The organism is Pseudomonas sp. PS02303, assembly GCF_029959925.1.
Lineage (GTDB): Bacteria > Pseudomonadota > Gammaproteobacteria > Pseudomonadales > Pseudomonadaceae > Aquipseudomonas > Aquipseudomonas mandelii.
In genome coordinates, this window is record NZ_JASCOM010000007.1 from 1 (window position 1) to 56,071 (window position 56,071).

At 55.5% G+C, this 56,071-nt stretch carries 55 protein-coding genes and 3 pseudogenes (1 of these 58 cut by a window edge); 31 read left to right on the forward strand and 27 right to left on the reverse strand.

What is annotated here, in order from left to right; genetic code table 11:
• Positions 1–133 precede the first annotated feature (133 nt).
• The gene (locus QMX98_RS03335; protein WP_054890147.1) at positions 134–748 is read left to right on the forward strand and encodes a recombinase family protein; all 615 of its coding nucleotides are present in this window, start codon (positions 134–136) and stop codon (positions 746–748) included.
• Positions 749–990: 242 nt separating this feature from the next.
• On the opposite strand, the gene QMX98_RS03340 is transcribed toward QMX98_RS03335, so the two are convergent.
• Positions 991–1,491: an EAL domain-containing protein gene (locus QMX98_RS03340; RefSeq protein WP_195156992.1), complete on the reverse strand. Its 501-nt coding sequence runs from the start codon at positions 1,489–1,491 to the stop codon at positions 991–993.
• Between the two features lie 726 nt (positions 1,492–2,217).
• On the opposite strand from QMX98_RS03340, the gene QMX98_RS03345 reads away from it, so the two are divergent.
• The 7 genes and pseudogenes from QMX98_RS03345 to QMX98_RS03375 all read left to right on the forward strand — a co-directional run.
• A complete protein-coding gene (locus QMX98_RS03345; protein WP_121404315.1) occupies positions 2,218–3,534 on the forward strand; it encodes a PAS domain-containing methyl-accepting chemotaxis protein in 1,317 nt (438 codons plus the stop codon).
• A 248-nt stretch (positions 3,535–3,782) separates the two neighbouring features.
• The gene (locus QMX98_RS03350) at positions 3,783–4,067 is read left to right on the forward strand and encodes a hypothetical protein (RefSeq protein WP_054890144.1); all 285 of its coding nucleotides are present in this window, start codon (positions 3,783–3,785) and stop codon (positions 4,065–4,067) included.
• Positions 4,068–4,157: 90 nt separating this feature from the next.
• Positions 4,158–4,418: pseudogene (locus QMX98_RS03355) on the forward strand (transposase); the annotation flags it as partial.
• A 157-nt stretch (positions 4,419–4,575) separates the two neighbouring features.
• A complete protein-coding gene (locus tag QMX98_RS03360) occupies positions 4,576–5,151 on the forward strand; it encodes a recombinase family protein (RefSeq protein WP_121404317.1) in 576 nt (191 codons plus the stop codon).
• A 4-nt stretch (positions 5,152–5,155) separates the two neighbouring features.
• Positions 5,156–6,793 (forward strand): DDE-type integrase/transposase/recombinase, encoded by a 1,638-nt coding sequence (locus QMX98_RS03365; RefSeq protein WP_205577823.1) that lies wholly within the window; start codon positions 5,156–5,158, stop codon positions 6,791–6,793.
• Positions 6,783–7,754 (forward strand): AAA family ATPase, encoded by a 972-nt coding sequence (locus QMX98_RS03370; RefSeq protein ID WP_063977281.1) that lies wholly within the window; start codon positions 6,783–6,785, stop codon positions 7,752–7,754. The genes QMX98_RS03365 and QMX98_RS03370 overlap by 11 nt, the downstream gene beginning before the upstream one ends.
• 175 nt (positions 7,755–7,929) lie before the next feature.
• Positions 7,930–8,595: pseudogene (locus QMX98_RS03375) on the forward strand (Tn3 family transposase); the annotation flags it as partial.
• Positions 8,596–8,630: 35 nt separating this feature from the next.
• On the opposite strand, the gene QMX98_RS03380 reads toward QMX98_RS03375, so the two are convergent.
• The 4 genes from QMX98_RS03380 to QMX98_RS03395 are packed head-to-tail and all read right to left on the reverse strand — an operon-like array spanning position 8,631 to position 14,410.
• Entirely contained in the window at positions 8,631–11,663 is a 3,033-nt protein-coding gene (locus QMX98_RS03380; RefSeq protein WP_185710113.1) for a conjugal transfer protein TraG N-terminal domain-containing protein, read from the reverse strand.
• Positions 11,663–13,090 (reverse strand): conjugal transfer protein TraH, encoded by a 1,428-nt coding sequence (locus QMX98_RS03385; RefSeq protein ID WP_010466363.1) that lies wholly within the window; start codon positions 13,088–13,090, stop codon positions 11,663–11,665. Before QMX98_RS03385 ends, QMX98_RS03380 begins: the two co-directional genes overlap by 1 nt.
• On the reverse strand, positions 13,074–14,105 hold the full coding sequence (traF, locus tag QMX98_RS03390) for a conjugal transfer protein TraF (protein WP_185710112.1): 1,032 nt from the start codon (positions 14,103–14,105) through the stop codon (positions 13,074–13,076). Before traF ends, QMX98_RS03385 begins: the two co-directional genes overlap by 17 nt.
• A 2-nt stretch (positions 14,106–14,107) precedes the next feature.
• Positions 14,108–14,410, reverse strand: a complete 303-nt coding sequence (locus QMX98_RS03395) for a hypothetical protein (protein WP_185710111.1) — start codon at positions 14,408–14,410, stop codon at positions 14,108–14,110.
• 320 nt (positions 14,411–14,730) lie between these two features.
• Here QMX98_RS03395 and QMX98_RS03400 point away from each other — a divergent pair, with 320 nt between their 5' ends.
• Together QMX98_RS03400 and QMX98_RS03405 are read left to right on the forward strand one after the other, a co-directional pair.
• Positions 14,731–16,650: a hypothetical protein gene (locus tag QMX98_RS03400; RefSeq protein WP_282410256.1), complete on the forward strand. Its 1,920-nt coding sequence runs from the start codon at positions 14,731–14,733 to the stop codon at positions 16,648–16,650.
• Positions 16,651–16,717: 67 nt separating this feature from the next.
• On the forward strand, positions 16,718–17,752 hold the full coding sequence (locus QMX98_RS03405) for a phospholipase D family protein (protein ID WP_282410257.1): 1,035 nt from the start codon (positions 16,718–16,720) through the stop codon (positions 17,750–17,752).
• A 59-nt stretch (positions 17,753–17,811) separates the two neighbouring features.
• Here the strand turns inward: QMX98_RS03405 and QMX98_RS03410 are convergent, their stop codons facing one another.
• From QMX98_RS03410 to QMX98_RS03420, 3 genes are all read right to left on the reverse strand, one after another.
• The gene (locus QMX98_RS03410; protein ID WP_185710108.1) at positions 17,812–18,837 is read right to left on the reverse strand and encodes a hypothetical protein; all 1,026 of its coding nucleotides are present in this window, start codon (positions 18,835–18,837) and stop codon (positions 17,812–17,814) included.
• A 253-nt stretch (positions 18,838–19,090) separates the two neighbouring features.
• A complete protein-coding gene (locus QMX98_RS03415; RefSeq protein ID WP_124097830.1) occupies positions 19,091–20,065 on the reverse strand; it encodes a DNA replication terminus site-binding protein in 975 nt (324 codons plus the stop codon).
• Positions 20,066–20,505: 440 nt separating this feature from the next.
• A complete protein-coding gene (locus QMX98_RS03420) occupies positions 20,506–22,008 on the reverse strand; it encodes a UvrD-helicase domain-containing protein (protein ID WP_124097831.1) in 1,503 nt (500 codons plus the stop codon).
• Positions 22,009–22,156: 148 nt separating this feature from the next.
• Between QMX98_RS03420 and QMX98_RS03425 the strand changes: the two genes are divergently transcribed.
• On the forward strand, positions 22,157–22,477 hold the full coding sequence (locus QMX98_RS03425; protein ID WP_124097832.1) for a hypothetical protein: 321 nt from the start codon (positions 22,157–22,159) through the stop codon (positions 22,475–22,477).
• Between the two features lie 100 nt (positions 22,478–22,577).
• Entirely contained in the window at positions 22,578–22,919 is a 342-nt protein-coding gene (locus QMX98_RS03430) for a hypothetical protein (protein ID WP_124097833.1), read from the forward strand.
• A 159-nt stretch (positions 22,920–23,078) separates the two neighbouring features.
• Here QMX98_RS03430 and QMX98_RS03435 read toward each other — a convergent pair whose 3' ends face one another.
• Positions 23,079–23,945: a replication initiation protein gene (locus tag QMX98_RS03435; protein ID WP_124097834.1), complete on the reverse strand. Its 867-nt coding sequence runs from the start codon at positions 23,943–23,945 to the stop codon at positions 23,079–23,081.
• Positions 23,946–24,961: 1,016 nt separating this feature from the next.
• On the opposite strand from QMX98_RS03435, the gene QMX98_RS03440 reads away from it, so the two are divergent.
• The 9 genes from QMX98_RS03440 to QMX98_RS03480 all read left to right on the forward strand — a co-directional run bounded on the left by QMX98_RS03440 (position 24,962) and on the right by QMX98_RS03480 (position 33,805).
• The gene (locus tag QMX98_RS03440) at positions 24,962–25,441 is read left to right on the forward strand and encodes a partitioning protein (RefSeq protein WP_124097835.1); all 480 of its coding nucleotides are present in this window, start codon (positions 24,962–24,964) and stop codon (positions 25,439–25,441) included.
• Between the two features lie 210 nt (positions 25,442–25,651).
• Positions 25,652–26,785 (forward strand): ParA family protein, encoded by a 1,134-nt coding sequence (locus QMX98_RS03445; protein ID WP_124097836.1) that lies wholly within the window; start codon positions 25,652–25,654, stop codon positions 26,783–26,785.
• Positions 26,786–26,938: 153 nt separating this feature from the next.
• Complete coding sequence (locus QMX98_RS03450) at positions 26,939–27,955, forward strand: ParB/RepB/Spo0J family partition protein (RefSeq protein WP_023101939.1); 1,017 nt, start codon at positions 26,939–26,941, stop codon at positions 27,953–27,955.
• Positions 27,956–28,345: 390 nt separating this feature from the next.
• Positions 28,346–28,651, forward strand: a complete 306-nt coding sequence (locus QMX98_RS03455) for a hypothetical protein (RefSeq protein ID WP_023101938.1) — start codon at positions 28,346–28,348, stop codon at positions 28,649–28,651.
• Positions 28,652–29,570: 919 nt separating this feature from the next.
• A complete protein-coding gene (locus QMX98_RS03460; protein WP_023082874.1) occupies positions 29,571–30,554 on the forward strand; it encodes a hypothetical protein in 984 nt (327 codons plus the stop codon).
• Between the two features lie 65 nt (positions 30,555–30,619).
• Positions 30,620–31,264, forward strand: coding sequence for a hypothetical protein (locus QMX98_RS03465; RefSeq protein WP_282410258.1), 645 nt, complete (start codon positions 30,620–30,622; stop codon positions 31,262–31,264).
• A 187-nt stretch (positions 31,265–31,451) separates the two neighbouring features.
• Positions 31,452–31,811: a histone-like nucleoid-structuring protein, MvaT/MvaU family gene (locus tag QMX98_RS03470; RefSeq protein ID WP_011600730.1), complete on the forward strand. Its 360-nt coding sequence runs from the start codon at positions 31,452–31,454 to the stop codon at positions 31,809–31,811.
• A gap of 144 nt (positions 31,812–31,955) precedes the next feature.
• Complete coding sequence (locus QMX98_RS03475) at positions 31,956–32,441, forward strand: hypothetical protein (RefSeq protein ID WP_011600731.1); 486 nt, start codon at positions 31,956–31,958, stop codon at positions 32,439–32,441.
• A gap of 65 nt (positions 32,442–32,506) precedes the next feature.
• Entirely contained in the window at positions 32,507–33,805 is a 1,299-nt protein-coding gene (locus QMX98_RS03480; RefSeq protein WP_011600732.1) for a hypothetical protein, read from the forward strand.
• Positions 33,806–33,906: 101 nt separating this feature from the next.
• Here the strand turns inward: QMX98_RS03480 and QMX98_RS03485 are convergent, their stop codons facing one another.
• The 12 genes from QMX98_RS03485 to QMX98_RS03540 form a co-directional block, all read right to left on the reverse strand.
• Entirely contained in the window at positions 33,907–35,166 is a 1,260-nt protein-coding gene (locus tag QMX98_RS03485; protein ID WP_084342292.1) for an integrase arm-type DNA-binding domain-containing protein, read from the reverse strand.
• The gene (locus tag QMX98_RS03490) at positions 35,163–35,570 is read right to left on the reverse strand and encodes a hypothetical protein (protein WP_208218927.1); all 408 of its coding nucleotides are present in this window, start codon (positions 35,568–35,570) and stop codon (positions 35,163–35,165) included. Before QMX98_RS03490 ends, QMX98_RS03485 begins: the two co-directional genes overlap by 4 nt.
• Before the next feature lie 365 nt (positions 35,571–35,935).
• Positions 35,936–36,622 (reverse strand): GNAT family N-acetyltransferase, encoded by a 687-nt coding sequence (locus QMX98_RS03495; protein ID WP_102685585.1) that lies wholly within the window; start codon positions 36,620–36,622, stop codon positions 35,936–35,938.
• Between the two features lie 25 nt (positions 36,623–36,647).
• Positions 36,648–37,037, reverse strand: coding sequence for a hypothetical protein (locus tag QMX98_RS03500; RefSeq protein WP_102685586.1), 390 nt, complete (start codon positions 37,035–37,037; stop codon positions 36,648–36,650).
• Positions 37,038–37,160: 123 nt separating this feature from the next.
• Positions 37,161–38,894 (reverse strand): DUF4942 domain-containing protein, encoded by a 1,734-nt coding sequence (locus QMX98_RS03505; protein WP_169884892.1) that lies wholly within the window; start codon positions 38,892–38,894, stop codon positions 37,161–37,163.
• A 58-nt stretch (positions 38,895–38,952) separates the two neighbouring features.
• Complete coding sequence (locus QMX98_RS03510) at positions 38,953–39,303, reverse strand: hypothetical protein (protein ID WP_099169456.1); 351 nt, start codon at positions 39,301–39,303, stop codon at positions 38,953–38,955.
• Between the two features lie 12 nt (positions 39,304–39,315).
• Positions 39,316–39,591 (reverse strand): RNA-binding protein, encoded by a 276-nt coding sequence (locus tag QMX98_RS03515; RefSeq protein WP_099169457.1) that lies wholly within the window; start codon positions 39,589–39,591, stop codon positions 39,316–39,318.
• Between the two features lie 14 nt (positions 39,592–39,605).
• A complete protein-coding gene (locus QMX98_RS03520; protein WP_099169458.1) occupies positions 39,606–39,890 on the reverse strand; it encodes a hypothetical protein in 285 nt (94 codons plus the stop codon).
• Between the two features lie 13 nt (positions 39,891–39,903).
• Positions 39,904–40,143, reverse strand: a complete 240-nt coding sequence (locus QMX98_RS03525) for a hypothetical protein (RefSeq protein ID WP_033045051.1) — start codon at positions 40,141–40,143, stop codon at positions 39,904–39,906.
• A gap of 53 nt (positions 40,144–40,196) precedes the next feature.
• The gene (locus QMX98_RS03530; RefSeq protein WP_099169459.1) at positions 40,197–40,697 is read right to left on the reverse strand and encodes a hypothetical protein; all 501 of its coding nucleotides are present in this window, start codon (positions 40,695–40,697) and stop codon (positions 40,197–40,199) included.
• Positions 40,698–41,007: 310 nt separating this feature from the next.
• The gene (locus QMX98_RS03535) at positions 41,008–42,297 is read right to left on the reverse strand and encodes an ISL3-like element ISPst9 family transposase (RefSeq protein WP_033939138.1); all 1,290 of its coding nucleotides are present in this window, start codon (positions 42,295–42,297) and stop codon (positions 41,008–41,010) included.
• Between the two features lie 50 nt (positions 42,298–42,347).
• A complete protein-coding gene (locus tag QMX98_RS03540; protein ID WP_014819627.1) occupies positions 42,348–42,968 on the reverse strand; it encodes a LysE family translocator in 621 nt (206 codons plus the stop codon).
• Between the two features lie 504 nt (positions 42,969–43,472).
• Between QMX98_RS03540 and QMX98_RS03545 the strand changes: the two are divergent.
• From QMX98_RS03545 to QMX98_RS03580, 8 genes and pseudogenes are all read left to right on the forward strand, one after another.
• A pseudogene (locus QMX98_RS03545) lies at positions 43,473–44,333 on the forward strand (conjugal transfer protein TrbE); the annotation flags it as partial.
• On the forward strand, positions 44,311–45,090 hold the full coding sequence (trbJ, locus tag QMX98_RS03550) for a P-type conjugative transfer protein TrbJ (RefSeq protein ID WP_099170561.1): 780 nt from the start codon (positions 44,311–44,313) through the stop codon (positions 45,088–45,090). The pseudogene QMX98_RS03545 and the gene trbJ, both read left to right, overlap by 23 nt.
• 6 nt (positions 45,091–45,096) lie before the next feature.
• Positions 45,097–45,372, forward strand: coding sequence for a putative entry exclusion protein TrbK-alt (trbK-alt, locus tag QMX98_RS03555; RefSeq protein WP_025825443.1), 276 nt, complete (start codon positions 45,097–45,099; stop codon positions 45,370–45,372).
• Positions 45,373–45,375: 3 nt separating this feature from the next.
• A complete protein-coding gene (gene trbL / locus QMX98_RS03560) occupies positions 45,376–46,665 on the forward strand; it encodes a P-type conjugative transfer protein TrbL (RefSeq protein ID WP_099170562.1) in 1,290 nt (429 codons plus the stop codon).
• Positions 46,659–47,348, forward strand: coding sequence for a conjugal transfer protein TrbF (gene trbF / locus QMX98_RS03565; RefSeq protein WP_099170563.1), 690 nt, complete (start codon positions 46,659–46,661; stop codon positions 47,346–47,348). The genes trbL and trbF overlap by 7 nt, the downstream gene beginning before the upstream one ends.
• On the forward strand, positions 47,345–48,403 hold the full coding sequence (gene trbG, locus QMX98_RS03570; RefSeq protein WP_017516412.1) for a P-type conjugative transfer protein TrbG: 1,059 nt from the start codon (positions 47,345–47,347) through the stop codon (positions 48,401–48,403). Before trbF ends, trbG begins: the two co-directional genes overlap by 4 nt.
• 3 nt (positions 48,404–48,406) lie before the next feature.
• On the forward strand, positions 48,407–49,630 hold the full coding sequence (locus QMX98_RS03575; protein WP_017516413.1) for a TrbI/VirB10 family protein: 1,224 nt from the start codon (positions 48,407–48,409) through the stop codon (positions 49,628–49,630).
• Entirely contained in the window at positions 49,627–49,872 is a 246-nt protein-coding gene (locus QMX98_RS03580; RefSeq protein WP_017516414.1) for a DUF2274 domain-containing protein, read from the forward strand. The genes QMX98_RS03575 and QMX98_RS03580 overlap by 4 nt, the downstream gene beginning before the upstream one ends.
• On the opposite strand, the gene QMX98_RS03585 is transcribed toward QMX98_RS03580, so the two are convergent.
• The 5 genes from QMX98_RS03585 to QMX98_RS03605 all read right to left on the reverse strand — a co-directional run bounded on the left by QMX98_RS03585 (position 49,826) and on the right by QMX98_RS03605 (position 53,424).
• Positions 49,826–50,776 carry a LysR family transcriptional regulator gene (locus tag QMX98_RS03585; protein WP_282410259.1) on the reverse strand — a complete coding sequence of 317 codons (951 nt, stop codon included), beginning with the start codon at positions 50,774–50,776 and terminating at the stop codon, positions 49,826–49,828. The genes QMX98_RS03580 and QMX98_RS03585 overlap by 47 nt on opposite strands.
• A 138-nt stretch (positions 50,777–50,914) precedes the next feature.
• Positions 50,915–51,310, reverse strand: a complete 396-nt coding sequence (locus QMX98_RS03590; RefSeq protein ID WP_017516415.1) for an MAPEG family protein — start codon at positions 51,308–51,310, stop codon at positions 50,915–50,917.
• A gap of 85 nt (positions 51,311–51,395) precedes the next feature.
• Positions 51,396–52,076, reverse strand: coding sequence for a cupin domain-containing protein (locus tag QMX98_RS03595; protein ID WP_081596628.1), 681 nt, complete (start codon positions 52,074–52,076; stop codon positions 51,396–51,398).
• 10 nt (positions 52,077–52,086) lie between these two features.
• Positions 52,087–52,791, reverse strand: coding sequence for an SDR family NAD(P)-dependent oxidoreductase (locus tag QMX98_RS03600; protein WP_017516417.1), 705 nt, complete (start codon positions 52,789–52,791; stop codon positions 52,087–52,089).
• A gap of 21 nt (positions 52,792–52,812) precedes the next feature.
• Positions 52,813–53,424, reverse strand: coding sequence for a glutathione S-transferase (locus QMX98_RS03605; protein WP_017516418.1), 612 nt, complete (start codon positions 53,422–53,424; stop codon positions 52,813–52,815).
• Positions 53,425–53,525: 101 nt separating this feature from the next.
• Here QMX98_RS03605 and QMX98_RS03610 point away from each other — a divergent pair, with 101 nt between their 5' ends.
• Complete coding sequence (locus QMX98_RS03610; RefSeq protein ID WP_017516419.1) at positions 53,526–54,455, forward strand: LysR family transcriptional regulator; 930 nt, start codon at positions 53,526–53,528, stop codon at positions 54,453–54,455.
• Between the two features lie 24 nt (positions 54,456–54,479).
• On the opposite strand, the gene QMX98_RS03615 is transcribed toward QMX98_RS03610, so the two are convergent.
• Positions 54,480–55,403: a LysR family transcriptional regulator gene (locus tag QMX98_RS03615; protein ID WP_017516420.1), complete on the reverse strand. Its 924-nt coding sequence runs from the start codon at positions 55,401–55,403 to the stop codon at positions 54,480–54,482.
• 130 nt (positions 55,404–55,533) lie between these two features.
• Here QMX98_RS03615 and QMX98_RS03620 point away from each other — a divergent pair, with 130 nt between their 5' ends.
• Positions 55,534–56,071: the 5' end (the start) of an NAD(P)-dependent alcohol dehydrogenase gene (locus tag QMX98_RS03620; protein WP_052261069.1), read on the forward strand. The gene runs 545 nt beyond the window's last position; 538 of the gene's 1,083 nt are visible here — the first part of the coding sequence; the start codon lies at positions 55,534–55,536; its stop codon lies beyond the right edge, outside the window.

Genomic DNA, 56,071 nt, shown 5'->3' on the forward strand with positions numbered 1-56,071 from the left:
TTGTCACATTACGAGCCTGAATGGCCGTTTGCAGGTCTTAGACTAAATGACGGGTTAAGTGACAGTTTTTGACGGCGAGAACTTTCTGGCTCACACTGTCACATAATCGAACGTATATGTGACAGGTGAAGAGATGTTGATCGGCTATATGCGGGTGTCGAAAGCGGACGGATCCCAATCCACCGATCTGCAGCGCGATGCACTGATCGGAGCTGGGGTGAGTCCTTCACATCTCTACGAGGATCTGGCTTCAGGCCGACGTGATGATCGACCGGGGTTGGCTGCTTGTCTGAAGGCGCTCCGTGAAGGCGACACGCTGCTCGTGTGGAAGCTCGATCGGCTCGGCCGCGATCTACGCCATCTGATCAACACCGTGCATGACCTGACTGCGCGTAGCGTGGGATTGAAAGTCCTGACCGGTCACGGTGCTGCGGTCGACACGACGACTGCAGCAGGCAAGCTTGTGTTCGGTATTTTTGCTGCGCTGGCCGAATTCGAGCGGGAGTTGATTTCCGAGCGCACGATGGCAGGATTGGCATCGGCACGAGCACGCGGCAGGAACGGCGGGCGGCCGTTCAAGATGACCGCAGCGAAACTGCGATTGGCCATGGCGGCGATGGGGCAGACGGAAACCGTGGTTGGCGATCTGTGTGAGGAACTCGGTGTCACTCGACAGACGTTGTACCGGCACGTCTCGCCAAAGGGCGAGTTGCGTCCAGATGGCTTGAAGTTGCTTTCACGGGGCTGATCTTGGCTTGGTGGCGAATGGCTCACTACGGCCAGCAGCGGAAATTCGAGAGCCGAACCACCATCTGACCTGGCATCGGCTTTGATAAATGATGTGCCGCTCCTTGATCTTTTTCGTCTACAGCATATCAACCAACTCAGAGCTGCCTGAGCAAAGCCGCTGCGACTCTACCTGCCGTATTTGCCGGTAGAGGTTTCTTGAGAAGCAGCATTACGATCGCCTTGGTTAAAGGGCCAAAGCCTCTAGCCCTTGTTGGGCAAGTACATCTTTTTCGGTTCAGCGAGCTGACTCAGCAAGGTTCCAAGTTGCTCCGCTGGCAGTGGGCGGGCATAGAGGAAACCCTGCAACAAATCGACGTTCAACTGCTGCAATATTTGCGCCTGACCCGCTGTTTCTACCCCTTCGGCGACCACGGTCAGCTGCATGCTATGCGCCATATCCGTGACCGCTCGGACGATCGCCTGATCGACGTGGTCGTCCGCAATGTTCATTACAAATGACCGATCAACCTTAAGCGTGTCGACCGGGAATCGCTTGAGATAAGCCAGAGAAGAGTAACCAGTACCAAAGTCATCAATCGAAATCTGGGCACCGAGATCGCGCAATGCCTGCAGCGTCGTGGCAGCGGCTTCTGGATCACACATCACCGCCGTCTCGGTCACCTCGAAGCCAAATTCGATGCGGGTTGGATCGAAGGTGTTGGCGCGGAAGTACATCCGCCGGATTTTTCCCAACATTTCCATGCTGATCACCCTGTGTTCTCCTGCTCGGAAAGTGAGCAGAAGCAGTTGAACACCTGGGTCAGTTTTCAGTCGGCAGAACAGCCTTTACTGGGTCAGTTTTCGGTCAGCGGCAACAGATTGTCGTCACTGGCTGCCTGTCCGGCGCCACAGGCTGTACAGCGCAGATAGATTCCGGTCAGCAGCCAGTGCCGCGAATGCTCCGCACCTGCTGACCAAGTGCTGAGGGCCCGCCGCTAGCCTCTCAGAGGCAATGACGGAAGCCCGCAGAATTCGGAAAAATCGTACGCGTGCGGCAATTGAGGGACGCATGACCGGCCAAGTCCACAACTACTTGGGCTTGTTAGTTCGTCTTCGTGATTTTCGCGGACACGAAAAGACACAAAAAACTACAGATCAACTCCTCGCGGTAATTTAGTGCCGTGCACACACGGCAGATGACTTTCACAGGTTTCTGCCCCACGGCGCTGGCCCTATCTCGCAAGTCTACATCAATCATTTGCCAGCGCCGCGAACGCTTAAGCCCTTGCTAATCCAGCGTTTGCGGTGCTACGGCGCTGGATATTAACCCTACAGTTCACCCGTTGAATTTACGTACCGGATCTAGCAGTCTGGGATCGTCGCTCATGGATAGTGGCATTGCGCAATCAACGGCCAATGGCTGTGGCTAGCAATCGAACAGAATAGGACAGCCCACCACGATCCCTCCTCTTCAAGGCTACCGACATCATGTTGTTCAACGCCTCTAAAAAAACCATTAATGCGCAGCAACAGACCATCGCCCTGCAAGCCAGTCAGCTCGAAGCCATCAACCGCTCAATGGCGGTCATCGAATTCGACCTGAATGGCATCGTCCTAGCGGCGAATGAGAATTTTCTTAAGACCATGGGGTATCGCTCAGAGCAAGTGCTTGGCCAGCCGCACCGGCAGTTCTGCCTGCCAGACTACGCGCGTAGCGGCGAGTACCAAGCCTTCTGGCAGCACCTCAAAAGCGGCCAGTTCGAATCAGGAACCTTTGAAAGAGTGGGTGCTAATGGCCAGCCAATTTGGCTGGAGGCCAGCTACAACCCGGTCAAGGACGAGCAGGGCAACGTGGTGAAGGTGATTAAATATGCGTTTGACGTCACGTTGAAGGTACAACACGAGAGCCAAACCAAAGGCAAGTTGCAAGCCCTCGACCGGGCCATGGGTATTATCGAGTTCAACCTGGACGGCAGTATTGTTGATGCCAACCAGAACTTCTTGAGTCTGGTCGGCTACAGCTTGGCCGAACTCAAGGGCAAGCACCATCGACTGTTCTGCAAGCCTGCACTGGCGAACAGTAGCGAATACCAGGACTTCTGGCGGCGACTGAATCAAGGCGAGTTTTTCAACGGACAATTTGAACGAGTCGACAAACGCGGGCAAACCCTGTGGCTGGAGGCCAGCTATAACCCGGTGTATGACGCCAGCGGGCAGTTAAGCAAAGTGGTGAAATTTGCCTCGGACGTCACCGCGATGGTTGAGAAGCATAAGCAGGACACTCTGAGCGCTAGTCAGGCGTATCACATCTCAGTCGAGACACGCCAAGCTGCCGAACATGGCACGGGGGTTATCCAGCAAGCAGCGAGCGAAATGCGGGAAATCGCCGCTAATATCGAGGATTCGTCAGTCATCATCGCCAAGCTCGGAGAGCGCTCTGAGCAGATTACCGCCATCGTCAAGACCATTCACGGGATTGCCGATCAGACCAACCTGCTGGCTTTGAACGCGGCCATCGAAGCCGCCCGAGCGGGTGAGCAGGGTCGTGGATTTGCGGTGGTGGCCGATGAAGTTCGGCAATTGGCCTCACGTACCAGCGGCTCGACGATGGAAATTTCCGGGATGGTTAACATGATCCAGAGCGAAACTCAGCTAGCAATCAAGAGCATGGACGTCACCCGTGAACGGGCGACCAAAGGTGTCGACTTGGCGAATCAGGCCGGTGCGGTGATCCAGCAGATTCGCGATGGAGCAAACGATGCGGTGCAGGCGGTGAGCATGCTTGCCCATGAGCGTGGTCAGTGAGCATGGCGCTTGATTTGCTGGAAGCCATGTCCAGATGTGCAGTCGTCTTTTGGAAATGACTGGCGGCAACCTGGCAGATTGAGCACTTACGCATAATGACGTTTTCGTTCAGTCGCCCCCACAAAAAAACCCACTCAGTGGGTTTTTTTTTCACCTGCTGTACGCCAGACATGGGGGGGCTGGCCTAGCCTTCACAGGGTGAGTGGTATGACGTACAGGCCACCCCTTACTCTATAAGGATCTGATCCATGTCAAGCGATCCAACTGACCGTAATGTGTTGAATTCTCCCGCCGCGTATGAGGCTGTTTTGGGGCTAAGCAGCGGGCAGACGGCACAGTGGGGGAACCTGCTGCTCAAGATTATCGAAGGCAGATCCCTGCACCAGGTGATGGAAGTGGCCGGTCGTGCTGAGGGGTATGCCTTGGGCTTACGCGATGCGGGAGTCATCACTGAAATTCAGCGTGATCGAATGGCATGTGTGGCCATGGCCGTGGCCGCTGAAAAAATCCAGAGTTTGCCTAACGATGCGTGAAGGTATCCATGAGGACGCGCTGCGATCTTGGGCCAGCCTGACAGACAAAGCGCTTAGCGTACGAAAATTTCCGTTTTCTCTATTAGCCCCAAGATTGCCCGCAGCGTCCATGAAGCCGCTCGTGATGTGGCTCGGCGCATCGCAGCAGCGACGCCGGAGTACGCGCGCTCTCGCCACGAATGTAAGAAAAGTGAAATGTTGTTTGCCCACCTCAAACGCATCTTGAAATTGGATCGCTTGCGACTACGTGGCATGAGTGGCGCAAGCGATGAGTTCACTCTGGCGGCAGCGGTACAGAACCTGCGGCGATTGGGCAAACTTGCTTTTCAAGGGCCGCCAGTTACGGGATAGGTGCACCTGCTGTGCAGTCCGCTTCTGATCCTCAGTGCTGTTGCCTTTTGAAAGCGACAGAATTGAAGCGATGGAGGTTTTGCAGCGTATCCAACTACAGTCTCCATCTTTCAGCATCCGACTACACTGAGTTATCGCTGAATAGTTGGACAACACCATGTTGATTGGATACGCCCGTGTCTCAACCGACGACCAACTCCTCGATCTGCAACGCGATGCGCTGGCGAAAGTCGGTTGCGAGCGCCTGTTCGAGGATACCGCCAGCGGCGCCAAGGCCGAGCGGGTCGGGCTGACTGCCTTGCTGGCCACGCTTCGCCGTGGCGACAACGTGGTGATTTGGCGCCTGGATCGCCTCGGACGCTCGCTGAAGGATTTGATCCGGCTGGTCGAGCAACTGGACGCCGCCGGCGTCGGCTTACGCAGTTTGCAGGAGAATATCGACACCGCCTCGATTGGTGGCCACCTGGTGTTTCACCTATTCGGTGCCTTGGCCGAATTCGAGCGCAACCTGATCCGCGAACGTACCCAAGCCGGTTTGTCCGCCGCGCGGGCTCGCGGCCGCAAGGGCGGCCGTAAGAAGCGGCTTGATCCGGCCAAACAGGAGATGGCCCTACGCCTCTATCACGAGCGGCAACACACGGTGGCGGAAATCTGCCGGATGATGGGCATCGGCCGCTCGACGCTCTACAACTACCTGACCGAGGCCGAGCGTGATGCCCAGCGGGCGGCGTAAAATCATTCCGACCGATTCGCTGATTCAATTGCGGCAGCGGCTCGACCGCCTGCCGAAGAAAAGCCCGGAACGAACTACCCAGGTGGCTGCGATAGCCGAGTTGTACGGCGTGTCCCCAAGCACCGTTTATCGGGCGTTGAACTTTATCCATAAACCCCACGCGGCCCATCGCGCCGACCACGGCAAGCCGCGCGTATTGCAGCAGGCCGAGCTGGAACGCTACTGCGAGCTGATCGCCGCGCTGAAACTGCGCACCACCAACAAGCAAGGGCGGCACCTGTCCACCCGCCGCGCCATCGAGCTGTTGGAGGAATACGGGGTGGAGACCGAGCAAGGCTTGGTCAAGCCCCCCCAAGGGGTACTGACCCGCAGCACGGTGAACGAATACCTCAGCCGCTGGCATCTGGATCAGTCACGGTTGTTGCGGCAACCGCCAGCCACGCGCTTTCAGGCGGAGCATAGCAACGACTGCTGGCAGTTCGACCTGTCGCCCTCCGACCTCAAACACCTCGACAAACCGGACTGGATCGACCCGGCCAGGGGTGAGCCAACGCTGATGCTGTTCAGCGTGGTGGACGACCGCAGTGGTGTGGCCTATCAGGAATACCATTGCGTGTATGGCGAAGACGCCGAGTCGGCGCTGCGCTTCCTGTTCAAAGCCATGTCACCGAAGGCGGACCCGACCTTTCCGTTTCAGGGCCGCCCCAAGATGCTCTACCTGGACAACGGCCCGGTGGCCAAGCGCCGCGTCTTCCAGAACGTCATGCAGGCACTGGGTATCGAATGGCAGACACACATCCCGGCCGGCAAGGATGGCACCCGTACCACGGCTCGCTCGAAAGGCAAGGTGGAGCGGCCCTTCCGCACCGTGAAGGAAGCCCACGAGACGCTGTATCACTTCCATAAACCGGAAACCGAAGCTCAGGCCAATGAGTGGTTGCTGCGCTATTTGGTGCGCACCTACAACACCCAGGATCACCGATCCGAACCGCATTCGCGGATCGAGGACTGGCTGGCTAACTTGTCGACCGAAGGTCTGCGTGAGATGTGCACCTGGGAGCAATTTTGCCGCTTCGCCCGTGAGCCAGAACGGCGCAAGGTCGGCGTCGATGCGCGCGTCACCATCGAGGGCACAGCCTACGAGGTGGAGCCCGACATGGCGGGCGAAACTGTAATGTTGCTCTGGGGCTTGTTCGATGATGAACTCTATGCCGAGTTCGAGGGGGAGCGCTTCGGACCTTACTACCCTGTCTCCGGACCAATTCCATTGCATCGTTACCGCGCTTTCAAACGCGGTAAGGCGGACGAGCGTTCTGATCGCATCCGCTCGCTGGCCGACCAGCTTGGCCTGCCCATCGCCGCATTGGCCGGTAACGATGTACGCCTGACACCTCCCGCCACGCCTATGGCACTGCTGCGCCAACCCTTCAATGCCGAGGCGCACGAATATCGGTTTCCCAGCACCATCGCCGCCAAGCTCGCCATTGCCGATGATTTGGCGCAGCCGTTGGCTAAGCTTTCACCCGACGATCAAGCCTTCATCCACCAGGTGCTGAGCGAAACCCTGACACGCCGTATTGTGTTGGAGCGCGTGCGGGGCTACTTCCGCCACAAGAAAGCAGGAGAAGAACATGCGGGCTGAAGTGATGCAGCACTACGGACTGTCGTTGCCACTGAACCAGGCCGGCTACTTTGAAACCGCCCACCATCAGCAGTTGATCAAGGATATCAAGGGGGCGATCTTCGAAGGACGGTTGATTGCACTGTGCGGCGTCATCGGCAGCGGCAAGACCGTGATGCTGCGCAGACTGCAACAAGCGATGGAAGAGGAAAAGAAGATCACTGTCTCCAAGTCTCTCGCCATTGAAAAGCACAGCATCAAGCTGGCTACTTTCATCGCAGCGCTGTTCTATGACCTCTCCACCGAGAAGCAGGTACGCATTCCCACCCTAGGCGAAAAGCGTGAGCGTGACCTGCGCGAGTTGGTAAGGAAGAACAAGCGTCCAGTCGCTCTGTTCGTCGATGAGGCCCATGACCTCAACGGTCATACCCTGACCGGCTTGAAACGCTTGATGGAGCTGGTCGAGGATGGCAACGGGCGGCTGTCGATTGTGTTGGCCGGGCACCCTAAGCTACGTAACGACCTGCGCCGACCAACGATGGAGGAAATCGGCTACCGCACCGACATCTTCTCGCTCGACGGCATCACCGGCAGTCAGAGGGAATACATTCATTGGCTGCTGGAAACCTGCACCGAGGGAAAGGTCGAACCCGAGTCGATCCTGACCGAAGACGCCATTGACCTGCTCGCCACTAAGCTGCGCACGCCACTGCAAATCCAACTGCATCTCAGTTTAGCCTTGGAAGCGGGCTACCTGACCGGCGAGAAACCCGTGTCGGCAGATCTCGTGCTCTCGGTGCTGTCGCGCCAACTGGATGACCTGGAGCCGACCCTCACGCGTCACGGTTACCGCATCAAGGACCTGGTGGAACAGTTCGATGCCAGGCCCACGGAGATCAAGGCGTTGTTCAGCAACACGCTCGACCCGACTCGGGCCGTCGAATTACGCGACAAGATGCTGGCAGCGGGCTTACCGATCTGAGCCCCGTCATTTGCAGTTAATGCTGGTTGGCGACGATGGAATGCAGGTCGGTGCGGATCAATGCAGGTTCATTCGCAGCTAACGCTGGTTTGCAGGACCGGACAGTCGCAGTTAATCCTGGTCGGAAAACGCCTTGATTGCAGGTCGGGGAGTTTTCAAATGCAGGCCGTTACAGCTAGGCTTCCGCTTCGCGCCGCGCATCCGCGACCTCGGCGAAACCAAGCTGTACGTGCCGCAGGGCGTGCAAGCCTACCCGACGTTGCGCCCGCTGATCGGCGGCACCCTGAACATCAAGCACGTGCGTGCCCACTGGGACGACATCCTGCGCCTGGCCAGCTCGATCAAGCAGGGCACCGTCACCGCCTCGCTGATGCTGCGCAAGCTCGGCAGCTACCCGCGCCAGAACGGACTGGCCGTGGCCCTGCGCGAGCTGGGCCGGATCGAGCGCACGCTGTTCATCCTCGACTGGCTGCAAAGCGTCGAGCTGCGCCGTCGCGTGCATGCCGGCCTGAACAAGGGTGAAGCGCGCAACTCCCTGGCCAGGGCGGTGTTCTTCAACCGCCTCGGCGAAATCAGGGATCGGAGCTTCGAGCAGCAGCGCTACCGGGCCAGCGGCCTCAACCTGGTGACGGCGGCTATCGTGCTGTGGAACACAGTGTATCTGGAACGCGCCACCCAGGGGCTGGTCGAGGCTGGTAAGCCGGTGGACGGCGAGCTGCTGCAATACCTGTCGCCGCTGGGTTGGGAACACATCAACCTAACCGGCGATTACGTCTGGCGGCAGAGCCGCCGGCTTGAAGACGGGAAGTTCAGGCCGCTACGGTTGCCCGGAAAACCTTAGCGTACGATTTTTTCCGTTTTCTCTATTCGCCCCTTTTACTGACCCGAGCGCGGGATACTCAAACTCATGCGATCTGTAACCGAATCACGATCGTTTAACGTACGAATATCCGCGAGCTGTGCTCCTGACCCGTTATCGTGCAAGCCAGCTTGAATCAGTTGCTGGTACATGCCGTCACGCAAGTCATGGTCCATTCCAACCGAATCCGCATAAGCGTCCCAGTGATCTTTGGAGTTGTCACCGAAACCACCAACACGCGCAGTCGCAAAGACTTCAGCTTGCGCGTCATTCAACCCCAGGTGGCGGCCTTCCTCAAGGTATTCCTCCCTGTTACCTCGCATCCCAAGTGTGCTACCAATGTTGTTGGTGATACCAGCAATCCCCCCGCCGGAGGACTCCCCAAAGTCATGCACGTCCTTGGCCAGGCCACGAATACGACTCTCGGCTTGATCAGCTGCAGGTTTCATAGCTGATTGGCCGTACACCTGCGCGTCGTTTTCCACCACCGGCTGCATGCGCTGGTACTCACCACCAGGATTGGAATTATGGATCGCAGCATCTTTCCTTCCAGCGAATGAAGAATTGAAGCTGGACGTATCAACAGAATGGCCAGCACGCTGCGTTTCTCCCTCGAGGTTACCGGTGGCAGGTGCTCGAAGATTTGCATAGCGATCGTAATCAACAGCTGGACCGTCAAGCGACGAAAAATCACCATGCTTAGCAAGTGTCATTAGAGCAGCAGCAGCGTCAGCTCGACGAGGATCAAGCATTGTGTTGCTCAATTGGCGCTGATGCTCCTGGAACTCTTCACCGTACTTGTTCATCGCATCGGAAACGACAGCACCATCGCGACCCTCACCAACAACCTTACCTGCCCAGGAATCCAATTTAAAATTCTCACTGTAGCCGGCGGACCGCACAAAGGATTCAGCTTGTTGGAACGCCTTCTGATCGGATAGCGTTTGCTGAGCTGATTTAGAAAGACTCTCCTGATCTGATTTGGAGACACCAGCTCTCTCTGAATGGTCAAAATTTTGAGCGAGGTTATAACCCTGTGTACGATTCAAAGAGTTGGCAATTCTCTCGCCAAGAACGGCTTTTACCGCATTATTAACGTTCTCTGAGCTGTTCATGTTGTCAGATCTGGACGACTGACTGGTATTGGATGCATCCACACCACCGCTAACACCCACCCCAGCACTCCCTCCAGTTCCGCCTGGTGCTTCGGCCTTAGCACTTAGCCCCGCGGTACCAGAGGCACCGCCACGCAAAGCGACACTGGCAATGCCGGCCTCAATTTGAGTCGAGGAGTACCCTTGCTGCCGTAACTGGTCGATACCGGCTTGAAAGCCAGCATCGCTATTCATTCCAAAGGAGCTCTGCAAACCACGGCCAACTGCTGCCTGGTCACCAATGCTGTTTGAACTGTCAAGTTGACGGCCGTAGGCGCTGGTAAGTTGTTTCGAGAAACTTTCAGCGGAAGCTTCGGCACGAGTGCGCGTGCTGGAGAGCCCCTCGCTCATCATTGAGCCTACCGAAATATCGCCGCGTTGATTTTCTGAACCATTAATACGCAGACCTTTGTCGTAATCACTGGTAGCGAAAGGCGTCGTCTGAAGCCCTGCTGCAGGCGTGATGACGTCTGGAGAAGCTATTTTTTCGTTGATCTGATCGGAACCGTTCATACGCCCGGCGATACCAGATGCAGCGATGGCGGTTCCCGAAACAAGAAACAAGCAGATTGCTGGCACTGACGACGCCATCAGGCCTGCAACGCCAACAGCTTGCTCAAGGGCTGGCTGCATTTGCTTCAGCATCTCAAAAGATACAGCCGCACCGCCCACGTCAAATGACGAGGTATTCAACAATCCCTGCATCACCGACGCGGTGGAGGAAACCGTATATAAATTCACGATGGACAGCGCCGGCATCCACAGCACCATCCATGCGAGCAGCATCATGTACTTACCGATTAGGCTAATGCCAAAACCTCCCATAGCAATTAAGAACGCCATTAGGGGGGTGATCGCATAGATCAAACCTTCAAAGAACGTCATAAAGGGCCGAACGTACTTCGTGAACATCGTACCTTCTGCTGCCCACTGAGTGTTTTGCTGAGCTTGGGCCTGACTCATCATCACCGCATAACTACCCTGAAGATCCTCAACCGCCTTTTGACCAGGTGCTTGAGTGAAAATCGGGTAAAGGATAGAAGCCATCGTGAACGCGCGGGCATCCATCGAGGAAAGGTTTAAAGCATAAAGAGCATCACCGATCCGTGTGGTGACGTCATCACCACTCACAACCTTGCCTGGACGCTGGAAACCGGCCGTAGCCACTTCCTCCATCACGTTGTCAGCTGACGAATTGGTAGCAGAGACCAAAGCGCTATGAGCATCTGAACAGCTCAACGTCCGGCCGCCGGCGGTGCCATCAAAAATTTGTGTGTAATAGACGTTGCTGGAGAATTTCGCTGATTGCATTGGATCGTTGCTACGAGCGACATTCGCATAAACCGTCATGTCGTCCCCCATGCCGGCGAGGGTGCATTCGCGAAAGTAATTGGACCAGGATGAAAGTAGGTCCTGATTGACGGTACCACCGTTTGTAAAAGCAGGTATCGACATCAAATTGCCCGTCACCGACCGAACTCTCATAAGTGTCTCGATAGGGTCAGCAAAACCATAATTTGTCATCGAAGGTGTAGAGAACGCCTGCTCCATCAGGTGAGTGATGTTGTAGCCGACGTTGGAAATGGTCGAGCCAACCATCAGCGGCCCCAACGGAACATTGTCTACGACCGTGACGGTGCCGTCATAGACGTCTTCGATGATTGCGCGTCCGGAAGGACCATACATTGCCAGATAGAGGATTAAGCAAACACCAACCTGGTGGAATGGAATCGCCTGATTTTTATAAACAGCCTGGAAACCAAGAAAAAGCGCGCCAATCAAAAAACCAATTTTGGCCAAAGACTCAACATCACCGGTGCCGCAGATCATGGCCACGGCATTTAACACCTCTTCAAGGTAGGAGGCTGAACCTACCGAATAGATAGTGAACTCCATTACTGAGCCCTCACAGAGCGATTTCCCATAGTCGCAATAAAGTTCGGAGGCGGTATAACTTCCATGCGGACAGTCCAGTCCTTATACATGTCATTATCGTTACCGTATTTAGCTTGAAGTGCCAGATGTTCCGAGGTTAAACGATCACGTGCGTCGACAATAAAATCTCGACTCTTCTCGCCTAATTGATCAACCATTTTCCCCCGTTGAAGCACAGATTCAGCGGTATTAATGTAGGACGATGTGAGCGAATAAGCCCCTTCCAAAGCAAGCATTTTGGCGTGTGCGGCGACAAATCCCTTAGCCATCGACTCACTTCGCTGAGCAATGCGTTGAATCATCGCGGAGAAACCAGCTTTCTGCAGTGCGCTAATAACAGCTACTTCATCTGCATTGAAAGAACCAACATTGGTTGCCCACTTATAAACGATACCTGGAGAGTTCGAATTGCCATTGAATGACTTAACGATCTTTTCGGCAAGACCATCGAATGCAATTTGCTGGCTCTTGATCTCCATGCATGCAGCTTCATCTGCAGAACAGTCGTAGATCGAGACTTGTTCTTCTTTTTTCCCCTCTACAATATCTTGGAGTGTAATACCCGTCGGACCGAAATACTGAGTCTCAGGGACTTTTCCCTTACCGTCTTCGGAATCAGTCAGAGACTTGATAATTACGGTGCCCGTAAAAGACATGATCATTTCATCAGTCTGCCTTGAACCGTATGTGAAGAAACTTCTTGCGCCATACTGCTCCATGGAGCACCAGAGAACGTTGCCGATATCTTCGCAGGACTTAAAATGCCCAGCATCATTTTGCTGTTCTTTAGGAGATTTCGAAGTCAGGCTCCCAGGCATAAGAGAAGCAAACGCATCGCCCACACCCGAAGTGACGTTGATGTTGGCTGCGCGCATTGTTTCCTTAGAAGTGAACGAACTGAATGCGTCAGTCACCAAGCCTTGCGCGAGTTGGCAGGAGTTAGACATCAAACTGTTGATGTCCTGCATAACCTCTTGGAGATTCTGAATAACGTTATGAACTGTAGGGCCCATAGCATTCAGTGCAAGCTTGAATGCGTAGCCAGATGCAACGCCAACGGCGTTAGACGCAACAGATCGGAGCGATTGAACGAATTGTTGTGCGTTGATAAACGAGAAAGACCCCGCAAACATATCGATCCCGCCACACCCAGCCTGAAATGACGGTGGTCTGAAGGAGACAATGGGTGTGGTTGAGATCTTATTGCGAACTCGTAAGGAGCCCCCGGTGATGACGCCTCGTGTAGCTGTCTCATAAGCACCGGCGTCGGTAACGTTCGACATCGAATCAAACATTGAGTCGAGTTGAGACTGTATATCCGCATGCGCACCAAGCGGCGCTAAACCCAATAGCGCAGCAAGGATTAAGGTATTACTCTTCAGTCTCATTGTGAGGCTCCCCATCAATAGCCTTGCGTGCCAATTTCTTTTTCATTGCTTCAACGAATTTCTCAGGATTGCTCAGAAGATCTTCGTCAATGCCGTCGTTATCATCTAGGGATAACAGTCCGTTATCGAAGAATGGTTGTGTACTGTCAAACGTCTTCTTATCAATAAGACCTGTATCACGCGCAGCAATTAAAATTCGATTAAACAATACGTCAAGCGTAATTGCGCCATAGCCGACTATTTCAGTCTTGTTTGGAGGAATAGCAAGCGCTAAAGCCGGAGTTTGAAACACTTCGAGTTTTTTAGACTGACCATCGTCAATACGATAATCAGGAAAAGCGTTGTTATCTAAAGGCTTACCATCGACAGAGACTGGGATAATATTTATTCCAGTGGATGTTGTCAGTGATTGCAAGACACTGGCTTGTTCAGCGCAGAGAATGCAGTTCGATTTAAAAAAGAAAAATAGCCCAACCTTGTTTCCAAGACTTCGAAGAACCTTGTCTTTATTTGATGTAACTTCCCGATTTAGAGCATTAGCTGCGTAAGTTGCAACTGGACGACGACTATCCTCATCCAGGAATGGATCCTTCATGATTACTCTCGACGATGCTTCAGAGAACTGTGAGGCTTTGTCCATCATGACGCGCTGCAAGTAATAATAGGCCTGAACGTTAGAGTCGGTCGGGTTATCAATTGCTCGATCACGATAGACAGGGAGGTTTTTCTTAATCCACGCCACGCTGAAAACCTCCGGACCTTTTGGCGCAGGAGGTTCTTGTTTTTCCGGTTCTTTCTCAGGAGCTGGGGCAGGAGGAGGAGGGGAGGGAGGCTTTAAAGGCTCCTCAGGAATCTCCTCAGGAGGATCTTTGTACCAAAACCAGCCTTCTGCCTTCCCCTTATAGAAATTTCCACTTCCTGCAGATGGCAGAGAAGGTTCTTCCTGAGTATCCGCTTTAACTGAATGAGCTAGCGAAATTAACAGAGCCGAAGCTAATGCTAATGAAACCCGCATATTCAACTTCCTTGCCCAAGATAAGTGGCGACTGCAGCAGTTCCATATACCCAGAATCTGCCCTTTTTTTTCCGTGCTGGGTTGATCACCTTCACCCACGCCAGGTGTTGATATTGAGCATTACCGATTTTTTTCCTGAAGTAATTTTCGGAATAATTAAGCTCGCGAGAGACCTGTTCGCTCGTCATGTAATCGCCGTACAGGGCAGATAAGCGCTTAAGGGTTTCTTCAAGAAGTTTTTCGTAGTTTATGGCCACAACCGCAGCTGAGGACTGCTGTCCATGGTCAGACGTGAGTTGAAGCATCGCAGCACCGCATTGTTGATCTGATGCCTTAATGCTATTGACCGAGCGCCTCTGACGGAGGCCAATTGGCACCCTGCCGGGGTACGGAACTCGTCATGTCTTAATTGTCTACGTTACGCAGCCCGAGCCGATGAAATGTCAGACCTGGCCCTATCAACCTTAGGATTTAGATAAAAAATCGACATCAAGCATTTATCGTCTACGTTATGTCGAGCAGCGCGTTTTCTAACGAGATTAATTTCTGAGACATGTACCAGGCGCTGCACAGCCTCTTGAGATAAACTCAACATTTAATGTCTACGTTATGCAGGAAGACCAGTATGGCCAAGTCGAAGGTAGTGGAGGCCGAAATCAGCGCTGAGCACGTTCGCATAGACGGCGGTACAGACATGCTAGTCAAGTGCACCTTGATGGATTCTCAGATCAAGTGGATGGCTTACCGATCGACAAGCGATTCCGCATGCGTAGTCCATCAGCACATCAAGCGAGATCAGGGGAGGAGGGGGACGTGCCTCAATACCAAACCTGCACCTGTACCAGTCGAAAGCATTGAGAGGAAAAGAACCTTTCTATCAACGACCAGAACAGCGATGACAACCGCCAAATATGCCTTTAAAGCAGAATACTCAGACGCCTTCGCTGACTTTCTTCTTCTGAAAGGCGACGATGAATATACGCGACAACATATCGTCAACCTTAAAAGGGCATGGCGCATCCACGAGCTAATTTGGCCCAAAGAAAAAGGCCATGACGGTGGCAGATTCCTAGCTCGACTATCCTGCACCAGGAGTGACAGTTACAGCTTTGCGACCACGCAATTTGTTCTAGAGGCGGCCCGGTTTGGACAGATCGGCCTTCGTAGTCTAGATCCCCGCGGTTACTCACCAGAACCTGAATATGACAAGAAAATTATCGAAGGGATTTCCAATGCTCTGCTGAATGATAATCAACGCATCCTTTCAATGCTCTTGGTTGATCTCGAAAGCGGAATTGAAAACGCCAGAGACGCGCAAATTGTGTTCGACCGCCGGCGCAAAGAACTCGGTGACGGATTTACGTATCTCGACCTGCAACGACCAAATTCAGTTCGACAAAAGGGCGGTGATCTTGAAGCCCGATTGGAGGTCGTCCATTCGTACGATGGGCGACTAGCGCAAGCATTCTTGATGAAAAACGACGAATTCTGGTTCGTTCTACTCGTCTCGCAAAATGTTTTTGGCAAGGAAAAGATGGCCAAGATCACAGGAGGGAACGGGCACTACAAGGAGGTTGTATTCACCACTCCTATCGAAACAGCGCGACGTTTGCTTGGCCTAGCATCATCAGAAAAGACCGAGGCAGAAGCCAGAATTGAGCTCCAAAAAACGGTTGATCGCGATTTCCAACGGTTGCTGACCGAACACAGCTCTAGGGCTCTAATCACCATCTGCGAAATTGCTGAATTAGAGAGCGGAGGTGCTGCAGCCTTCTACTCAGTCCTACCATCAACTCCGATGAGCTTGCCGGCTAATTGTCCGCGGCCGATCTATCGAATCAAGGTGCTACAACCTAAAAATCCCAAAGATGGCACCAAAAAAATCTACAGTCTCACGACCCTCCCATCAGGCAAAGATTCATCTGCATTTAATGGAAAGGCACCTAGCGATTTCCTTACTTTTCTGCGGGATGCCATCACCCCAAGTCGATACAGCGAAGCCATCAAATATCTTCAGGATAACGTGTTCCATGATGACCCTGGATACAACCAGCTGGCCGATGCTAGCAGGGCATGGAGAGCCCTCACTGCAGGAGGCAAGTCGACACAGGTTGATGGCTTGGTATGCCCGGTGGGGGCACCAGTTCTAGAGCGCCTTGGTCAAATGGCTGTAGATCGTGAACTGAATAAAATTAGACAAGGAATCGAGGATGGCTACTGGGAGGAGGAATACCTTAAGGAGGTCATCGCGAAGCTAGACAAGCTGAAAAGCCTTCCTCCAGAAATTAATGAATGTATTAAGTCTCACACAAAGCAGCACGCGCGTAACGTGGACAATATTTTGCCGATCCTCACGGCAACCAAAAAGCGTGGCCGCCCCCCAAAGACCTGGGAAAGCGACGAAGCGAAAGCAATTGCACGTCGGGAAGCGAAGGCCCAGTGGGCCAGAGAAGCGCGAGGGGCAGGTAAGCTCAAAGAACCAAAAGAACGAGTTGCCGCTCGACAAGCACAGTGGCGCATACGTAATGCGGATCGCGACGAGTAGGCAACGGGCGCATCAACTATTGTTATCACTGCCAGATATGCATTATACCAATCAATAAGGATTCTCAATGTTTATTGGGCCCGACCAGTATCAGGATTTTATTCGCTCTATGGTTGCTAGCGAGGACCGGTTGGACGTCGCCGTGGCATTTTGGGGGAGGGGTGCCGAAGAGTTAATTCATCCCAAGCGGAACAAACCACTCCGTATTGTTTGCAATCTCAGAAGTGGCGGGACAAACCCCGCGGTTATCAAAAAGTTGGTCGCTCGCGCAAAAAAATTAAAACATGTTCAAATCCTTCAGTGCGATCGCCTTCACGCAAAAGTAATCGTCGGGCCATCCCAGGCTATCATCGGATCAGCGAATCTATCAGCAAACGGCTTAGGTTTTGAAGGATCAGAACTCGCCCATTGGTTGGAAGCAGCAATCCACACCACCGAAAAATCGGAGGTTGGTTCAGCACAGAAATGGTTTGAACAGCTTTGGTCGTCGAGAGACACACGAGAAATAACCAACCAGGACCTGATAGACGCAGCAGAGGCATACAAGAGAAATCGTAACGGTCGCCCGGATTACGGAAAAAAGGGGCCATTCTCTTTTGAAAATTATTCGATCTCTGACCTCGAGGGAAGGGATGCTTTTGCGTTGCTCTATACGTCGAGGCCAGGCCCCGAGGCGGACGCTCGCAAGGAGCAACACGACAAACAGGAAACCCTGGAACATGGTGACGGTGCTGGAGGTGGGGAGGGGACCGAACGATGGGCATTTGAGACATGGCCAGACTTGCTTGACACCACAGACAAGAATGAATATCTGTGCGTTTTTTGGGACGATCGAAAGCGTCTAAGGGTCGACGGCGCGTGCCGCATGACAGATACGAAACTCAAATTCATCTACGAAGAGGATGGAAGCGATGGCTGGGTGGATCTAGCAAAGCCTGCGGTCACGCTGCTCGGCCGCCGGCTTACCACCGGTGATTGCAAGAGGCTTACTACGGAAATCAGGCCAAAATTTGAGGCCGTCTGGAATGCGTCGGAGATACTGGATGAGGATGCCAGGAGAATCCACCTTTCCATCCTTCTAAGCATTCTTCAATCTGAGTAAACGTGTTAGCAGCCTGTATTAACTCAACCAAAGAGCTTTAGTTGAGTTATCTTCTTTAGCTACTTTAGGAAGAGGGGATCAGTCTCTGCGGTGTATGGAATATCTACCAATAATCGATCACCTTGTGTTTTTATGAATAATCCAGCCCTGCAAACCAAATCATCAATAATTCCTGCTATTAAAAAAAATCTCGCTGTATCAGTCCATTTTCCAAAGTCTTTAGCGATTTCCTGGCAAGCATCACCGAGCCTTTCGAAATACGGCAAAAACCAATGGCCATGCAGGGCTAACGCTGTTTTTTCCGAATTATGCCACGGTATCCCCAGGCCTTGAAGATTGCCGAGGTGATAGGCCGCGAACTTTAACAATGTGCCGTAACAACCGTATATTTCTCCTAAAACCTGCTCAACCGACTGATGCCTTCTGAATTCCAAAATCAGCTTATTAGATTGCTCATCGACTAGAGCCAAGTCGTTTAGAAAACTGTTTTCGTAGGATTCAGTTTGGCTTTCACCGAATGGCGCAGAAATCATCGTAACTGCATACTCATCCCAAACTGATAAAATCACTTTCCACTGAAGCTGCTCTAGAATCGGCCCATATTTAGGCCGTAGCAGTACATTTGGAAAGCATCGATCGAATGCATTCGTCACTTCAACATGACCACACTCATGAGCTAAAACATGGATTGCGTGAGCTCGACCCTCGGCATCGTCCAATTCAAGAAGAGGCCAAATGTGTCCTGCATTTACGACGATATGCGATTTCAGAACGTCGCCTCGCAAGACGGCAGGTGTCATGGCGACTCCGGCAACATGCGAGTTCGTAGCGGTCAATTTGAAGGTCGTTTCGTAACCGCGATCCAGTTCAAGCAGTGCCTGGTTGTAGTCCACAGCAATCGTGACGCCATCTAGGCCGCTTAGATCGAATTTGTTGCCTAAAACACGAACAACTTCACCGGTGATCGTAGCAAGACGAGTTGCTGAATCGACGTCACTAAAACCTCTCGCGCTGATACCGAAATTTGGTGTCATGGACGTGAGCTGGTTGAGGGTGTCAGCGGAAGTATCCTGCGAGTCATCCATGATGATTACTCCTTCGATGGTTAGAGCAGCCTGTGTGATCCAAACCGTTTCCGTCAAGCCGTACCTGCCAATCTGCTGCCGTTTGATTCCATGCCAGTTACCAAACACGCCTACCTGAGCGGTTTAGCACCACTGATGACCTAGGCAGATTAAATGAAAGGCAGAAAAAACCTGTCATTTTGCGCAGCATCAAATGGCCGCGATTTAACATAATCCCTATTATGCGAATAACTGATTGATAAATAAGGAAAATCTATTTCCGGCCTGCGGCGTCTTTGACCGACTCTCGGTACGTCGATAGCACCTCAAGCCCATCCGGCGCGCTGGGCTCGTGGGCAACTGATTCCGCACTGGATGAGGCTACGAAAAAGCGCCCCCCAGGGAGTGCCGGTAACCGCTGCTTTACGTCAGGCCGTTTTGCTGATCGTGCGTCTCTATCGAAGTCCTTGAGGCCAACGATTCTTGCAGCAGGTTGCCCGTCAAGTACGAAGAATGGGAGGTTGGCATGGAGCATTGCGTCGTAACGGCTGCGTTCGGAAAACCACAGCATGGCCCGTGGATGCGGAGCGATAGGCTTTGGCACATCCAACACATCGGTTTCAGCCATGTTCGCGATGCTGCGGAGATCGATCCATTGGGGGCTATTTACCACCGGCTCGCCGGTGGCCATAGCCTTTTCATGGGCCTCGGCGAGCAGTACCTCACGGACGTGGCCAACAGTGACACGCTCTTTTCCTGAGGTGTGACCGGCCCAGGTGAATGTGATCTGTCTTGGGGCCGCATCAAACACCTGGATTGCGCGCTTCAGCTGGTTGAGAGAGAAATTTTTCCCCAGGGCCTGGCGCATGATGTGGGAGCGGCGGCTAACGGCGACGTTGCGAAACACGCGCTCAGCCTCGATCGCGTCCACCAGCTCGCTCTTGCAGCGATTCACCGCCCTACCCTCATCGAGTATCGATCCGGAGAGGATAAAGTACCCCGGCAAACGCAGCACGGTACCTGGAGCCTGGCCGAGATCGCGCTCAAATTCGCGTAACGCCTCTACAGCGACCTTGATTGCGTCACTTCCTGTCAGCACCTGGACACTGATTCGAGATGGCGTCCTCTGTTCAGTGAGGAGCGGGATGCGCCATATCATCCCGCCGACAACCAATGCGGGCCACTTCTCATTGAAAGCCCCAACGGTTTCGACCAAGCGCTCGTAAGCGGAAACAATTGCGTCAGTCATTTAGGCATCCTCATAATACCACCCCTTCACTCCGGCTATCCCTTGCGCCCTCCTCCCCCTCCGCTCCATGTTAACCAGAAGCGACGCCGAGGGTGCGAAAGCCATCTCGCGATTGAAGGGGTGGTATTATCGAGTATCCCAAAATCCGCTCACAAAAAACCCGCTCGAGGCGGGCTTTATTTGCTACGTGTCAGCTCAACGAACTCGGACTGCCTCAAGGGACAACAGATCCTCAATGTGATCCGCAGCATCGGCCCGCAAACGGCTCTCCAACCTTTCTCGACTGATGTGTTCAGTTTCGCTCGGCTCAACGAGCAAGACTACATAGCCTTGATCCCGCAGCTGCTGAAGCAAAGCTGCCTGGCCTGTAGAAATGGGCATGAGAATATCTCCTGTGATCAGTGGGTGGTTTTCGAAAGTCGAAGCATGCTCGAGGAGCACTACGCGGCAGCTACCTGCTTCTTCTTGAAAACCATCGGGGTATTTGGCTTGCGGCCGTCACGCCGGTCGACGAACTCTTTCATGATCTCCAACATCGTCGAGTTGACAGCAAGAACTCGCATGGCGCGGGTACACGCGACGTAGAGGAGGTTCATCTCATCAATCCATGGTTCCTTTTCGTTCTCTGGATTGAATGGATCGAAGGTGAAATCTTCAGCCAGTTGCACCGCATCCCACTCCAAGCCCTTCGAACGATGCGCGGTGCTGAGAGTGATGGTGGCTTCAAGCTCATCGGTGACAGCATTACGCCGCAGCTTGGCAAATAACTCTGGGAGATCCGCGCTGTACTGCTCGATGATCTTGATCGAGCGGTTCATCTCAGGGTCTTGGCTTTCATCGGCAATCTGCTTGTAGAGATCGTAATCAGGATATTCCTGGAGGAGTTTTTTCCCCTTCACTCGGTCACGCCACCCCTTCGATAGCGCATGTAGGTCTTCAAGATCCTGGAGGTTGTAACCCTCGATCCCCCCAACCCAGTAGATCTTTGCGCCAGTCTCTACATTGGCCAGCGCCGTCTCGATCACTCCAACCACCGTCCGGCAGAGTACGGTGCGATGTTCAAGGTCAGCAGGTAGTGCCTTGGAAACACGAGTCTCGCCGCCAAGCCCAGCCAGTTGGCGGGATTCACCCTTGAACGCGAGAACCATGTTGGCGACGTGCGCAACGGCAGACCCGAACCGAAACGACTGAGTGAGGTAATGGACTTCCGCTTTGTCGAGCCAGGTTGCATTGAGAGCATCTACGGCCCCCCTGAAGCGGTACAGCATCTGATGGCCATCACCACAAACGACCACACCCATACCGTATGCCGCCTGCTGCGCAAGCACACCTGCAATCACTGGATTGATGTCCTGTGCCTCATCTCCAAGCGCGATATCGTAACGGTCCCGCAAGTTTGGTTTCGAGAGAGCCCAGAGCTTTAGGTACCCATCGTGCGTAATGTTCGCAGCCTCGTTATGGATGTCGCACATTTGCCCCCAAAGCTGCCTGGCTCCTTCTACGATGCTGCCGGCGGCGCGCTTCATTCGCTCCGTTTTCAGCTTACTGACAGGGCAGTGACAGAGCTCGATGTCGTCATCCGCGCTTGCCAAATAATTATTCAGCGTTTCTTGCACGCTGCGCACCAATTCCCAGTTCTGAGAGCCGATAATCCTTGCGATGTCGGTCAGGCGTAGGTTGCTCGTGAGCTTGTGTCTGTACTTCGATCCGATCGACGCATAAGCCAAGCCGTGGGCTGTTTTGCACGTCACGTTCGGCGGAAATTTTTGCTTGGCAGCAATCTCGACGCTTTTGTTGTAGCAGAGGTAGAGCAGACGACATTGAGGCCGAGCCTTGGCATAGCCAACAAGCGTGGTGGTCTTCCCAGTTCCAGCAAAAGCCACCAGCTTGACGATACGGGCCAACGAGTTAATCGCTGGCCCCTGTTCGTGGGTGAAGTTCATCCCTTGGATCTCCGTTCTGATATGGCTCCATGGTTGCATAGCCACGCACAAACCCAAGCGGGGTGCTGCTAGCTCTGTCCTTTACAGGATTTGGGTATTTCTGGAGAGCTGGCAATGTCTTCTCACACCCGGAATCAGAGCAGCAATCATGAATTACGACGAGATCCTTTCTTGCTATCAGCGTCTTCTTGAAGCCAATCCAGGGAAAGCATTGCAAATCGGCGACGATTGCTACGCGGTGCTGATCAACGGAACCTTGAGCGGGGCATACACCACCCTGGATGGGGCTGTTGATCTCGGGACAACCTTCGACTTTGATCGCGAATCTTGGGATGCCGAATGCGAGTGCTGGGACGGAGATGTTTCTGGCATGCAAACAGCATTTTGCGTAGCCACTCCCACCCTCGTTGATCTCCCACCACCTCCCGCGGGAAATAGCACGCCCAACCAGGAGGGAGAAGAATGCTAGGGTTCGCCACCAATCCGACGCAGAACAACGCCAGGGGAATTCCGTTTGGGATTTACAGGATTGCTGGCAGGATGACTGCATATCAAGGGAGCCGTAGCTTATGACAGCCATCCAACTTTTCCAGCACCGCCAATCGGAGCCGGCATGCACCGATCTGATTCAGATGATTCGTGACGGCATGATTCGCCGGCTCAAGCGGTTTGTTGTTGAACCTTACGATGATGGCATCACCTGGGGGATTCAGACAGTCGCCATAGCAACACCTGATGCCGATGACGGCGACCAGTTTCCGGTTGTGATTGTCGACCTCCACGAAGACGACCAGGCTGCAATGTCGTTTGCCCTGAGCGTTTTCGACGCACTCAAAAATGCAGGCCGAGCAACAGGCGAGGATGTATGCCAATGGCGGCGAAGCCTCTTTACGCTTGTGCCTAATTACTGAGCTCTGCGCGCTCCAGACCGGGCCAAGAAAAACCCGCCATTAAGGCGGGTTTTTTGTGGGAGCGGCACCAAAAGGGCGGCAAATGACGACATGGGCGGAAAAAAGGCACAGACGACACTGCTCACAAAGGCACAAACGGTCGTCAGATGACGACGCATGCTAATCAGGCTGATCTTCTTCATCCGCCGAAACAGCGAACAGCAGTCCAGCTTCCTGAGCTTCAGCCAACTCGCCCAGGGGCTTAGTGACCAGCCATTCGCTTTCTTCGGCAGGGTCATACTCAGGAAGCGGTGGAAGATCCTCAGGGTCAAGTTCCAGATTAAGCGGGAGCTGTGCGAGATCACAGAAGGTGAATTTGATTGCGATCACCTTCCGCCCTTCCCTTCTCAACTCGTAGCTGACATCCAGATTGCTCTTTGTCTTCAGCTCCTCAACTGCCGGATCTATGACCCTCTGGCGGAGGTTGTTGAATCGTTGATATGCATCCGACAAGCCAAGGGCTACCCGCAAGGCTTCAACCTCGATGTAGGCCCATCCAGTCTTCCGAAATTGCATCAGCATCTCGAACAGCCGGAATGAATGGCTCGAGTCCAGGCAGGCTACCCGACGTAGATCATAGCTAGTCACTTTGCTGTACAGCATCGTGAGATAGGGCATGACATGAATGGTGAACGACAACTCAACGCGACCTTCACCATCCAGGTATTTGGCCCGATCAACCCAGCGCTTCCGCTCCATGCCGGACCCGTCAAAGGTCTTGATGTCGCGCTCGTACAGCTCATCAGCTGCCACTTTCATCTGCTCATAGGCATGCCTGAGCTGGACGCCGTAGATATCCGAATAGTCCACGGCCGACACGGACACCTTTTTCGGCATGGGCCTTCGTGGATCGAGCTTGCTGATAGCCGCGAGGATCAACCGCTGCTCGTTGAGGGTCAGTCGGTACGACGCGGTAATCAGCGTATTGGATTTCGTGACCCGGAGCGGCTTAGGTTCAGGTTTAGTAGGTTTGGGTAAATTGGACATGTCTGGCCCTACGATTAATAACGGAACCCTACAGAGAGATTCCTCTGTAGTCGATACCCAGGAGTCGTCTAATCTCTAACCTCCAGTAACCATGGGCCTTACAGCCAACCACCTGTTCAGATAGCTCGAAGGTGCATGGATCTGTAGTCGATAGGTGGCAGCCGTAATATGTAGTCGATTAGCTTCCCCTCCGGCGCGTACAACAGCCGTAATCTGTAGTCGATGGCGCGCGATACCTCCGATCCGCAGCCGTAATCTGTAGTCGATAGCAAAGAATTGGGCGTCACTGCTGCCTGGTAACGCCCATCTAGGCATAGCCGTAATCTGTAGTCGTATCGAGCAAATGGCTAGCACAGCAGCCGTAATCTGTAGTCGATTGGCTCCGAGAAGGGCAGGCAGGACTGTTTATTGGCGATTCCACACCAAATCAAGGCAACGCGAGGGGAAACGTCAAAGAAACGACGGAAAGAATAAAATATTCTTATAAAACAACGACTTACAAAACAACACCCGCGTACACAGGCCGCTTTGGCAAATTCAGCACACAAAATTGCTTGAAATCGAGCCTTAAAAACTCAAACTCGTGCTATGCGCACAAGCCTACAGCCGGAATCTGTAGTCGTTAGACGCAGCCCCAGGCCCCCTCATATAGGCTGTGGATAACGGCCGGAATCTGTAGTCGTCATAGCCGGAATCTGTAGTCGCGTCAGCCGGAATCCATAGTCGCAAAGCCGGAATCTGTAGTCGCAATACCGTAATTTGTAGTCGATGCTCCTCTGGAAGCCACGTGGCACTAGGGCTCCAGCCCCTTAAAAACAAGAGAACAACAAGAGAAAAACAGTTAAAAGGCTTTTAAAACTGGAAAGCTAATTTTTCTGAGGTTGAGGAGCCAAAGCCAAAAGCAGACTCAGAGTCCAAGTGCCGTTTTTCCGACGACAATTCGGTTGGAAAGCAGCACACCCGCCAGGTCGGTGAGGAGAAAATGATCCAAACCGAACACGACCTGGAGGAACCCAATGAACACTGCCGCTTACGCGGGCGTCGCAGCTTATCTGCTCAGCATGGCGGCTATAGCGCCGGAGCCGGTAAGCCTAGCTGTAGGCGTTACGACGATCGTAGACGTCCAGCAGCGCTACACCATCATTGACAAGATTGGTACGTCCTACACCGGCGGGCCGGTACTGAACCTTTCAGAGTGGGAAGTCAACCTCGATGGTGTTACTGACATCCAGCTGGCCTTTAACGCTGAAGGGGTCCTGGATGTCGCTACGGTGAAGGCTGACAAGCTCCATCTGGAGGAGGTGTTAGATAGCTTCAGGAACCAACTACAAATCAGCACTGATGAATTTGGCCTTGGCTTTGAGAACGTGACCTTCTTCTCTGGCACCACCGAGGTGGTTGTCGAATCGCATCCCCTAGACACTCAATTCACAGTCAACTACATCAGCGCTGACTTCAAACGCGCACGTACCCAAGCTCAAAAACAGTACGCCTAACCAGATCATAGAACTGCCCTGCCCTCTCCATGAAAAATCTAGTTCGCGTCCATACTTAAAAAACAGCCATTAACCCGAACTGACCGGCAGAACCAGCAGCCTTCAGTTCGGGATAAGCAACCTAAAAAAGACCCCTACCGTGATTTAGCCTTGAAAATACGGCTTTACGTATTATCATCCACCCTGTATTCAGCAAATGCAGGGATTGTCATGCAGCAGTCAAACGAGCAGTTTGAAGAAGAAACGGTCAATTACACCGACTTCGACACCCTCCTCTACCCTCCCCAGTTCGCGGCCGACTGCTTCGGCCTTACCACCCGTCGCCTCAAAGACATTGAAGACGAAAACGGCATCGAAATTCGACGGGTCCCGCGCGGAACTGTCACGTCGAGGGCTTATACGCTTCGCGATATTTTTGACATCGCAGCGCTTCGCCGAGCGAAAGGCTACGCAAAGGGTCTGCCTCGCCAGATTGTGATTTCGACGTTCGTGCAGAAAGGCGGTACTGGAAAGACGACAACCTCAGTCAACTTTGCGGTATTCCTTCAGCTTGCAGGTCTACGTGTGCTTTGCGTTGATAACGATCCCCAGGGCGATTCGTCCAGCGTGTTTGGCTACGATCCCGATCTCGCGCTATCAGATCTCGAGGCAATGGGAATACCTGCCGATCGCTATGTCGCCGGCCACTTTGGTAGCCTCCTGAGTCCAGATCTCCGGGTGAGATGTTTTGATCCCATGACTTTCGAGGAGGTCGTCAAGAAGCCATTCGGTGAAAATGGGCCACACCTGATTCCGGCGGATGCGTACCTTGAAGACCTGGCCGTCGCACTCGATGCCGAAAACAACATGGACTTCTGGTATGCCGGGTGGCTTGAGCGGGCGCGTAGCGGAGAAATCCCAGGGGTCGATATCTCCTCGTATGATGTGATTTTGTTCGACAACGCGCCTACCGCCTCCAGGCTCACCAAGAACTCCATCGTTGCCAGCGACTTTGTCCTCTGCCCCGTGCGGATGGACAAATTTTCGTTCAGGGCTCTGATGCGGCTTAACGACTGGATGGTTCGATTTGCGAAAGCATATCGGCGCTCTCCAGGGGTGCTTGCTATCCCTACGATGTTCATCCGTAACCGCAAACGCATCCTCAATAACCTGGTCGTCCTAAACGATCTTTTCCCTGGTCGGGTATCAGAGGAAAAACTCTATTACTCCGAGGATTACGGAAAGGCACTTGATCAAGGCGTTCCCCTGCTTGTCTGGAAAGGTGCGTCTTCCAAAACGATTGACTCGATGCGCAGCGTGTTCGGTGAGGCGCTGAAACGAATACGCGATCTGGCCGCTCAGTGATTGAGGTGGTGCTCGGAGCACCAGGGCCGTTAGATTTAAGTGGTGCTCCGAGCACCAGCAGTGTATGCGAAGAATATTGGTGCTCGGAGCACCACTTAAAACTTGAGAATTTCAGTGGTGCTCGGAGCACCACCACTTGGTTTCGGAGGAAATATGGCCAAGTCGGAGGATTACCCAGGTCAAAAAAAGGCCCCCCCTCAGTGGGTCACGGGGGTTCGCCCACCCACGGAAATTGCTGAGCCCAATCTCAGGGTTTCCGTTGCAGACATGCTTGCCGCACAGCGGGCAGAACAGGAGGTCAGTGCTCCAAGTCCGGGCGCAGTGTTAGCTCCAGCATCAGCTAATAATGATGAGTCTGTTGCCGCAAGTGACAGCGGCGTTCTCGCTGAGGTAAAGGTCGATTCGATTCGGGTATCTCCCTTTCAGCCTCGCTTGACCTTCAGCGAAGCAGCTATTGAGGACCTAGCGAACTCGATCGCCTCTGTTGGGTTGGTGAAGCCGTTGACGGTCCGACCTGTAGGCGATGGAGCTTATGAGTTGATCGGCGGTGAGCGTCGTTGGCGTGCTCACAAGCTGCTCGGCAGGGAAACTGTGACTGCCTATGTGCGCTCCGTTACGGATGCAATGGCGAAGATCTTGGCCCTGACCGACAACGAGGGACAGGAAGCTCTAACCGAGTATGAGCGCGGACGTTCCTATGCCGCGATCATGCGAGCAGGGGAGGAAAGCTCGATTCGTGCTCTCGCGCGCAGAGTAGGTGTCAACCATTCGATAGTTAGCAGATGCCTTCTCCTTATGGATCTGCCAGAGGAAGTGCGAGCAATACTAGACACGAATCCGGGGCTTATCGGCGGGAAATGGGCAAAGGACTTCATTGAATTCAGTCGCACCGAGCCGGCGTTGCTTCTTCAAGCAGTTACCTCTATGCGCGATCATCAATGGACGCAGGAGCATGCCCTACGGTGGTTAGCGAAGGAGGTTGCCTCGCGTGATCAGCAGAAGACCCCGGGCAAGTTCACCGATAAAGAAATCAGTGGGATAGGCAAGGTTCGTGTAGATGGAAAAAAAGTCGAATTTCGATGCGAGAAAACGGTCGACGCGAAGCGGCTGGCTGAACAGTTTGAGGCCTTCTTGAAGACCATAGACCGCTCCCTGATCACAAACGAATGATTATCAATAATATTGTAATGAATTATTTCAGACGCGAAACAGGTTAGAAAACGAGAACACGAAGGCGAAATGCCATGACAGAATATGGTTTTCAGACTTCGAGATAGGGATATATGGCAACCGCAGTCGCGCAACCAGAGCTCAGGGTGCAACCGCAGACACGATTCACCGCGCTCGCACAGCTGTCAAAGATTGAGCCTGAGCATTTGCTCGGCCTGAGCCGTATCGAGCTGTTTTCTGTGATTTCAGAGCACTGGCTGAAGTGTTCGGCCCCTGCGCGGATTCACATGTTGAGCAGCGAGGATCGGTTCATCCGAGGCGAGGCGCGGGCTCAAAACAAAGCATTAAGCGTCACGCAAATTTGCGCAGACCAAGCGCCAGGGATTATCTATGAGCAATTCAACCAGACACCGTATCTCACTGGCGTATGAGCACGAAGGTGAGGTGCGGCAGGCTTCAGCCGAGCTGAACCTAACGAAGGCGAGCATCATCTTTAGCGCACTCCCGAGCATAAAATTCAAGGTCTCCCTGAGCGATCCTGAACAGGTCATATTGCAGTTGCCCACAGACCGCAAAGGAAAAAAACCAACGGTGTCTTGCGACATCTCCTCGATTCCTGAGCTGGAAGCGGCGATGGCAGAGGTGCGCAAGCAAGGCTGGCTCAGGCCGAAGGTGTCAGTGAGTAAGTGCGAATGAACCGTGGCCAATGCCTAGATCCGATTGGAGTCGATATCTAGGGCGCGCACAAGCTCATTCGCTTCCCTTGTTGTTTGAGCGCGCGCGAAGAGTAGGGCGAGCGCGATGGGCTTAGCACAGAAGCTCAAAGGGTGGCTATCCGCGGGCCATCCCATACTCCGGACGGGAAATGATCCACATAGATCTCCGCGATAACCTATGCTTTTACCACCGCCAGTTCGCTTTCCTTCTGTAGGAGCGGGTCGGCTTAACGGCGGTCAGAAAAGCTCAAAAAGCATCAAATTAATGAAACTTATCACGCCTTAAATGGTCTGTGATGGCCTAATGTTTGCTGTAGACATGGCCCTAGCTTATGCTGTGCTATGAGACAACTTTTTATAGGTGTTGCCGTCCTGCAACCAGTTTACGAGCTGAAAAGATGACGAACCTTTGACGCCGTTTTTGTGTAGTGATGCAGGACTGTATATTTATACACTGATTAGCATGCAGCCTTTGCCTTGACAGAAAATACCGAGATTCAGCCATGATCACAAAGATGCCGCCTCATGTAGTCAGAAGCTTTCCCTACTGGGAGACGCCACCGGAGCCGGGCCAGGATTTACATGAATTGAAATGGGGCGTCATGGAAGTCCTTTCAGACAAGTCGCTTAGATTCGTTGACACCAAACCAGATCAGGAAGCTCTCGAGGAATTAATAAGCCAACTTCAAGAGAAGATTTAATATTGATTTAGATTTATTGTCCTAGGCTTCTGTAGATCACAACCCCTGCTTAAACGGCAGGGTTTTTTTTGCGCGAATGTCGAAGGCAGGCCAGCAAGATGGCCGCAAATTCAGACGCAAAAACGACCTGAAAAGGCGTCATTTATTTATGTGTTCGACTTATCGTTCCTTGATAAAACCCGGAACGAGAAGCTGCTTATGCAAAGCTATGATTTGGCGTTTCACGATTACGCTCAGCTTTTTCCGCTAATCATCGGTGATGACTACGAAGCCCTGCTTGAAGATATCGATACCAACGGACAGCGTGCACCGATCGTTCTCTATGAAGGAAAGATCCTTGATGGGCGTAACCGATATCGCGTTTGCAAGGATCTGCTGATCGAACCACGAACAGAGGAATACACAGGAGATGATGCCCTGGGTTACGTCCTCTCTTTGAACCTCTACCGCCGGCAGCTCACCGTAGCACAACGGGCTTTGATCGCTGCCGAGCTGTCCTCACTGCGTGGGAACAGCGCTATCACTGTTGACCTGGAGAAAGCAGCCGGGCAGGAGTTGGAAGCCGCAAAGATGGCTATTGAGGAGGCAGCCAAAGTCCTGGGTATCAGCCCACGCTCTGTGTCTTCTGCCTGCAAGGTTGTCCGGGACGGCACCAAAGAGCTGTTAGATGCTGTCAAATCTGGTGAAGTGAGCGTATCCGCCGCGGAACAGGTGGCTAAGCTCGAGAAAGAGGCTCAGCAAGAGTTGTGTAGCCGCGGGCCTAAGGCAATACGTAAGGCCGCGAAGGACATGAGAGAGGAGGGCAGAGCGAAACCTGCGTTGTCCAATAAGTCACTTCCGCCCCCAGAAAAAAGCAGTCACCTGCCACCGCCGGTGCCGCTTGACGATGATGAAGATGCTGATTCAGCACACGAAGCGCCGGCTAACCAAATAGCCGCGATCGAGCAAGAGTCGGACATTTTCTATACCTCGGAGAGAAAGCCAGCGGCTCAGCTACTGTTCGAAATGGCTGATGCAGGAATGCAGTTTGGTCGAGAAGCTGAGGGCGTTGCCGACGACATCATGAATGAGGTTGAGGAAGGCCTCGATCTTCAGTTCCTTGCGTTTGTTGTGGACGTAGCAAAGAGGCTGGAGAATCGGGTGAAGGCAAAAATGCAGGCCAGATACGCTGAGGAGACGTGAGGGTTGGGATTTTTTGGAAGGGTGATTTCATAGGTTAAAGCCCGAACAGAAAAGGAGTACCCCACATGCAAACACCTCAGGACGACACAATAATGGATTTTGGCCCGAACCTCTTCGGTGGCGAGGGTGGCTCCGCGTCCAATTCTTCGGCTGATGATTCAGATGCTACGAACGATGCTCCGGATGCTCCGGATGCTCCGGATGGGGCGGCGAGTATTTCTCAGCAGATGGCTGAAGGTTGCACCGAAGAGAAGACAGCCGAGGCCGCCGGCGGCCAGGCGGGAGGTGACAATGCTCCCTCGAGCAGCAATGGTGCATCTGGCGTGAATACTGAGAAGGCAGCCACTCAAACCAAGGCAGGGAAGTCCGAAGTAGGCACCAAAGCCTTGTCCAGTGTGAAAGCGGCCGTGAAGGTTTTCGAAAGCATCAATGGGTTCGACGAAAAAAGCGCGACTCAGCGTACCGTTGTTCGCGATCTGATGCTGAAGCAGTCCGAAGCCATGGAACTCAAGCTCCAGGGCAAGAAACCCCCTGAGGGTGAAGACTTTGATGCCATTGCTAAGCAGCTCCGGCGCGAGAACAACCGCCTCGACTCCCTGCTTGAAGGAAAGGAATCACTGTTCGGCAAGGCCCGGAAAGCCGCCGAAATTGCGATCGAAAACATGCAGGGCGTAATTGCCGAAATCAACCGCTTGGAGGAGGAGGCTTAGCCCTCCTGGACGCCATGAACAAGAAACTGTTCGCCAACATTCAGTTTTACGCCTTCTGGCCTTGCGCCGGATACCTTGCAGGCTATGCATTCCTTGCATCGGCAGGCATGATCTAACCAGCAGCCCTAGCAAGCCTGGCGCGCCCCGTCACGGCTCAGGGCCATGAAACCAAAACCAAGGAGACAAGATGTCCCTCATCACCGAGTACCGAGCCACAGAGGAAGCCATCAAGGAGCTTCAGGACCGCCTGGAGAAGCTGAGCGGAAATGAAGCCCTTTTGAAAGAGATGGAGTTCGAGGAAAAGCTGCGGGCCTTGATGTCTGAGTATGGCAAGAGCCTGCGTGACATCATCGCGATTCTTGACCCGGACTATCGAAAGCAGATTACCCATCAGCCTGGCAAACCTCGTGCGCAACGAGCAGTCAAGATCTACCGCAACCCCAACACGGGTGAGCTCGTTGAGACCAAGGGCGGCAACCACAAGACGCTCAAGGAGTGGAAGCAAGAGCATGGCGCTGATGTAGTCGAGACATGGCGAACCCAGTGAGTTTGCGCTTCCGCTGATCTTCCAGAATAAAAGGCCGGTGATCCCGGCCTTTTTTGTGAGCTCGGTTTGGCCACCGGGAGCTTGGGTTTTTTCAATTGAATGAGAACTTGAAATGGAGGTAAATAACTATCAACGGAGGATCAAATGGATAGCACTGAAAACGTCGATGAACGCCTGTTGGCCGCGGTTATGGATGAAGCGCAAACAGACTTCAGCATAGCCAGTATTGCAGTTGAGAAGATCCGTCAGGGAGCTGAAAGCATCGCCGCCGGCATGCACGGTCGCAACCATGTGAAGGCGTCTTTCGAGCATTATGACGGTACACCGATGTCGCCTGAAGAAGCCCTGGCTCACCAGTGTGTCCATGCGGCAAGTATCGGAAAATCCCTCGGCCAGGAATTTCTTCTGAAGGCACCTGCTCCCCTCCTGGAGCAATTTTCCGCCGTGGCAGGGAACCGTAACGTTGCGGACAGTGGGGCAATGCTCGCCGGTCTGCTGCATGGGTTCATGATTGCATTCGCCACGAGGGAGACGGAGGAGCGAGCGCTGAAAGCGATGCTGGAGGTGGCCCGGATCTGTGACGAGGCCAACAATATTCGAGGCACCTCTTTCGGCCAAGCCAGCGAATGAATTGTTGCTCGGCGAGTGACTGGTCGCCGTTTATGCCCATTGAGGCACTGGAAAGGAAATGAGTCATGTCTAACGACAAAAACGTTAAAACTGAACGGCCGCGGATGCTGGTCGTGGACGAGTACAGCAACTTTTTCGGGGGCCTGAATGACACGCTGAAGGAAGAATTGCGAAACGTGTCTGGCGTCCCGAATGCAACCTACCTGGTCAATGACGGGAAGGTATTCGTCTTCGACAAGCTGGTGCACCTGGTGAAAGAGCGCCAGAAGGAGCAGCCGCATGCACAGCTGCAAGAGATGGCCCGCAGCTTAACGGTCGAAGAACTGGCTCTCAGCTTGATTGCCGAAGCAACTGTTTCTGCCAAGGAAGCCGTCGAGGCCTGGGGAGTAGTGCCGGTTCCCTACCAAACGGAAACTCTTGCGGCGATGGACACAGCCACCCTTGAATCTCGGGCGACTGGCCGCTTAATCCTGCACCGCCCCTTCAATGCTCGACTGCCGGGGGATTTCCAGGAGGAGGGCGACGTGAAAGCCGCGTTCGCCAACCTCCTGGTGGGTGGTGTTCTCCCTGGTAGTGGTGACTTCACCTATCGCGGGCAGCCGATGACGCTGCGCGATCCCCTGGATCTGGCGCTGCTGCCGGCCCGGCCTGAAATCCCCGAAGGGCCGGCGGCTGAAGGCTGGGTCTACACGGCGCTGGGTAACGTCGAGTTCGAGGCGGGCTTTGAGCCAGTCTCGGAGGTGATGTTCAACGCCGTGAAGGAAGCTGAAGCGAAGTGGCGTGGTGATATCGCTCATGCCGCCAAGCATGCTCAAGAACGAGCTGCAGAGGTCTGGGCCCAGGCTGCCGGCCTGCGCCTGGAAACGCTGAACGACCCGACGGAGGAGGTGCCGGAGTACGGGGAGGAAGAATTCCCGCAGCTGCGAGCTCTCTACCCAGAACTGTCCATGCTGTCGGATGGCACCCTCTACTCGTTGTTCGACGTGTTCCAGATGGAGTGCCACTTCATCAACGGGTGGGCGGCGAACCGTGACGACGATTTTCTGTTCTATCTGCTCGGTAAGGTCGCAGACCGCAAGAACGATCACGACACGGCTAAAGAGGTCGGTGAGTGGGTGGCCGACGCCCTGTTGCATGGTGCAACCTTGGATGCTGCCCTGGAGATCGGTCGTAGTGCTGACCGATACAACCAGGCGATCGGCAAGCTCGCGCACCGGATTGCCGATGCCATGCGCTTCCTGGCTGAGGACAAGAAAGCGACCGATCTTCGTGGTCGTACTATCACGACTATGGGGGACACATTCCGGATCGGCAGGAAGTACAACGCCACAGCTATGGTGGTGGAGCAGAAACTTCCATTCTGATCTCACCTATGAAATATAGGAACTGCGAGGGAGGGGGGCACAGTTCAGGCAAAATTGGTTGTTATTCGGGCGCTTCTGGCTGAGCGCCCTCACCTCGGTGGTCAAGCGGCCGGCTGCACCTTGGCCAGGTCCGACCCAGCATCAGGGGCAAGCTCCGAAACCAGATCCGATACCTCACCTTTCACCTGGGGAGCGTTGGCGACAAGAAAGTCCCCCCAATCCTTCATCAGGGCGCGACGCTTATCTAGCAAGTCACCTCGGTTATATGCTGCTTCAACCTTACTGTTGAGGGTATGCGCGAGAGCCATTTCGCAAACCTCTCGCTGGTGATCGGTTTCTTCCGCGGCCCACGTCCGAAAAGTAGATCTGAACCCATGCGGTACGACGCCATCGACCTGGAGCTGATCGAGCACCCTTGCCATGGCATTGCCGGGAATAGGGCCTGTTCGCCAGGAGTTGAGAAATATCCATTTGTCATGCTTTCCGACCTGCTGCCGTAGCACCTCGAGCATTTGCTCGGTAAGGGGTACCCGGTGAGCCTTGCCCGCTTTCATGCGTTCTGCTGGGATGTACCAGATTTTCTCCTCCCAATCTATTTCCGGCCACTGGGCCCCGCTCACCTCTTGGTTACGGGTCGCAGTCAGAATTGCGAATTCAGCAGCACGAGCTGCTGCCCCATCCAGGGAATCGAGCCTGGCCAACAGCTCGGCAGTGCGTAAAGGTGTCGGAGACGGGAAGGGGACTACCGTATGCGATTGCTTGGGCAAGAGCTTGTCGAGATGACCACGCCACCGTGCGGGGTTTTCACCTTGCCGAAGCTTCAGTGCCTTCGCTGCATCGAGCACGAGCTCTATGCGATTCCGGACGCGGTTCGCCGTGACGGGGATCTTGCTCCAGATCGGCGTCAGCACATCCAGGATATCGTCCGTGTCGACCTCGGCTATCCGAAATCCGCCTATGACAGGGTAGACATGCTTCGTGAGTGAATTCTGCCATTGCTGGTGATGCTTCTTAGACCAACTCGACGAATGCGTGCGTATGTACCTTTCCGCCGAAGACCGAAACGTGTGGCTCGTTGTAGTTCGTGAGGCTTTGGCGGCTTTGGCCTTCGCACGCTCAGCGGCTGGATCGACGCCACGGGCGATATCGAGCCGGTACTTGTCAGCCTCCAGCCGTGCGTCTCTGAGGCTCAAGGCAGGGAATGTCCCCAGGGCCAGATCGTGCCGCTGCTTCGCCAGCATATAGCGAAAGACCCAACTTTTTCGCAGGGTAGCTGACACACGAAGAATCAACCCTCGGCCGTCCTGGTAGGAGCCGGGCTGGTCGACATCCTTGACGAACTTAGGGGTCAGTTTGCTCATGAGGTGCCCTCGGTCACCGGGCCATTCTTTTCATCCACCGGCACGTCATCCTGAAAAGCGAGAGAAATGTTCTCCGTTGGGACAAGGTGAAGGCAAGCAAGCTCGTACCCCGCATCTGAAACGAGGTGTAAACCGGAGCGATCAACGGCGAGAACGGAAATCGCTCCAGGCTCGTCATCAAGCGCTTCACCAAGCCAGTTACTGAGTGCCTCTTCTACTGCCAGCATCGACCCAAAGAAATAGACCATTTCCTTGGCTTCACCGAGTAGTTCGGAGCGAGGTCCAATCTGCGGCCGTAAACCGTCACGGAAGATGGACTCAAGATTACGGGTTGGCGTGACGTGGTAAATCTCACCAGAAATCGGCTCGCTTTGAGCGTGCTCATTCGAAGCATGGTTTTTCACTACGGATTCCTCGCGGCTCGTTTGTTCGCAGGCGCTGATACTGCAATCGCGCCAGATCTCGCCGGAATGTAGGAGGATAAGGTATCCCCATACAAATCGGCTACAGGCCAGAACCTATAAGACGTTTGGAAAATCCCAAATGATATGTCCCACACCATAGCCCACAGTTGCGCTCGAGCTGTTTGACCCTACCAGGAATGAAGAGGACCCAGCCCGGCGAGAGCATGTATGTTTGGAATAGAAGAGGTAGGGGAGGAGGGGGAGGGGGAGGGGCAACCAACCCGGCAGGTGGCCTAAGTTCTCGGCCGGGTCGTTGCCTGACCAACCTATGTAGATGGGTCATGAACCGCTAAGTCCGACCGTGGTCAGTAGCCCGTTTTCGATGCCGCTGTTTTGCGTTTCTCAACGAAAGCCGTGACCTCTTTAGAGATGCGCTTTGTTTCCGCGTCATACTCATCATTGATAGCGACTGCTCGCTTAGGGCCGAGCTCGTTGATCAAGCGTTGTGCTTCCAGCGAAACGGCTCTTTGACTGTTCAAGTAATTGGGGTCTATGACATTCATATTGTACGAGTCGCCAATACGCATAGCGACTTGAGCTCCTTGGGACTCGCACATTACGAATCCGATCTTTTCATACGCTTCTACGAGTGTTGGAAAGCAGCTGAGTGCTATATCGGTGAAGCGTGGTTTCAGGCTGTCAATCATCGCAGTCATGACCCCCTGATTGCGATGTGCTGAATCAACGCAGATATAATTTATTCCACAAGCAGTTGCGGAGTCATTAGCTCGGCTCAGGGTCATGAAACCTATAACTTTTGATGCAACATTTACAGCGATTACTACTTCAGAATTGATCTGAAGGCTAATTGCTGGATCAAGCTGAAGGGCGATATCAGTCAGCATCCAGGCGCGAACTACGCCGAACATGGGGTGATCAGCGCTGATTGGTCGGTTGACCAAATCTAGGCTATAGCGTTCAGCCATCCGCAGTATTTCTTCCTTCTGCGAATGACTAAGTGTTCTAAGGCTTTTGATTGCAACAACTTCCATGATTACTCCTTTGTGCTCGCTTCGATTATCTGCTTTCAACAATATGCCACTGACCGTCCCAGTTTCGGATTTTGCATTTAGCAGTCATCCCACGCCCTGTATGGATGCCTTGAACAACGCCCTCACCAGGCCCCGTGCTGGCAAAGTTCACACGGCCACATTCTTTGAAGGCGACTTGGTTCATGAATCCCCCCCTGCTTTGAACTGCGTCCTTCCCAGCTGCTGTATCGACCGCACGCTGGCCGTTTGTGATGCGAATAGCTTGAATCACCGTCGAGCCGTCTTCTGCTTTGCTGTAGCGCAGAGTGCGCTCGTGCTCGACAGCAGCGGTACCGGCTGCGCCCCCCGAATCTCGCGACGAATCGCAGCCGACCAGCGAGAGGCCAACAAGGGCGTAGATGAACAATTTGCGCATAGATGAAGCTCCAGTGATTTGTCGCATAAGCATGCCAGCGCGGGAGAAATTGCCAACTCAAGTAGGTGCATTTACTGCACCGCGCTATAGCCGTCGCCCGTCTGGGTAAAGCGGGTGTGGTGATTACAGGGGCTTTCTAGTGGCCTTGAGCAGCAGAACGCTGATAGATGTACCGTCGAATGCGTTATCAATCGCCTCGGAGAATTCGAGCTTGAAGCCAGGTAGCAGATCGGCAGCGAGCCTCCGGGCGCTTGTCGGCAGCACTGCCCCAAGTCGTCCGCCGGTTTCAATAAGTGTGCCGGCGTGACGGAGGTGTTCCTGCCAGCGGCCTTCGCTGTATGGCGGATTCATCGCGATCACGCTGAAGGAGGTACCAGGTTTCCAGGCGAGGAAATCCCCCTCGATGACGTTGTGTCCTTTCTCTCTCAGTATTTGGCAATGCAGCGGACTGACCTCGACGCAACGGGTGCGATCCTTGGGCAGCAGATCAGCAATGCCGCCCTGGCCAGCCTGAGGTTCGCATACAGTGTCGAGCAGGCTGATATCCAGCCAGTCCACTAGGCGCTGTGCGAGATTCGGAGGGGTCGGGTAGAACTGATAGCTCTTCTGGTCGGGAATGCTGCCACGTGCGGCAACCTCTGCAACAGCGTCACGCGGGTCATAGTCGAACTGCCAGTAGGTTAGGCGGCCATGCTTGGGGCAGGTGGTCAGAACCCCGCCCAGAGCCGCCATGACGCTGCCCACCTCATCAAGCAGGTGTTTGCTGTCCGCACGCTCGCGCACGGAGATACACAGCGTATTGGGTACGTTAATTTGGTCGTATTCGCGGCGGAAGTTGGTCGTCTTCTCCAGGTAGCAGTATGTCTCAGCGCTGCTGAGCAGCGATGTCACAGCGTTCGATAGGGGGCGCTCGTAAAGTGTCTTGCTGTTGAAGCCAGATGCCTTCGGCTTTGCTGGGCGCTTGCGGAAGCTCTCCGGGATGGCCATCGGGTGCAGGAACGCCAACACGCTATTGAGCCTGTATGCCATGTCCGGATGGACTTCAAGGTGAGCGGTACCCACCTTGTATGCCCTAACGCGAACGCTGCCGCCATCTATCTCAACCCACTCGCCCCGGCTTGCCCGTGCCAGGTGCAGGATGCGAGTGGTAGAAGCACGGCACGGATCATCGCGGCCCATGAACTTGGCTACCACCATGCGTAGATCGTGGATATAGCCCTCACGGTCATGATCGGTCGATCCCCAGTCGTTATAGACGTGGCTCATGATTGCGCGCTTGTAAAAGCCTTCTGGCTGATTGGTCACATGGGTACGCGACAGGGCTCGGAAGATGCCATCAACACGCTCGGCCAAGAATTCAACACGGCGGGAGAGGAGGCTTTGAATCGTTGCACGCAGGTTGTCGAGATTGAACTCTGGCATATCCAGCTCAGGGTTCTCGCCGCGTTTGTAGTTGTGGTCGCGCCAGGCGTTCAGGGTTTTGTGCCATTGGCTACGGCGGGCCTGCGGCATGTGCTCCATAAGGTCAGTTTGATTGAGCGCACGCTGCCAATAGGCTGCGGTCAACTCGTTCAGCGCGCCCTCAAGCTGGAATATTTCGCCGAAGGCGCTGGTATGGCGAATGCTTGCGCTACGACCGTACTGGTCATTGCCATTACCATCGAAGAAATAACCCAGCACACCAGAAACCTTTTCCTGGGTGATGATCCCATGTACCTCAATGACACGGGCCTTCTCGCGCTCGTAATCGCCGGCCAGCAACGTCAGCGCGTCAAACTGAACGGGGGCAAAAAATTGGTCGATGACATCGCCATGAAGGACTGGACTGGAATGACGGTCGTTCTCGAAAAGCTGCATAAGTGAAAACCTCCTTGGTTTCCACCAACTTCTCATTGTCCCGAAAAATCCCAAGCTGTCAGTCGATCACGACTTCTCTCGCTGAATCCCAGTCGCTGGGGGCAGCATCTCCAGTGGCGAAGGCAAATCTCATACCCACGGTCGGCCTGCCTTTCTTCATGAGGTATGCCGCAGCGCCTGCGCACATCGACTCGTGCCCCGAGGGTTCATAGTTCCCCTCATCGTCCCAGTTGCCACCCCGGTTTGAATGCACGGTCTTGTGACACTGGAAAGTCGAGTGATCATCCTCGATCAGGGTAGAAATAATCCCCTCCAAGCGCCCGCGGCTTAGCGGAATGGCTCCCTCCTTCAGGAACGGGCAATTCGCACATGGTTTTTTCAGTCGGAAGTGCTGCTTGATCGGATTCACTGAACCGTTTCCTTAGCGCGATACATCAATGGCGAAAACCTCGACTGGATCTGCCCCAAAGTGCGGATGAACGATCGTCGTCAAGCGATAGCCCTTCCAGGGCAACACAAGTCTTCGTGCGTCATCTGCGCGCTTCGGATAGCCACGTGTCAGCTCTATCTGGTCGAAGCCCTGCCCCTCCAAACGCCGACGCCAATAGGGTGTGGCAGCCCGAAATTCTTCCAGCTTGACGCCAGCCTTGATCGCGTCGAAATACTCGCCTTTGAGCGGCAGCGTCAGGGTTCGCATGGAGCGGGTTCCTTTCAGTTCGTTACGGTTACGGGGTCAGGCGCTGGGTAGGTCACGTTAGTAACCGGCGCAGCGCGGTCGCGCAGTTTCCGCACCGGGCGGCCGTGCGCGGCGTCGGCATAACCCAGGCGGGCGATACGCTGCGCGCGGTAGACCAGGCCGAGCGGGTTGGGCCAGGGCCTGCCGGCTTCGTAGCGCTTGCGGCCGGCCATATAGGGCACGTCAATATGCAGTGAATCGAGGCCCGCCGACTCGGCGCACAGGCGGGCAATGTAGCGGTCTAGCAGGTCGGCACGCATGGCACGAGTTCCCTCAGTAGCGGGCTGGATTGCCTTTGTACTGCCAGCGCTCGATCAGCGCCGCAGTCCATTCAGGCCCCAGGCGGGCCAGTGCTTCGGCGATAGTGTCATTGCTCTGGTTCAGCAGCTCGGCGCTGTTCGCGGCCAGTGCGACATAGAGGTATTCGCCACGACTCAGGGCACCAACACAGTCAAGGTCGCCCTTGGCCACGCGCAGCGCCAATGCGTCGAGGTAATCCAGTTGATCGGCCATTTGGTCATTCTCCTTCTGTGGTTGGGTGTCGCTATCGGTTGGGTTTAGGGTGTCTATTCAGAGCGTTCGCGTTGAATCCAAAGCTGATCCTGACTGAACACGATGTAACTGTCCCGAGCCTCGGGCACTACCTTTCTAAACTGCGCATCTGTCATGTCGTCGAGCCGGCTGAGGTCGCCACTAGCGCTTAGCCGCTCAATCACCTCAGTGGTGAGCCCTTCGTAGCGATTGAGATAGACGATTGCATCCATCCCCGCACGTTTCGCGCTCGCGATAATGGATTTCCAGTTTCCGCCGCGATCTTTGCTTCGGCGAATATTCTTCGCCTTCAGATAGGCCCGGATCACACGAGAACCCTTGCCAGCTCGCATGGAGGCCTGTACTGCGGTACCAAAATGAAGCCCACCGTCTACCGTTTTGGACGGATCGAGGGTGTCGAACTCCTCATTGGTTCGATGTTCCAGCAGCAAAGGAGAACCCGAGGAGTCAACCACCACGGAAGGGCTGAGCCATTTTTTGAAGTCATCCTCAGCCGAATCTAGTCCGCTGCGCATAGGTTTCCTGTTGGAGAGCTACTAAGATCTATGGATTATCCCACTTGCCAGGCACAACCCAAGCACCTGGCCTGAAGCTGGATTGAACGCACTGGCTGCCCGGACAAGCGAAGAGTGAAAATGGGAAAAGATAAAATTCACTGGAGAATCAGCGCGGAGGATGTCCTGGCCGTTCTGGAGTATTACAACGCCGCTAGCCTGAAGGCCCAACAAACGGCGCTTTCTGGCACGGCGACCCAGCTTGAGAAATTGGGGTATGCGGATTTAATGGTTGATGGGGCACCTTCCCCTCACCAACCTGATGCTACCCTCAGATGGTTGATAGATCGACCCCGTAGTTGAGCTCCTCTGCGAGGTCTGGCAGTCCGTAACCGATGGTTTTCTTGTAGAACGGAGAGACCTTCGCAGTCGGGGCCTTCTTCTTGTGCTTCGTGGTGTAGAGCATTCGCGCCCGCATCACCTCAAAGGAATAACCTCGTCCTTCACGGTTCTTGTCCTTGGCCAGTCGGTTGATGGACTCCGTGAAAGCGTTGGTGACAGGTATGTCCGTCTCGAAGTAGGTCATGATCTCTTCGCGCCAGTTGCCCACCGCCCTAAACAGATCGCTCCAGACTTCTTTCTGGCCCTTCGGGATGGTGGATATCCACTCGTCCAGGGCGGCTTCTGCCTGGGGTCGTGTGGTGGCGTCCCAGATGCTGTAGAAGCGCTCCTTGTGCTCGTAGGCAGCCAGCAGTTGCGGGAATGCGCCTGTCCAGGTTTCCATGATCAGCCGCTCCCGGTCTGAGACTTCGTGAGCGCGCTTCAGCAGGATTTTCCGGTCTCCCTTGAGGGTTCGGATCTGGGCTGGTTTCAGCTCTTTCCGGAGCCCCTTGCGCACCTTCTCCAGAGCATCGTTGGCCATGCGCACCACATGGAATTTATCGACCACGATGCGGGCCTGTGGCAGCACCGCCCTGACCGCCGTTCGATATGGATTCCACATGTCCATGCTGACGATATCGATCTTCTGCCGGTCTTTCAGCTTCATCAGGTAGTTAGTCACGACGTCCTGACGGCGAGTGGCCAGCAGATCGAGCAGGGTCTTCTCCTCAATGTTGGTCAGGATGCAGCGGTAGCGCTTGTTCAGGTACAGCTCGTCGATGCCCAGAATGCGAGGCGTTTCGAAGCGGTGCCAGCGGCCTAAGAACGCGGCGCGGGCGTTGAAGATGTCCCGTACCGTCTTCTCGTCCAATCCGGTTTGCTGCGCCACGAAAGTGTAGGGGTGGTTAAAGGACTCCTTCTCTACGTATTCATGTAGCCGCAGTGTCATGCGGAAGCCGTCCACCACCTCCGGTAGCTGGGGCCTGAAGGTAGCCTCGCAGGCCCGACAGATGTACCGGCGGCGGAGCACCCAGAGGGTGACCCGCTTGCCGTGGATGGGCAGATCATGATAGGGAACATCACGCTTGCCGAAACGCACGAACTCACCCTGCACCCCGCATTCCTCGCAAGCAATGGGATCGGGCGCGTCTACCTGGAAGTGCATTTCATCGTCGGTGGCTTTGCAGCCCAGCACCTGGTATGAGGGCAGGTGCAGGATGTTGTCGGGCATTTCGGTCATACGTTATTCTCTTAAGACGACTAGCAACTGGCTAAAGCGTTCTTAAGAACCTAGGCAACACGCGAAGGTTGGCGACTAAGAAGAAGCAGGATGCCGAAAGCAATCATTCCTCCACCTGAGGCGCGTTGAAACCAGTGCAGCTTGTTTGCTGCGAAAGCTGCTGCAAAACGCCCTGCTGACGCATATATCGCTATTGCAACGGCCTCTAGCGCGATAAAAACCGTCCCAAGAGTTGCATAGCTCAGCCAGTAATTCGTTATATCCACGAATTGCGGGAAGAATGCCGCGAAAATGAGGATTGCTTTGGGGTTACTGATGGCGATCAGCGCCTCACTACGGAATGCCTTACGAAGCGAAGGTTTCATTGCATCTGCGTTTAGGTTAGTCGAGCCAGATGTTGTTCTGAGGAGCTTGATGCCCATCCAGACCAGATAGGCGGCACCAACGATCTTGATCACGTTGAAGACCAACGCCGAAGCAGACAAAAGCATCCCTAAACCAAGCGCGCTAGCAGCAATCATGGGCACGAAGACGGCAAGCCGTGCTGTGCTTGCCATAAAGGAAAACCCTACGCCCTTTTGCGCACCGTGTGTCATCGCAACGAGGTTATTGGGGCCGAACGCCAGGTTCAGTGCGAAACATGCCGGGAGGAAAACAAGTAGATCGATCATTAGCTTTGTTGTGACCTCAAGGGAGTAGGTTGGATATGCATGGTCAGTGCACCTCGTTCAAGTAGGGCGTGACATTACGCAACATCCGCTCAATGTAGTCTTCCATCTTGCCGACCGGCGCGACATGGTGCAATGCACCCCGAGCCGCCTCAATACCTTCTAGCCGGGCGATGACCCAACTGGGGAGGTACTGAGCCCGTAGGCTACCACTCTTCGTGGCAATATTGCTTTTGGCGAAGAAAGGCTGGCTGAGCACAACGACACCCGCTTCTTGTACCGGGGCTATTGTCAAGACAGATATGCCTAGTTTTCAAGTGTTCCCTACATATGGCTATAGGGAAGGGGATCTGGAAAGACCGGCACGGTTAGCTATCAACCATTTAGTCCGTTGTGGATTTAGTTTTCCCTTCCGCTTTCTACTTCACATATCAACCATTAAATCCGCATACCCCCGGATTATTGGCCCGCGAAGAGGTGATGATCGACCCGGTGGCGCGCGATCATCTCTGGTCAGCGCTCACCTCGCTTGCCTCGGCCCCGATCGAAGAACGCACGCTGACAGGTCTGTCGGTCCTCCTGCAATCGAACGATCTCAAGCGCGCACTGACCCCTTTCTGCCTCGGCGGACCGTTTGGCCGTCTGCTTGATGCGGAAGACGAAGCACTCGGCAGTGCCGATTTCCAGGCCTTCGAGACCGAGGGGCTGATCGGCTCCGCCGCTGCGCCTGCCGTCCTCGCCTATCTCTTTCACCGCATCGAAGCGCGGCTCGACGGACGCCCGAGCCTCATTATCGTCGATGAAGGCTGGCTTGCCTTGGACGACGCGACCTTCGGATCGCAACTGCGCGAATGGTTGAAGACGCTGCGCAAGAAGAACGCCTCCGTCGTCTTCGCCACCCAATCGCTCGCCGACATCGACGGCTCGGACATCGCGCCCGCCATCGTCGAAAGCTGCCCGACACGCATCTTCCTGCCGAACGAGCGCGCCTTCGAGCCGCAGATCGCCGCGACCTATCGCAATTTCGGGCTCAACGACCGACAGATCGAGATCGTCGCCCGCGCGACGCCCAAACGCGACTATTACTGCCAGTCGCGCCGCGGCAACCGGCTCTTCGCTCTCGGCCTCGGCGAAGTCGCGCTCGCCTTTACCGCGGCCTCTTCCAAAGCCGACCACGCCGCGATCGACGCGATCCTCGACAAACACGGGCGTGACGGTTTTGCCGCCGCCTGGCTCGCCCGGTGCGATCTCGGATGGGCGACCGAACTGCTCGGTCCTTCCGACGCCGTGATCGAAGCCACCCCATCCGCAACCCCAGAAGCCAACGACGACAAGGAGAAGACTGATGTTCACGACCAAGACACGTAAACTGGCAGGGCGCGCCGCCGCAGCCCTGTTGCTGTCGAGCGCGATCGCAATGACCCCGGCGACCGCGCCGCCCGCCCACGCATTCTTCGGCGGCGGGTTCGGCGGGATCGTCTACGATCCGACCAACCATGCCGAGAACCTGCTGACCGCCGCCCGGACGCTGGAGCAGATCAACAACCAGATCGCCCAGCTCCAGAACGAAGCGCAGATGCTGGTCAACCAGGCGCGCAATCTCGCGAGCCTGCCATATTCGTCGCTGTCGCGACTGCAGTCTTCGGTGCAGCAAACCCAGCAGCTCTTGGACGAAGCACAGCGCATCGCCCATGATGTGGCGACGATCGACGAAGCCTTCACCCAGGATTACGGCGCGGCAGCCGCGCGCGGCGATTTCGACGACATGATCGCGGGCGCACAGGATCGCTGGCGCACTTCGGTCGCCGGTTTCGAAGACGCCCTCAAGGTGCAGGCAGGCGTCGTGGGCAACATCGAAACCGCCCGCACCGAAATGCAGGCGCTCGTCGGCCGCAGCCAGGCCGCGACCGGTGCCTTGCAGGCGACCCAAGCCGGTAATCAACTCCTCGCATTGCAAAGCCAGCAGATTTCTGACTTGACGGCGGCCATCGCCGCGCAGAACCGGGCGCAATCGCTCGAAGCCGCGCGTGTCGCAACTGCCGAAGCGCAGGCCCGCGAGAACCTCACGCGCTTCCTCGATTACGGCTCCGGCTACGAGCCGACCACCGTGCGGATGTTCCGGTAAGCCGCGATGAAGCTGACCGCTGAGACCACGCTGAAAGCCATCGCCATCGCCTTGGGCGCCATTGCCGCGCTCATGGCGGCGATGGAACTTCAGCGCGCGTTGGAAGTGGAACGGATGGAGCGCCCCGCCGTGGTCTCGGACGATCCGTTGCGTGAGACCTTGCAACACTGCCGCTCGCTGACCCCGGAAGCCCTTGAAGCCGACACAGAGTGCCAGGCCGCCTGGGAGGAGAACCGCCGCCGCTTCTTCGGCACGTCCACCGACAATTCGGACCCGGAGTAGGTCATGGACGGAGTCGGCGTCATCGATCGGTTCCTGGAGGTCTTTACGACCTATATCGACAGCGGGTTCGGCCTGCTCGGCGGCGATGTCGCCTTCCTCGCGACCACACTCATCGTTATCGACGTCACGCTCGCCGCGCTCTTCTGGGCCTGGGGGGCGGATGACGACATCATCGGTCGCCTCGTCAAGAAGACGCTCTTCGTCGGCGTCTTCGCCTATATCATCGGCAACTGGAATGCGCTCGCGCGCATCGTCTTCGAGAGCTTCGCAGGTCTCGGCCTCATCGCCACCGGCGGCGCGATCGGTGCGGGCGAGCTCCTGCAGCCGGGCCGGATCGCCGCTGTCGGGCTTGAAGCAGGGCAACCAATCTTGGAGTCCATCGCTGACCTGATGGGCTTCGTCTCCTTCTTCGAGAACTTTATCCAGATCTCGATCCTGCTCTTCGCCTGGATCGTGGTCCTGCTCTCCTTTTTCATCCTCGCGATCCAGCTCTTCGTGACGCTGATCGAGTTCAAGCTGGCGACGCTCGCGGGCTTCATCCTCGTGCCCTTCGGCCTCTTCAACAAGACCGCCTTCATGGCCGAACGCGTGCTAGGGCTCGTCATATCGTCCGGTGTCAAGGTGCTCGTGCTTGCCGTCATCGTCGGCATCGGCTCGACCATCTTCGGCGAGTTCACTGCCGGTTTCACCGGCGAACCGACCATCGAGGATGCGATGGCCGTCGTGCTCGCGGCGCTCTCGCTGCTCGCGCTCGGCATCTTCGGCCCCGGCATCGCCAACGGCATCGTTTCTGGCGGACCGCAGCTCGGTGCCGGCGCGGCGGTCGGTGCCGGCCTCGCAGCAGGCGGCGTGGTCGCAGGTGGTCTCGCGGGCGCGAAGATGGCCGGGGCCGCCGGTGGAGCCGCCCTGCGCGGTGGATCTGCCGTTGCAGGCGGTGCTTCGACTGCCTTCGGGATCGGCGCAGCCTCGGGCACGTCCACGGCCGGGAAAGCCGCGAGCGCCATGGCCGCAGTCGGCCAGGCCGGAGTCAACACAGCTGTCAGCCCGCTCAAGCGCGCTGTCGGCGACAGCTACCGCTCCGGCTCACGCGCTGCCTTCGAAGCCACCGGCGGCAAGTTCAGCAATTCCCCGTCATCCATGCCGACCCCCGCCAATGACGGTCCGCCCGCCTGGGCGCGCCGCATGAAACGTCAGCAGAGCCTGCAACACGGCACCGCCGTTGCCGCCCACGCCATCCGCTCCGGCGATGGCGGCGGCGCGGGCACTGCCATCAGCCTTTCGGAGAGATCATGAAATTCAAGAGAACCAGCGTGCGATACGCCAAGACCCCCGAACCCGTGACCCCTTACCGGAAGGCCGCCCAGGTCTGGGACGAGCGGATGGGTTCGGCCCGCGTCCAAGCCCGCAATTGGCGGCTCATGGCCATCGGGTGTCTCGCCACGACAGCGACCTTTGGCCTCGCGCTGGTTTGGCAATCCACCCAAGGCACAATCGTCCCTTATGTGGTCGAGGTCGATAGACTTGGGGCAGCCCAAGCCGTGGTACCGGCAACCGCCAACTACCGCCCAACCGATCCGCAGATCGCTTTCCACCTCGCACGCTTCATTGAGAACGTCCGCGAGGTTCCCGCCGATCCGATCGTGCTCCGCGAGAACTGGCTCCGCGCTTACGATTTCACCACCGATCGCGGGTCCGTCGCGCTCAACGACTTCGCCCGGGAAAACGATCCCTTCGCCCGCGTCGGCGAGGTCCAAGTCACCGCCGAAATCTCCAGTGTCATCCGGGCTTCTGACAACAGCTTCCGCGTGGCCTGGACCGAACGCCGCTACGTGAACGGGCAGCTCGCCGTCACCGAACGCTGGACCGGCATACTCAGCGTCGTCGTCCAACCACCCCGCGACGCCGACCGCCTCCGCAAAAACCCTCTCGGCGTCTTCGTCCACGCCATCAACTGGTCAAGGGAGAACGCCCAATGAATGATTGCATCATACGCAAAACCTGCATGCCCGCCAGACTTTCCATCACTACACTTCTCGCCGGTTCGATGCTGGCCGGGTGCGCCACCTTCAAACCGCCTGAGATCAGCTACGATGATCCGGTCGCCGCAACGCTGGTTGCTGAACCGGCGCGCCCAGTCCGGATCGTCGAGACACCCGAGCCTTTACCGCTGCCCGGCCAGCTCATGCGGGTCGATGCCGACGACCGTCCGGCAGAAGCTGCGGAACCGACCGAGCGCGTGACCAACGCCAATGCCGCCGCCCGGATCGAACCGGTGCGCGACGGCTTCATCAACGCCGTCCAGCTCTATCCCTACAGCTCCGGGGCGCTCTATCAGGTCTACACCTCACCCGGCCAGGTCACGGACATCGCGCTACAGACGGGTGAGAGTCTCGTCGGCGCCGGCCCGATCGCCGTGGGCGACACAGCACGCTGGATCATCGGCGATACCGAAAGTGGCTCCGGCGACAGCCGCCGCATCCATGTGCTCGTGAAACCGACCCGGCCCGATCTCGTGACCAATCTCGTCATCAACACCGACCGGCGCACCTATCACCTCGAACTGCGCGCGACGCCGCAGGCCTATATGGCCTCCGTATCCTGGCAATACCCCGAAGACGACCTGATCGCGCTTCGGCGCCAGAACGATCGTGCAGAGGCGAGCCTTCCCATCGGGCGCAATGTCGATCTCGACGATCTCAACTTCCGCTACCGGATCACCGGCGACCGCGCGCCCTGGCGGCCGCGCCGCGCCTTCGATGACGGGCGGCAGGTCTTCATCGAGTTCCCGCGCGGGATTGGCCAGGGCGAGATGCCGCCGCTCTTCGTGATCGGACCTGAAGGGGACGGTCAGCTCGTCAATTACCGTATCCGGCGCAACTACATGATCGTCGATCGGCTCTTCGCCGCCGCCGAACTGCGGCTTGGGGATCGCCAGCGGGTGGTGCGGATCGTGCGGACGGACGGGGTCCAGCGAAGCACCCAACGCGAAGAGCGCGTGGTGTCCGCCTGGCGTCCCGATGAGGACCGCTGACCCATGACCGGAACTGAAGATCAGCAACAAGACGACCGCGCCGAAGAGCCGCCACGCACCGAACAGGACATCGCGAAGGAACTCCGCCTACGGCCCGATCCGCCGCGTGTCATGCGGCTCTCGCGCAAGGCGATCACGGTTCTGGTCGTCGCCGGTGGGCTCGGCATCGGCGCGATCCTGATCGGAGCCTTGCAAGGCTCCGATCCAGGCGATGGACCTTCCGAACTGTTCTCGACCGAACGAGTCCAGGAGGCCGAGGGCCTTTTGGGGCTGCCGCGCGACTACGCGTCGATCCCACGGCTTGGCCCACCGCTACCGGGTGAGCTCGGGCGTCCGGTTCTGTCTGCGCAGCGGCGCGGTGAGCCCGTGCCCGTCGTTCCTGCGACCGGTCCTGCCGTCGATCCGGAAGAACAACTGCGCTTGCAAGAGGCCGAAGCCGCGCGGCTCGCGACGCTCTTTGCCGACGCGAGATCGAGCGGCACCGGGGCTGAAAGGCCACAGGCAGCCCCCGTTGCGGCCGCGGCCACCGGGCTACAAGGTCTCTTCCCGGCTTCTGCCGATCAGGCACGGAGGCCGGACACGACGGAGCGACAGGAAGCCTTCCTAGATCGTGAGGTCGATAGACGAACCACCGCCGCAAATCGGCTACAATCCCCGCCGAGCCCCTACGTCCTGCAAGCGGGATCGGTCATCGAGGCAGCGCTGCTGACAGGCCTGCGCTCCGACCTTCCGGGGCAGATCACCGCGCAGGTCACAGCGAACGTCTATGACAGTCCCACCGGGCAATTCCTGCTGATCCCACAAGGCGCGCGCCTGCTGGGCGAATATGACAGCCGCGTGGAAACCGGTCAGCGTCGTCTGCTGCTCGCCTGGACCCGATTGATCCTACCCGACGGTCGCTCCATCGTCCTCGAACGCCAGCCCGGCACGGATCAGGCCGGATACGCCGGGCTCGAAGACGGTGTCGACAATCACTGGGGCCAACTATTCCGCGCGGCGGGTCTGGCGACCATCCTCAATATTGGGCTTGAGACCGGCGAAGATGGCGGCGACGAGATCGCCAAGGCAATCAGAGACGGCACGCAGGACACGATCGGACGCGCCGGCGAGGCCATCGTCCAGCGCCAGCTTCAGATTCCGCCGACACTTACGATCCGGCCAGGATTTCCGGTACGCGTGATGGTGACGCGCGATCTAATCCTCGAACCGCAAGGAGATGCCCGATGAGCAAGTTGAAGCTAGGCGACATTCGCGACGACAAGCCCGTCAAGCTGACGATCGAGCTACCAGCGCAGGTGCATCGGGATCTGACAGCTTATGCGGAGATTCTTGCGGCTGAGAACGGGCGCAAACTCGAACCGGCCAAGCTCATCGCGCCCATGCTGGAGCGTTTCATGAAGACCGATCGCGGGTTCGCTAAGCTCAAGAAAGAGAACCGTTCGTCTTTGCTTCGATCTTCGCCAGACTGATGAATCGTCGAAGTGCCGGGTTATCGTTTTCTGGAAGCCATGTCAGAGAAAAAGGAGTTGGCTCACCATCACCCCCAATGGGAACATAGGTGACATTAGGGTAGGTAATCCCTCTACAGTGCTCGTAGACAAATGTGATGCCCAACCCCAGACCGACCAAACCCATGATCTCTTCGCGACTCAGCCGATTTCGGTGAACGAGTTCTGATTTTGCGAAAGCCGCAACGTGCCCTAGCCTGTGTGTATCGAAAGCCGTAAATGGCTCCGTCACCCAAAGAACATCAGAAGCCTCATTCAACTCTTCCCAGAGTATTTGATGACGTTCAGACCATTCGTGGTCCGTCGAGACCGCAAGAAGCATCCGCTCGCGCGAAAGTAAAACACTGTCTTCGACACTTGGCTTTGGCGCACGTGAAGTGATGATTGCGTCCACGAGGCGTTGGTTCAATAGAGTGGAGAGTTCGTTGCTGGACGCTCCAATCACCTGAATGGCGACATCGCAATGGGCTTCGATAAAAGCCGAAAACAGGTTTCGCACGGGTCCGCCGGAAAGGCAGGCTGTAATGCCAACGTCCAGTTTTCCAGTCATAGCAGTCCCAGCCATAGAGGCGGATTCTAGAGCGTCCTGAACCCCGGCAACAAGCATCCGGGATTGTGACATAAAACGCCATCCAAAACGCGTCAGGCGCACTCCTGTCGTACGCCTTTCAAAGAGCGACAACCCAAGCATTTCCTCCAATTTCTGAATGCGTCTGCTCAAAGACGGTTGGCCAACGCCAATAGCCTCTGCCGCTTTACGAATGCTACCTGCCTCGCAGACAGACAGAAAACACTGCAAGTCAGATATACAAAGAGGTATGCCAGAACTCGGTTCCCCTGCACCTAATTTAAGGCGTCGAGACACGATGCAATCCCGCAACAAATACTAACTCCACCCCGTTGCTGCACGACTGGGGAGGGCGACAGGACGCGACGACTCTAGCTAGGAGATGCGCCACGTCACCGGAGCGAGTGGCGCGCGCTCTGAGTTTCGCTGCCACGATCAAACGACCCCGAGGATGACCATGGCCAGAACCACTTGGACTATCCACCCAAGGACGAAGGTCAATGTCCGAGCGACCGGAATACCCAGCGTGTAGACGACAAAGTGCGCCAGACGGGCGAAGAAGTAGAGCATGCTGAGTGTGATCGTGAGGCTAGAGGACAAATTCAGGGCGACGACTCCCAACACCAGAGCCGCGAAGATCGGAAAGTTTTCCATCGCGTTTTGATGGGCCGCCGTCGCGCGCTGCGCCCAGTCCGACAAGGGCTTATGCTCAGGGTTCGGATTTCCCAGCGATGCTGGTATCCCGATTACGGCAAAGCGGTTCAAGACATAGACCATCCAAAACAGGGCAGTCATGAGGCCAGTTGCAGCCATCCAGTGGATTTCAGTCATTATTGTTTCCTTTCGATGACGAGATCAGCCTGAAATGCGGGTCGCTCTAGCAACCCGATTTCAGGGCGGCGCGTTTTCCGGCCGATCAGGTGAGATGCCCCAAGTGGCCCCGTTTGGCCCAGATGCGACAGCCTGACGGGGATTGGATGGGCAATTCTGCCCCAGCCGGGAACCGCAGCCATGTGCCCGCGCCGCATAGGGTGTCGCCGTAAAGCAGCTCCCCTTCGATGACGAAAATCTCTTCGCCGGAAAAATCGCCGCGGTCAGCCCAATTGGTTCCTGGCGCAAGCCTCTCTGAAACGACCGTCTCGGACACATCCTGATGGAGCTGCGCGCGGGTCAGACCGTCCGTTCCGGTTGGCTCATATGCGAGGTCGTCAATATGCTTGTGGACGGTCTGGCGATCATCTTCTTGGAACTGGCGCAGCTTCACAAAAATCGTGCATCCATCCTTCGTGAAGGGCGCGTGCTTGCTGCCCGGAGGGTTGCGCACGTAACACCCGGTGCGGAAATCCCCGTCACCATCAGAAAACACTCCTTCAAGCACCAGATATTCTTCGCCCATGTCATGGGTGTGTTCCGGAAACGCACTTCCCGGCGCATAGCGGACCACCGAGCTTGCCCGGGCAACTTCGGCCCCGTCGCGTTCCAGAAAGCGGCGGTCAACCCCGGCTGTCGGAGAAGGCGACCACTCTTGTTCAGCAGAATGAACGATGGCCGGTTGAGAAAGATCAGTGTTTACACTCTCTGGTACACTGTACGTCATGATGAAGTCCTCAGAATTTCTCAGTCGCAGGGCGCATGTCGAATTCATGTGTCCAGGCTTTGGGGGATTGATTGATCAGCTGCAGATAGGCCGTCGCGATCGCGTCAGCGTCGAGACAATCTTCTTCCTTGATGTTGAAGCGTTCCTGGGCTTGGGGTCCCCAGATGATGCCATCGAGCACGGAATGCACGACGTGGATCCCTTGCGGGCCAAATTCGCGGGCAAGGGACTGTGCCAGGCCACGCAGCGCGAACTTCGCTGATGCGAAGGCTGCAAAGCGCGGATTGCCTTTGAGAGCCGCTGTTGCGCCGGTGAAGATCACTGTGCCGCTACCTGCAGAAACCATGCCGGGCAGCACGGCCCGCGCCGTGATCATTGCACCGAAGCAGGTCGACACCCAAGACGCCTGGAACTCCTCTGGTGTCAGTTCCAGAAAGGGTTTCGGGATGAGCTGCATCGCGTTGTAGATCAGCACCGTTGCAGGGCCATCCTGCCCGTCAATCAGCTCAATCGCCTTTTCGACACGCGCCTGATCGCTCAAGTCGTAAGGCAGGTGGGTGTAAGACGCGCCGAGGTCTTCTCCCTCAAGGCTGCTTTTCCGGGATAGGCCGTACACGTTGTAGCCATCCGCGATCAGCGTCTTTGCAATCGCTGCTCCAAAGCCCGGCGCCATACCGGCAATGATCGCAGATTTCTTTTGTTGTGAATCGTTCATGTTATTTCTCCTTGATCAGTTTCAGGCCTTGGCGGTCGGACGTTCAGAGACGCGCGCGTGCCACGCCGCGAGATGCGTGCAGTCAGCCGGGATCGAAATGCCAAACAGACCCGCAAAATCGACACCGCAGAGCGCCGTAATGTCGGCAAAGCTGAACGTGTCGCCAGCGACGAAGTCCCGTCCCTCCAGCTCTTGGTCTAACCAGCGCATGGTCTCTTCAACGCGCGGTTTGTTCGCCTCGCCCCATTCTTTATTGCGATAGCGATCCGCCTCGCCCAAACCGTCAGTGGCGTGATGGAAAAAGGTCGTGGCCGCCCCGACCAGGCCTTCTTCGACCCGCCGTTGCCACATCGCGACCAAAGCCTGGTCCTTCGGTGTTTTGCCAAGCAAAGACGGCTCAGGCTGCGTAGCCTCGAAGTAACGGGCAATCGCAACAGCCTCAGAGATGACCGCGCCGTCGTCGAGCTCGAGGCAGGGTACGGCTTTGAGCGGATTGAGCTTGGTGAAGCCCTCACTGTACTGCTCGCCCTTGAAGACATCGACCTGAGCGCAGTCGATATCGATCCCCTTCTCAGCAAGGAAAATTCTGATGCGACGTGGGTTCACTGCACCAGTGCAGTCATAGAGTTTCATGGCAGACCTCAAATTTAGACTAGGGTTGCATGGACTGTAGCGGTCAGGCTATTGATAGAGAAATTGCATCTCAGAATATGACCAATAGTTGGTGGCTATAAATGAACCTCAACCAGCTCCGATATGCCTCAGCGACTGCGGCCGAAGCTTCGTTCACCAAGGCGGCTGAACGATGCCATGTCACCCAGCCAACCCTTTCCAATGGGATTGCGCAGTTAGAAGAAGAACTCGGCGGAGCCCTGTTCGATCGCACAACCCGCAAAGTGAACCTGACCGCCTTTGGCAAAGACGTCTTACCGCTGATCGATGCAGTGCTTCAGTCGCAAGGAGAGTTGCAGGCCCGGGCAAAAGCCTTCTTCGATCCACAACATCAATTGCTTCGTATTGGATTGTCACCGCTGATCGACATGCGCCTCCTGACACAGGTAATTGCTCCATATCGAACAGAATTTCCCGATGTCGATGTCTTCTTTAAGGAGTGCTTTCTGGATGATCTGGATGCCCGTCTGGAAAAGGGGCAGATTGATGTGATGCTCTGCCCGTTTCTGCCGCATGAGCCCACGGCGCGCAGCACTTTCAGCACCGAGATTTACACAGAAGAGCTGCGATATCTTCCAGCCCGGTCGTCTGCCATGACCCAGGTTGATGAGGGTGCCGTCCTACTTTCACAGATCGCAGATGACACGTTCATTCTATCCTATGACGGATGCGGTCTGGCCAATGCAACGCGATCCCTTTTCTCCAGCGCGGATCTTCAGTTGAAGGAGTATTCCGGGCACACGATGAGCTATCACGTCATGCAGGAATGGGCCGATTTGGGCATCGGGTCCACCATTCTGCCGGGCTCCCGCATTTCGAGGGAGTTTCGGGATAAGACTTGTCGGGTCATGCTGGCGCCACAGCATCCAGCCTTGATCCGCATTGACGCACTTTGGAACCGTGCAGCGACCTATCCCAAACACATCAGCGCGTTCCATCAGCACCTGATCGAACGCGCGCCAAGCCTCGTGCGCGGTGCAGCCGCTGCTTGACGTTCAACCAGCCTTGGGGCGCGGTCATCTACCCCAAGGAACGGGTGATGCGAAACGCGCGACCAGTGCATCAATCGCGACCCGGATTTTGGGTGCATGGTCACGTCGTCGCGGCCACAATAGGTTGATGCTCCGGTCTACCATGTCCGAAAAAGACAACACTGGAACAAGAGCGCCTGATCGCAAGTGTTCACCGGCAAGCCAAGTAGATAGCCGCGCAATGCCATGCCCTGCCAAGGCGGCATCCAGAAGAGCCTCACCGTGATTGACTGTCAAACATCCAGCGTATGACTGCTCGACCATGTCACCGTCCTCAGTAACGAGATGCCAAGGGAGAAGGCGCCCACCATGCTCAAAGAAGATACATCGGTGCGAAGCGAGATCCTCCAGCTTGTCGGGTGTCCCGTGACGCGCGATGTAGGCTGGCGCTGCACACAGGATCGACGTCTGCTCCGCCAGCATTCTGGTGAGAATAGTGGCGCTGTCATCTGACGCGCCGATCCGCACAGAAAGGTCGAAGCCTTCCTCAACCAGATCGACAAAACGATCCGTGAAAGACAAGTTGAGAACCAAACTCGGATATTGAGTCGTAAGCTCCAAAAGCGCTGGAGCAGCCCATAGTCGCCCGAAAGAAACGGGCAAGCTTACTCTCAAAACGCCCGTCACTTCCCTGCGCCGCAAACTCATCGACGTCTCTGCAGCTTCAATGTTTTCAAGAATCTCCTTGCTCTTCAGAAAAAAGACTTTGCCCTCATCCGTAAGCGTGATCGAACGCGTCGTGCGCAGCAAAAGCTGTACACCCAGGCGTTCTTCAAGCCGAGCCACGCTCTTTGCTGCCGCAGACTTTGAAAGGCCCAAGGCCTGTGATGCTGCAGTGAAACTGCCCATCTCTACCGTGTAGACGAACGCAGAAATGCCTTCGACGCTGATAGACGGGAGGAGACGCATAAATTCACGATCCTTTTTCGCAAATGATAGGATAAGAATTCCCAACTAACTATATGAAATATACAATAGGCTGTGCCCAGATGTCACGTGATCGACAACAGATCACCTGCAATCGTGAGGTGCAGATTTCATGAAACAGAAAACGATGAGGGCGTGGGCGCTCAGGGAATTCGGCCTAAGCAACCTCGAAATGGTTGAAACACACAGACCGATTCCATCTGCGACGGAAGTTCTGATACGTGTACGAACAGTCTCGCTGAATTATCGCGACAAATTGGTGGTCGATGGGGCACTTTTGCCGGAACGGCCTAACATGCCATTCATTCCTGTCTCGGACTTTTGTGGTGCGGTCGTTGACGTTGGGCACAACGTCTCAAGCGTCGAGCCTGGAGACCGGGTGATTGGTAACTTCTGGACCGAATGGATTGACGGTCAACCGCCGCGGTCGATGCTCACCCATGGTTTGTCTTTGGGCGGACCTCTGCCTGGTGGGCTTGCTGAATACATCGTCATTCCGGAAGCGGCAGCTGTCAAAGTACCAAGTGATTTGACGGATGCGGAGGCCTCCACGCTCCCTGTAGCAGCACTGACGGCATGGTTCGCTTTCGCCGAAACCGGCAATGTCCGAGAGGGTCAAACCGTTCTCGTCCAGGGCACAGGGGGCGTTG

Excerpts from the sequence above, each read along its gene's own strand:
- QMX98_RS03540 (WP_014819627.1), bottom strand. The coding sequence starts at position 42,968 with ATGATCGATCTACTTGTTTTCCTCCCGGCATGTTTCGCACTGAACCTG.
- QMX98_RS03615 (WP_017516420.1), bottom strand. The coding sequence starts at position 55,403 with ATGCGTCTCCTCCCGTCTATCAGCGTCGAAGGCATTTCTGCGTTCGTC.
- QMX98_RS03440 (WP_124097835.1), top strand. The coding sequence starts at position 24,962 with ATGAACACTGCCGCTTACGCGGGCGTCGCAGCTTATCTGCTCAGCATG.
- QMX98_RS03405 (WP_282410257.1), top strand. The coding sequence starts at position 16,718 with ATGTTTATTGGGCCCGACCAGTATCAGGATTTTATTCGCTCTATGGTT.
- QMX98_RS03370 (WP_063977281.1), top strand. The coding sequence starts at position 6,783 with ATGCGGGCTGAAGTGATGCAGCACTACGGACTGTCGTTGCCACTGAAC.
- QMX98_RS03610 (WP_017516419.1), top strand. The coding sequence starts at position 53,526 with ATGAACCTCAACCAGCTCCGATATGCCTCAGCGACTGCGGCCGAAGCT.
- QMX98_RS03455 (WP_023101938.1), top strand. The coding sequence starts at position 28,346 with ATGAGCAATTCAACCAGACACCGTATCTCACTGGCGTATGAGCACGAA.
- QMX98_RS03395 (WP_185710111.1), bottom strand. The coding sequence starts at position 14,410 with ATGCTTCAACTCACGTCTGACCATGGACAGCAGTCCTCAGCTGCGGTT.
- QMX98_RS03505 (WP_169884892.1), bottom strand. The coding sequence starts at position 38,894 with ATGCAGCTTTTCGAGAACGACCGTCATTCCAGTCCAGTCCTTCATGGC.
- QMX98_RS03450 (WP_023101939.1), top strand. The coding sequence starts at position 26,939 with ATGGCCAAGTCGGAGGATTACCCAGGTCAAAAAAAGGCCCCCCCTCAG.
- QMX98_RS03515 (WP_099169457.1), bottom strand. The coding sequence starts at position 39,591 with ATGCGAACCCTGACGCTGCCGCTCAAAGGCGAGTATTTCGACGCGATC.
- QMX98_RS03400 (WP_282410256.1), top strand. The coding sequence starts at position 14,731 with ATGGCCAAGTCGAAGGTAGTGGAGGCCGAAATCAGCGCTGAGCACGTT.
- QMX98_RS03465 (WP_282410258.1), top strand. The coding sequence starts at position 30,620 with ATGCAAACACCTCAGGACGACACAATAATGGATTTTGGCCCGAACCTC.
- QMX98_RS03425 (WP_124097832.1), top strand. The coding sequence starts at position 22,157 with ATGAATTACGACGAGATCCTTTCTTGCTATCAGCGTCTTCTTGAAGCC.
- QMX98_RS03575 (WP_017516413.1), top strand. The coding sequence starts at position 48,407 with ATGACCGGAACTGAAGATCAGCAACAAGACGACCGCGCCGAAGAGCCG.
- QMX98_RS03485 (WP_084342292.1), bottom strand. The coding sequence starts at position 35,166 with ATGAGCAAACTGACCCCTAAGTTCGTCAAGGATGTCGACCAGCCCGGC.
- QMX98_RS03445 (WP_124097836.1), top strand. The coding sequence starts at position 25,652 with ATGCAGCAGTCAAACGAGCAGTTTGAAGAAGAAACGGTCAATTACACC.
- QMX98_RS03345 (WP_121404315.1), top strand. The coding sequence starts at position 2,218 with ATGTTGTTCAACGCCTCTAAAAAAACCATTAATGCGCAGCAACAGACC.
- QMX98_RS03420 (WP_124097831.1), bottom strand. The coding sequence starts at position 22,008 with ATGAACTTCACCCACGAACAGGGGCCAGCGATTAACTCGTTGGCCCGT.
- QMX98_RS03460 (WP_023082874.1), top strand. The coding sequence starts at position 29,571 with ATGCAAAGCTATGATTTGGCGTTTCACGATTACGCTCAGCTTTTTCCG.
- QMX98_RS03410 (WP_185710108.1), bottom strand. The coding sequence starts at position 18,837 with ATGGATGACTCGCAGGATACTTCCGCTGACACCCTCAACCAGCTCACG.
- QMX98_RS03380 (WP_185710113.1), bottom strand. The coding sequence starts at position 11,663 with ATGGAGTTCACTATCTATTCGGTAGGTTCAGCCTCCTACCTTGAAGAG.
- QMX98_RS03580 (WP_017516414.1), top strand. The coding sequence starts at position 49,627 with ATGAGCAAGTTGAAGCTAGGCGACATTCGCGACGACAAGCCCGTCAAG.
- QMX98_RS03525 (WP_033045051.1), bottom strand. The coding sequence starts at position 40,143 with ATGGCCGATCAACTGGATTACCTCGACGCATTGGCGCTGCGCGTGGCC.
- QMX98_RS03600 (WP_017516417.1), bottom strand. The coding sequence starts at position 52,791 with ATGAACGATTCACAACAAAAGAAATCTGCGATCATTGCCGGTATGGCG.
- QMX98_RS03430 (WP_124097833.1), top strand. The coding sequence starts at position 22,578 with ATGACAGCCATCCAACTTTTCCAGCACCGCCAATCGGAGCCGGCATGC.
- QMX98_RS03605 (WP_017516418.1), bottom strand. The coding sequence starts at position 53,424 with ATGAAACTCTATGACTGCACTGGTGCAGTGAACCCACGTCGCATCAGA.
- trbL (WP_099170562.1), top strand. The coding sequence starts at position 45,376 with ATGGACGGAGTCGGCGTCATCGATCGGTTCCTGGAGGTCTTTACGACC.
- QMX98_RS03435 (WP_124097834.1), bottom strand. The coding sequence starts at position 23,945 with ATGTCCAATTTACCCAAACCTACTAAACCTGAACCTAAGCCGCTCCGG.
- QMX98_RS03415 (WP_124097830.1), bottom strand. The coding sequence starts at position 20,065 with ATGACTGACGCAATTGTTTCCGCTTACGAGCGCTTGGTCGAAACCGTT.
- QMX98_RS03595 (WP_081596628.1), bottom strand. The coding sequence starts at position 52,076 with ATGACGTACAGTGTACCAGAGAGTGTAAACACTGATCTTTCTCAACCG.
- traF (WP_185710112.1), bottom strand. The coding sequence starts at position 14,105 with ATGCGGGTTTCATTAGCATTAGCTTCGGCTCTGTTAATTTCGCTAGCT.
- QMX98_RS03520 (WP_099169458.1), bottom strand. The coding sequence starts at position 39,890 with ATGCGTGCCGACCTGCTAGACCGCTACATTGCCCGCCTGTGCGCCGAG.
- trbK-alt (WP_025825443.1), top strand. The coding sequence starts at position 45,097 with ATGAAGCTGACCGCTGAGACCACGCTGAAAGCCATCGCCATCGCCTTG.
- QMX98_RS03470 (WP_011600730.1), top strand. The coding sequence starts at position 31,452 with ATGTCCCTCATCACCGAGTACCGAGCCACAGAGGAAGCCATCAAGGAG.
- QMX98_RS03530 (WP_099169459.1), bottom strand. The coding sequence starts at position 40,697 with ATGCGCAGCGGACTAGATTCGGCTGAGGATGACTTCAAAAAATGGCTC.
- QMX98_RS03350 (WP_054890144.1), top strand. The coding sequence starts at position 3,783 with ATGTCAAGCGATCCAACTGACCGTAATGTGTTGAATTCTCCCGCCGCG.
- QMX98_RS03480 (WP_011600732.1), top strand. The coding sequence starts at position 32,507 with ATGTCTAACGACAAAAACGTTAAAACTGAACGGCCGCGGATGCTGGTC.
- QMX98_RS03495 (WP_102685585.1), bottom strand. The coding sequence starts at position 36,622 with ATGGAAGTTGTTGCAATCAAAAGCCTTAGAACACTTAGTCATTCGCAG.
- trbJ (WP_099170561.1), top strand. The coding sequence starts at position 44,311 with ATGTTCACGACCAAGACACGTAAACTGGCAGGGCGCGCCGCCGCAGCC.
- trbG (WP_017516412.1), top strand. The coding sequence starts at position 47,345 with ATGAATGATTGCATCATACGCAAAACCTGCATGCCCGCCAGACTTTCC.
- QMX98_RS03360 (WP_121404317.1), top strand. The coding sequence starts at position 4,576 with ATGTTGATTGGATACGCCCGTGTCTCAACCGACGACCAACTCCTCGAT.
- QMX98_RS03535 (WP_033939138.1), bottom strand. The coding sequence starts at position 42,297 with ATGACCGAAATGCCCGACAACATCCTGCACCTGCCCTCATACCAGGTG.
- QMX98_RS03335 (WP_054890147.1), top strand. The coding sequence starts at position 134 with ATGTTGATCGGCTATATGCGGGTGTCGAAAGCGGACGGATCCCAATCC.
- QMX98_RS03475 (WP_011600731.1), top strand. The coding sequence starts at position 31,956 with ATGGATAGCACTGAAAACGTCGATGAACGCCTGTTGGCCGCGGTTATG.
- QMX98_RS03590 (WP_017516415.1), bottom strand. The coding sequence starts at position 51,310 with ATGACTGAAATCCACTGGATGGCTGCAACTGGCCTCATGACTGCCCTG.
- QMX98_RS03340 (WP_195156992.1), bottom strand. The coding sequence starts at position 1,491 with ATGGAAATGTTGGGAAAAATCCGGCGGATGTACTTCCGCGCCAACACC.
- QMX98_RS03500 (WP_102685586.1), bottom strand. The coding sequence starts at position 37,037 with ATGCGCAAATTGTTCATCTACGCCCTTGTTGGCCTCTCGCTGGTCGGC.
- QMX98_RS03385 (WP_010466363.1), bottom strand. The coding sequence starts at position 13,090 with ATGAGACTGAAGAGTAATACCTTAATCCTTGCTGCGCTATTGGGTTTA.